Below are 57,671 nucleotides of genomic sequence, written 5' to 3' on the forward strand. Positions count from 1 at the left end.
CTTGAGGTTATATTTTAATTGTTTTATCGGGTGGCCGTTCGGTGGGGCTTTTCTCCGCGTTAGCGGCTTCGTCCAACCCTGCGCTCAACCGGAGCGCGGTTTATAGTACGATTTTATTTTTTAGTTTTCCATGCCGTGCCCGGTTAGCTCTACGTTAGTTTTCTTGGAGAAGTATGGACGAGTACGTGAAATCCGTAAAAGAAGGCTTGAAGGAGTCTGTCTCATTTTTTGGAAATAAGAATAAGCAAAACCGTGAAGTGTGGGTGCTAAAAGAATTTTTGAAATACCTGCCAGTAGACGTCCAGGGTACGGATGTTAAGGAATCTGATGCTGAGCCAAATGATGCTTTTTACAAAGACATTGGGTTCCAAATCAAGGAAATCCAAACAGAGGGAAGAAAAAGGGACAAAGAGTACAAGGATAAATTCAAGAGCATAAATGAGGAAACAAAGCCGAAAGAATTATTGGAGCATTACAGTCCAAGTCATATCCCACTCTCAGACGTGCTTCACAGGGTGCGGGATGAGCTAGAACGCCATCGTAATGAAAAGTATAAAAACAATACGCGCAATATTAATGCGCTGGTGTATTTAAATCTTGACGACACCACCTATACTAATACGCCAGTAGATACCTCATTAATTGGTAGCGAGTTAGGCAATTGGCAATCTGTCTCTTTGGTTACAAACAACTGTGCAGTTGTTCTATCCTACAATGATGACAGCAACAAGCTATTAAAGCCGTTAATAGGTAAACTTTATGTCAAAAACTAATAATCGCATGCACATGGGCAGCAAAAAGCGTCGCTCGTTCCTTGCTATGCTTTTTGCTGCCAATATGGAATTGAAATGAAGAAAGTAACGAAGCTTCGTTTGATTGGCGGGGCTATACTGATGTTTAATCTTTGGCTTACTGGGTACTACAACATTGAGGGTATTCCTCTGTTAGTATTCACATTTGGTTTCGCTGCATGGTACGAATCTCTAGTAGTGCGTTCAGCATCAACAACCACAGAAAAATCAGAGTAGACGTTATGAGTAAGTACATTAGTTATTTCGCGACAAGTCTTTTCTTGAGCCTTGTATGCACTCGTGCAATCGCGGAAGTAATCGATCCCGAAACATATATCATGAAAAATGGCTATCACTCTGTAATGACTGGCGATGATGGACAAACCCGTTCCTACGTCTTTACCGAGAAAGCAGCATCGGCGCGGATTGCTGCACTTGAATCGGAAATAACAAAGCTTCCCAAGCATGTTGAGGTGCAAAGGTTTTGTGATTTAATGCGAGGCGCGACAAAGGCAAAATTAATTAAACAGCGAGGTATTGCTATTGATGTTGCAGTAACTAATTACGGTTATAACGGGTCTACGGTGGTTTGCGTTCTCAAGTTTATGTACGAGAACAATATAGCCACTCAGCTCATATACAACAAGGAGGGTAATGGTGGTTTGTATAGAGTCATTGTCTCGGAATGAAAAATCTAACCCAACACTCAACCGGACGCTTCGCGCTGCTGCGCGCCGGTTAGTTTGGCGTTAAGCATACCAGGGGTGAGACCATGCCAGGGATACTCTTAAATAAGGCAACGTACTTCGTAGGCGACGAAATAGATATTCAGATTGATTTTAGTGACGCGCCTGGGTTATTGGAGAACGTATCAAATATCCAAATTGACATATTCAGGGTTGATATTGAAAGAAATAATTTCGTATTCGGTTTTGGTGCGACGGCGCCAACTGAAAATATTATCGCAATAATCTCGCAAAAACTTCCGGCAACTTTCCAAACAGGCTTGTACGTAGTGTCTGGGATAAGACTTATATATGGGGAAGATGGACAGGAAATCAGAAACATAAGAGTAGATGATCCAAGAAATCGCTTTTTTTGGCTTTCGGACGATGAAATTCTTGATGAGGCAGATCTGCACAAAAAGGTTTCTGAGTTGGAGAATGAAAGAAATAGGTACGTGAATGCCGAAATACGAACTAATGCTGCGACTGGGAGAGCGCACTGCGAGCAATTCAAAGTGGTTATATTTGGGGTTGGCTGTCTATTACACGCACCGCAGTTGATGGAAGGGTATGTCCTACACCCGCTTGGTCAGGGGTATAGCTATGATCACATGCTTGAGGCTGTAAATACGTTTATGCATGGAGCATATGGGATTGCGTTAGAGAAGGTTGATAGCATTGCATCCTCCTTCTCATCATCTACCCCGCTGTTTGCAGTTGAGTTTAATAATATTCAAGCAGTTGATCACCTCGATGCAGGGGCGCATTGCGCACACTTTGCGGAGAATATATTTACGATACTGGCATATGATCGTGGGCAGAGGCCGCGATCATTTGCGTCTGTTATGATTAACTTGCAATCAGAGAAAATATGGCAGGGATTTCATTTTCCAGGATATAAAGGGAACCTAGTTAGTGATTTTAATCCGGCCTCGACTGCTAATACATTGCAGAGGCTGTTGCCGAAGATAGAAAGCTCACCTTGGGTTGATTTAATATTAAGAATCTACGCCGACGCGAAGACTGAGAACAATCGTGATTATGCCTGTCTTAAATTCTGGCAAATTTTGGAGATGGTTGCCAAGAAACGCGTGCTCGATAATTCAATTGAGATAGCGAAACCTGATGGTGCGCCAATAATGGATGCGAATGGCAAGATTATAAGTACGAGATACGCTTTGGGAAAGGTTTACAAATATTTGTTTGACAGAGAAGGTGGTTCAACCGTTTTCCACATCGGCGAAAATGATAAAGTAATTTTCGAGGCATCTGAGGATGCACGAAATAATCCTAACTTCGATCAGAATACTAAGGTGGTATCTCTTTGGGAGACACTCAGTGCACTATACGAAATTCGGAACGCCACCGCTCATTCGGGAAAATTTGATATAGATAACACCAGTGGCGGTACCGAAAGGGAGAGGAAGGCTGCTGAATTGTTGGAACTCAGTCATGGCACCTTCATTCATCATGTTGAAAGCATTCTAATGATGACTGTGTCCTCGGAGGTCAATAATGCCTAATCGGGATAGGGAGCTACTCAAGTAGCCCCCTCCCACAGCACCGCACATACGGGTCCGTATACGGCGCCTAGCCAGTTATTAACTGAGATACTTCATCGGGCAAATCGATTCCATATCAAGTGTCTATCGGGCCGTAGCCGGATGGTGAATCTTGCACCATAGCGTGCGTATGGAAATGAGTCCAATTTGTTCAAAATGTGCGTTGCTTAACCCGCTTTTATAAGGCTTGTCTGCTGATTTAGCGTTCTTTATTGCGGAATCTGATAGTGGCATGGCGGTATATGCTCCAAGGTTTAACGACATACCGCCATTTGTGGCGGTATGTCAATGTATCTTATTGCATGTCGTTGGACAATAAAAAACCCGCTAAGCCAGATAACTTGCGGGTTTATGTACTTCGTTGTATCTCGCCGTACTCTTAAATGGCGGAGAGAGAGGGATTCGAACCCTCGATACGTTGCCGTATACACACTTTCCAGGCGTGCGCCTTCGGCCGCTCGGCCATCTCTCCTGTTTTTTGCTTCCCGTAGAACACGGGAAGCCGAGTAGAATAATCGATATTGCGTTTTGACGCAATGATCTTTATCCGCCGCTTGCTTCGGTTTGCGCTTCCAGTTCATCCCATCGCTGGTAAACTTGCTCCAGTTTGGCATCTATCTGTTTAAGTTCGTCCAGGGTCTTGGCCGTGACAGCCTGATCTTTTTTATAGAACTCAGGCGCACTGATTTGCCGGTTTAATTCCGCCTGCTTAGCTTCCAGTTCAGCAATCAGTTCAGGTAATTTAATCAGTTCCTGCTGCTCTTTAAAGCTGAGTTTTTTTTTCGTTACTGTAGATGCAGCGGGCTTTGCCGCCGGTTTTTCGGGTTTCCTTACCTTGGCAGATACGCTCTGCTTGGCTTGCTTAACATGGTTCATCCAATCAGTATAGCCGCCGACAAACTCATCGACTTCGCCTGTGCCGTCCAGTACAAAAACGCTGGTCACGACGTTGTCCAGAAAAGCCCGGTCATGGCTCACCAGCAACAAGGTGCCGTCAAAGTCGACTAGTTTTTCTTCCAACAACTCCAATGTTTCCAAATCCAGGTCATTGGTCGGCTCATCCATGATGATCAGATTGGAGGGCTTGGTAAATAACCGCGCCAGCAACAGGCGGTTTTTTTCGCCGCCCGACAAACTTTTTACCGGTGAACGCGCTCTGGCCGGGGCAAACAGAAAATCCCCCAGATACGACATCACATGCCGCTGGTTACCGGCGATTTCGACAAACTCATTACCATCGGCGACGGTTTCGGCAACGGTCATGTTCGGGTCGAGTTGGTCGCGCAACTGGTCGAAGTAGGCGATTTCCAACTTGGTGCCCTGTTCTACGGTACCGCTGTTGGGTTCCAGCTGCTTTAATAGCAATTTCAACAAGGTTGATTTGCCTGCGCCGTTAGGACCGATCAATCCGATTTTGTCGCCGCGTTGAATCAATGTGGAAAAATGCTTAACGATCTGTCTGTCCTCATAAGCAAAGCTGATGTCGTTGACTTCGACCACTTTTTTACCGGAGGCATCGCCTCTCTCCAGGGACATTTTGCTGGTGCCTTGCGTGTTGCGGCGTTGGCTGCGTTCGTCACGCAATTTTTCCAGGGCTCGGACTCGACCTTCATTACGGGTACGTCTGGCTTTTACACCCTGCCTGATCCAGACTTCTTCATCGGCGAGCTTTTTATCGAACTCGGCATTTTGGTTGGCTTCGTCTTCCAGGGCGGCGGCTTTTCTGGTCAAGTAATCGTCATAACTGCCCTGCCAGGACACTAAATTACCGCGATCAAGATCGACAATCCGGGTCGCCAGTTTTTGCAGAAATGAGCGGTCATGAGTCACGAATAACACTGCACCCTGAAAATTGAGCAGCTGGTCTTCGAGCCAGGTAATGCTTTCAAAGTCCAGATGGTTGGTCGGCTCATCCAGCAATAATACTTCCGGCTCTATCACCAAGGCTCTGGCCAGGGCTACGCGCCGTTTCCAGCCGCCGGATAAGCCGCTGATCTTTAATTCGCCGGGCAAATCCAGTTTGCTTAAGGTGGTTTCAACCCGTTGCTGAAAATGCCAGCCGTTATGGGTTTCGAGCTGGTGCTGCAGATCGCCCAACTCATTCAGGGCCTTGTCATCATCGTAGTCCATGGTTAACGACAGCGCGTGATAACGGGTAAGCCACTCGCCCAACTCGCCCAAACCACCGGCAACGGCATCGTAAATGGTCGCGTCCTCAGGCAAATCCGGGGTTTGTTCCAGCCAGGCCAGTTTTAATTCCGGTTGCCGCCAGATGTCGCCGTGATCGGCCTGGATATTGCCGGCTATGATCTTCATCAAGGTTGATTTGCCCTCGCCGTTGCGGCCTAACAAGCCTACCCGTTCTCCGGCATCCAGCTGGAAGTCGGCGTTTTTCAATATAGCGTGAATTCCAAAAGCGATGGAAACATTGGACAGTCGTAATAAGGGCATTTTAAAATTCTTTATGTTGTAAATAGCGTCGTAATAAATCCAGTGCAAGTAACGCCGCCTGATTTTGCTTGCGTTCGATAGGGCCTGCCACGGAATGAGTCGTTTGATGAGATCCATCTCCAGTCAGCAATACATTATATAGAATAATGGCCTGCTCTTTATCGTGAAATGTTTTATCGTCCCCGGAGTAAAGCTGAATCAGTACAAATTCAGCGCTGCCGGTCTGGTATATTTCGTTGGCAATGGCCTGGGCGCTCGACGGCAAATCATCGGCATTAAGCGTAATCGCCAGGCTTTGCCCCAGCTTTTCCAGGGATTGCTGATAGCGGCTTTCCAACAGCCATTGAGCGCCTAGGCACTTGGCCGCCAACAAGCCCTGACTGGCTGTTTCCACCACGGCTAGCGTGTGCTGTCCGGCAATCATCAGTTGATCGACGGTAAAAACCAGGTCGCCGCTTGCCTGGCCTAAGCCGCCAATGGCAAAAACATGATCGCCGAGCTCAGCTGCCATTTTATCAACCAATGTCGTCATCGCCGCTTCAGGATAATTTTGAGGGAACAGTAACTTGGTTTGCACATCGTCGGGACTGGCTCGAAAACCCAGTTGCACCTGCGCCGGGATTTCAATCGCGCCAATGCGCTGCTGTATGGCCGACTCGCCTATGCCTAAGGTTCTGATGGTGATTAATCGATCCGGCTGCAATAAAAACCGATTTGCCAGTGTGGGCTGGATTGATTCCAGAAATAAATGGCGCATTTCGTTAGGCACGCCGGGTACAAAAGCAAACCAGCAACGTCCGACTTGCAAGGAAAAACCCGGTGCCGTGCCCCAGGCGTTGTCAATGCGCACGGCACCCTTGGGAAGCATCGCCTGCTTGCGGTTGGAGTCGGGCATTTCGCGGTTTCTGAGCGTAAAGAATCGCTTAATCTGCTCAAAGGCAACGGCGTCGAATTCCAGCGGCAGGTCGAACGCTTTGGCGACCGCCTCCGCGGTCAAGTCATCGCTGGTAGGTCCCAATCCGCCAGTACAAATACAGCAATCGGCACGGATTGAAATTTCTCGTAGTAAGGCAATCAGGTCATCGAGTTTGTCGCCCACGGCGGTATGCCGGGTTACAGCCAATCCCATGTTGACGGCGCGTTCAGATAACCATGCCGAATTGGTATCGACGGTTTGCCCGGTAACGATTTCTTCGCCCTGGGAAAATATTTCTAACGTTGGGTTCATGTTCAAGGTTCAAGGCTAAATAAAGGTGCAAGTCCTGTAGGGTGCGCTGCATGCATCGCCCAAGATTAATCAACAAATCCTAGGCAACTGCTCCCCGCTCAATAAATCCAGTACCCGGCTGATGCCCATTGCGGTTTGCAGGGTAACCATGCCTCGGGGATGCGTCGTTTTAACGGTGCCGATTTGACAGGCCTGTTTGCCTAGCGGATGTTGATGCAACGCGCTCAAGGCTTGTGCTGTTTGCACCTCGGGCACAAATAGCGCAAAACAGCCCTCGTTGGCGATGTACAGCGGATCAAAGCCTAAAATTTCACAGGCGCTGCTGACATCCTGATGTATCGGCAATGCCGTTTCGTCGATTTCGATAGCATGATGCGAGGTGACGGCCAGTTCTATCAAGCCGCTGGCCAGGCCGCCGCGCGTTAAATCGCGCATGCAGTGAATGTCAATACCGGCTTGAATTAGATCCAGAACCAGGCCGGACAGGTCGGCGCAGTCGCTGGTTATGCTGCTGTCAAAATTCATGCCTTCGCGCTCCAGCATGATCGCGATGCCGTGCCGCGCTATGTCGCTGTTGATGATGATGCTGTCGCCAACTCGAATATCGGCAGGTGACACCTTGACGTTTTCGGCTATGAGGCCGATACCGGCGGTGTTGATATAAACGCCGTCGCCGCTGCCGTGCTCGACTACTTTGGTGTCGCCGGTCACGATCAATACTCCGGCCTGTTGAGCAGTTTGCTGCATCGACTCGACGATGCGTTGCAGGTCTTTGATCGCGAAACCTTCTTCAATAATCAACGCGCAGCTCAGGTATAACGGTAAGGCGCCGCTCATGGCCAAATCGTTCAACGTTCCGCATACCGCCATCTTGCCGATATCGCCGCCGGAAAAAAACAGCGGTTTGACCACATAGGAATCGGTGGTGAAGGCCAGTTTGGAGCCGTTGACGGTTAGCACAGCGCTGTCGTGTTTCTGGTTTAGCAGGGGATTGCTAAATACCGGTTGGATAATCCGGTCCAGCAATTGCTGCATCAGGCGGCCGCCGCCGCCATGAGCCATGACGATTTGCTCGTAGTGCAGGGGCAGGGGACAGTTCAGTTTTAACTCAGACATGTTGATGGCGACGGTAGCGGTAATAGGCGGCGCACGCGCCTTCGGAGGAAACCATGGTGGCGCCCAGCGGGTGTTCGGGGGTGCACGTCGTGCCGAATTCAGCGCATTGCGCGGGTTTGATCAGGCCTTGCAACACTTCTCCGCTACGGCAGGCGGCAGGTTCTTTGGTGTTAATCGCGGCGACCGCAAAACGCTGTTCGGCATTCCAGTCGGCGTAGTCGGCATTGAGCGCCAGACCGCTAGCGGCGATTTTACCCAGCCCGCGCCAGCTTTGATTGACGATATCAAATACTTGGCTTATCAGCTGTTGCGCGGGCTGATTGCCTTGTTCTTTGACCACGCGGCTGTATTCGTTTTCAACCTGATAACGCTTTTCTTCCAGTTGTTTGATGCATAAATACAGCCCGTGCAGAATATCGACCGGTTCAAAACCGGTGATGACGATAGGTATTTTATAGCGTGCGGACAGCGGCAAATATTCGTGATAACCCATAATCGAGCAGACATGGCCTGCGCCTAAAAAACCCTGTACCTGATTGTCGGGAGAATCAAGCAGCGCCTGCATCACCGGCGGTACGCAGACATGGCAAATCAACAGCGAAAAGTTGTCTAGCTGTTGCTGTTTGGCTTGGTAGGCGGTCAGGGCGGTGGTCGGGGCGGTGGTTTCAAAGCCCACGCCGAAAAAAACCACCTGTTTATCGGGATTGATCTTAGCGATATTCAACGCATCCAGCGGCGAATAGACGATACGAATATCGGCGCCCTGCGCTTTCAGGCTGAGTAAATCATGATGCGAACCGGGGACGCGCAGCATGTCGCCGAAAGAACAGAAAATGACCTCCGGTTGCGCGGCAATCGCCAGCGCCTTATCGATATAAGCCAGCGGCGTAACGCAAACCGGACAGCCGGGGCCGTGGATCAGGTTGATTTGATCAGGCAGCAGTTGATCGATGCCGTACTTAATGATGCTATGAGTTTGGCCTCCGCACACTTCCATGATATTCCACGGCTGCGTGGTGATGGCTTTTATCGCGGCGGTTATTTTTTTTGCGGTTGCCGGGTCGCGAAATTCGTCCAGGTAGTTCATAACGTATTCTCGAAATCCGCTAAATCCTGGAATGCCTGCAGGCTGGCCTGAGCTTCTGTTTCATCCAGAATGGACAGCGCAAAACCGGCATGAACGATCACATAATCGTTGATTTTGGCTTCGGGCACATAAGCCAGACTGATGTCCTTACTAATGCCGGAAAAGTTGATGCATCCGGTACGCGCTAAAGGATCGCTGTGATCAGACAGGCTGGTAATTTGTCCGGGTATCGCTAGGCACATAAGTTATCCTATATATTTTGCGGCAAGCAACTGGCCGAGAGCCAATCCGCCGTCGTTAGGGGGTATGTTTTCGTGGCAGTATACCGCAAAGCCGCCGGACTTTAATCGATGGACTGCTTTTGTTGTGAGGTCAGCATTTTGAAAACAGCCGCCGCTTAGGATAACGGTTTTTTGCCCGGCTCGCTGGGCTAGGGTCAATATGATTTCGGCCAAGGTGTTGTGGAACTTGGCGGCGATTAACTCAACCGGATTGAGCGGTATGTCGTCAACTAGCTGTTCCAGCGTGGTTTTCCAGTCGATAACGATGGGCGTTGTGCATAGGATCTGGAAATCATAACATTGGTCGGATGCGCTTGATGTAGCGCTCATTTCCAGCGCCATTGCCGCTTGGCCTTCATACTGATTGATTTGGCATAGCCCCAGCAAACTGGCGACTGCATCGAATAAGCGTCCGACGCTGCTGGTGCGCGGACAGTTGAGTTGGCGGCTTAAGGCAGGCCGCAATAATTTTAATTCTTGTGCGGAAAAAGGCAGGTCTTCGCGCTCAAAGACGCAGCTTCCAAAGGCTTCGTAGAGCAGTCCTAATGCGGCGCGTCTGGGTTCCTGCATGGCTTTATGTGCGCCGGGCAATGAAAACGGCGCAAAGTGGGCATAGCGCTCAAAGCCTTGGCTGTTAATCAGCAAAAATTCGCCGCCCCACAGGGTGTTGTCGGTACCCAGACCCGAACCGTCCCAGCAAATGCCCAGTGCGGGCGGTTCCAGGCCGTGTTCGGCCATGCAGGATAAGGCGTGGGCGTAATGGTGTTGCACTGGGTGGGTTTTCTGGCCTAAATTGGCGGCAAACAAGCTGCTGGCATAGCTGCTATGCAGATCGTGCATAATCCGGGTCGGGGCGATTTGATAAAATTCTTGCAAGTCGGTCAGCGTGGCGTGGAATTGTTGTTGGGTCGCTTCGACATCAAGATCGCCAAGATGCTGGCTTAAGATAATATGCTTGCCATGACTGATGGCGATGGTGTTTTTTAACTGGCCGCCCACGGCTAACGTGTCGGGCAGAGCGGTTTTTAAGGTGAGCGGCAGCGGGGTGTAGCCTCGACCTCTCCTTAATACGGTGATTTTGCCGTTAATTAACCGGACGACGGAATCATCGAGCGGACGCAGGATGGGGCGGTTATGGCTTAGGAAATAATCGGCAATACCGGAAAGTCTTGTTAATGCCTGGGATTTATCAATGCAAATGGGCTCATTTTGGCGGTTGCCGCTGGTGGCGACCAGTGCGTGCAGATCATTGTCTTTATTCAGCAACAGGTGGTGTAACGGCGAATAAGCCAGCATGATGCCGAACAGGTTGCTGTTGGGCGCTACTACAGATGTAAGGGCGAATTTATTCGCCCAAAGGCGACTGAAGTCGCCCCCACAAGTAGCCCCTGGCGATTTGGCCTTTAACAGCACAATAGGCGCGGCGGCAGAAGTCAGTGCTTGTTGTTCCAGTTCGTTGATCATGCAAAGCTGCTGCGCTGTTGCCAAATCGGCGACCATCAGCGCAAAAGGTTTTTGTGGGCGATGTTTGCGTTGTCTCAGGCGTTCGACGGCTTGCTGGTTGGTCGCATCGACCAGCAGTTGATAGCCGCCTATGCCTTTGATGGCGACGATTTTTCCGGCTTGTAATTGCAAGATGGCGGCGACTACAGCATCGTGCTTTTTGGCTAAAAGATTTCCGGATTCGTCGAGCAAACTTAGGCCTGGACCGCACGCCGGACAGGCAATGGTTTGGGCGTGGTAGCGTCGGTTGTCTATCGCTTGGTAGTCCTGGCCGCAGTCGCTACAGGGGGTGAATGCCGCCATGCCGGTATGGATGCGGTCATAAGGTTGCCGGGTCATGATGCTGTAGCGCGGCCCGCAATGGCAACAGCTGGTAAACGGGTAGTGATAGTAGCGGCTGGCTGGGTTGAAAATATCGCCGATGCAATCGGCGCAGGTCGCTATGTCCGGCAGCACAAAGAAGGAGTGCTCGCCGTCAGCCATGCTGGCTTTAATCTGAAAATGATCAAAGCCGACTAGAGGCTGCCGGGTTATGGTTAATGATTCGATTTTTGCAAAAGGCGGCAGTCGGTTGTTCAGATCGTCAATGAAGTCCTGTTGGTGTTCGGGCAGGCCTTCAATGTCGATGATTACGCCGCCAGTGGTGTTGGCAATCTCGCCTTTTTGTTGGTGTTGCCGGGCAAGACGAACCACAAACGGACGAAAGCCAAGTCCCTGAACGAAACCTTCGATATTGATTTTTAAATGATCTTTATTAATGCTAAAGCCTTTTGCCTGTGGGGTGAAGAGTGTTTTTAACTGTCACTAAAATAGTAGACGGTATATAATCTCATGGTTTTATTCAATCATTTACTAAATTCATACCGGAAAAAAACATGCTGGGTAAGTTGGTTAGATTTGTTATAGGGAGCCGTAATGACAGGCTGATAAAGAAGAAAAGGTCATTGGTCAAAAAGATCAATGCGTTGGCTTCTGAGTACGAAAAATTATCTGATGATGCCTTAAAAGCAAAAACTCAGGAGTTTCGTGATCGCTTGGCACAAGGTGAAAAGCTGGACAATCTGCTTCCAGAAGCTTTTGCGATAGTCAGGGAAGCGTCGACCAGAGTCTTCGGCATGCGCCATTTCGATGTGCAATTGATCGGCGGAATGATCCTTGATGACGGTAAAATTGCCGAAATGAAAACCGGCGAAGGCAAAACCCTGATGGCAACTTTGGCGGCCTATCTGAATGCCTTGCCAGGGCGCGGCGTACACGTTGTTACGGTTAATGACTATTTGGCCAAGCGCGATTCCGAATGGATGGGTAGGCTATACAGCTTTCTGGGCTTGACTACCGGTGTGATTATCAGTCAGATGGAAAGCGATGAGCGGCGTAAAGCTTATGCGTCAGACATTACTTACGGCACCAATAACGAATTTGGTTTTGATTATCTGCGCGACAATATGGCTTTTAGTCTGGAGCAGAAAGTCCAGCGGGATTTAAGCTTTGCTATTATTGATGAGGTGGATTCGATTCTGATCGATGAGGCGAGAACGCCGCTGATTATTTCCGGACCTACCGAAGAAAGTACCGAAATATATGTCAAAGTCAATAAGATCATCCCTTTCCTGACCAAACAGGAAAAAGAGAGCGAACCGGGCGATTATTCGGTCGATGAAAAAGTACGCCAGTTGTATCTGACCGAAGAAGGGCATGAGCGGGTTGAACGTTTAATGGTCGAACATGGTCTGATGGAGGAAGGCACCAGTTTGTATGACGCGACCAATATCCGCCTGATGCACTATCTGACGGCTTCATTGCGTGGTCATGTTTTATTCAAAAAAGACGTTGATTATATTGTCGCTAATAATGAAGTAATTATCGTCGATGAGTTTACCGGGCGCATCATGCCGGGACGGCGTTGGTCGGAAGGATTGCATCAGGCGATTGAAGCCAAAGAGCATGTCGCCATTCAAAATGAAAACCAGACGCTGGCCTCGATTACCTTCCAGAATTATTTCCGCCTGTACGAAAAACTGTCCGGTATGACCGGTACTGCGGATACCGAAGCGTTCGAACTGAACAAGATTTACGGCCTTGAAGTGGTCGTCATTCCTACGCATCGCAACATGATCCGTAAGGATTTGGGCGACGTAGTCTTTTTGACTACCGACGAGAAATATGTCGCCGTTGCCGATGATATTAAAGACTGCGTTAGCCGTGGACAACCGGTGTTGGTGGGAACCACGTCGATTGAAAACTCCGAGCGGCTATCTGGGTTATTACAAAAGCAGGGCATTAAACACGAAGTGCTTAATGCCAAGCAACATGAACGCGAAGCTCATATTATCGAACAGGCCGGTATGCAGGGAGCGGTGACTATCGCGACCAACATGGCCGGACGGGGTACCGATATTGTACTCGGCGGTAATCTGGAAGCGGAATTGGCGGCACTGGGCGAAGATGCCGGTGACGCCGATAAAGAGCGGGTGCGCGGCGCCTGGCTGGACAGACACGAGCAAGTTATCGCCGCCGGCGGATTGCATGTGATCGGTTCGGAGCGTCATGAATCGCGCCGTATAGATAATCAGTTAAGAGGCCGTTCGGGGCGTCAGGGTGATCCGGGTTCGACCCGCTTCTATCTGTCGCTGCAAGATGATTTGATGCGTATTTTTGCCTCGGATCGGGTGGCAGGGTTAATGCAGAAATTGGGCATGGGCGATGGTGAAGCCATTGAACATCCTTGGGTAACCCGTTCGATTGAAAGTGCTCAGCGTAAGGTTGAAGCTCGCAACTTCGATGTGCGTAAAGAGATTCTGGCCTATGACGATGTTGCCAATGATCAGCGCAAGGTGGTTTACGCGCAGCGTAATGAGCTGATGGCGGCGGAGGAAATCTCCGACATTATCACCGCGATACGTGAAGATGTGGTCAATAATGTGATTACCCAGTATATCCCGCCAAAAACCATGGTTGAGCAGTGGGATACCAAAGGTCTGGAAGAGCATTTGCGTCAGGAATTCAACGTTGAAATCCCCGTGCGTAAAATGCTGGCTGAAGATCACGCATTGCATGAAGATTCTTTGCGCAAGCATATTATTGATATTCTGGAGCAAAGCCATAAAGATAAAGAGCGGCAGATGTCTAAGGACGTGATGCAACACTTTGAGAAGTCAGTAATGCTGCAAGTGCTGGATAACAGCTGGAAAGAGCATCTGGCGGCGATGGATTATTTGCGTCAGGGCATACATTTTAGAGGCTATGCGCAAAAAGATCCCAAACAGGAATACAAGCGAGAAGCGTTTGAGATGTTTACCAGCCTGCTTGAGCATCTCAAGTATGAAGTGATAGGGATTTTGTTTAAAGTTCAGGTCAGACAGGAAGAAGACGTTCATGCTATTGATGAGCAAATGCAAGCGCCCAAAGAAATGCATTTTGAACATGCACCGGCACCTGCTTTGGATGCTTATGAGCAGTCGTTGCTTGCACCTGAACAGGAAGACGTTGCCACTACAGAGCAGCCGTTTATCAGGGATGGCAATAAAGTGGGCCGTAATGATCCTTGTCCTTGCGGATCAGGCAAGAAGTTTAAACAGTGTCACGGCAAGTTAACTTGATTTGACTTGGATGCGGAGTTAACGCGCATTGCGAATGCTTGTCGTTAAATTGTGGGGGCGACTTTAGTCGCCCAGTCGACCGCTTAGCGTTCACTCGGCGACTAAAGTCGCCGCCACATAAATAGTCGCTCAAAAGTCTTTTAACATTTTTATTCGCCACGGCCAAAGCTTCCGCTCCTCGGCAACTGCTCCTGCGACTACTGTTTCAAAACAGGTTTTCTATCGATCTTTCGTCAGCATGACTGTAGCCTATTGCCGAGTCGTTCGATCTGAAGCTGGTGGGTACATGATCTGCCTGAAAGAACTCCCATATCCCATCGCTATCATTGGATGCTGTTAACAGGCCGGTCTCAGGGTTTATAAAAGCCTTGACTATGCCCGTAGGCACTTCAAGAGGGGTTTCCGCTGTGTCTTTCAGTGCAGTCTTCATAAAATCAACCCACATCGGTAATGCAGTGACACCACCTGTTTCACGATTTCCCAGCGGTGAGAAATCATCAAATCCAACCCACGCAATGGCTACATTGGACTGCGTGTAGCCATTAAACCAAGCATCCCGCTGTTCATTTGTCGTGCCTGTTTTTCCTGCAATATCCTGTCTGCCCAGTACTTTAGCGCCTGTTGCCGTGCCGTGTTGAACGACATCTCTTAATAACGAATTCATCAGAAAACAAATTTGCGGGGTAATAATCCGGGGTGCGTAGCTGCGGTTTAATTCCTGCTTGCTATCACAGCTAGGGCAGGCAATTTTAGGCTTAGCCTGATAAATAATATCGCCCTCGTTGGATTCAATGCGCTCAATAAAATAGGGCTTGACCAGGAAGCCGCCGTTGGCAAAGGTGGCGTAAACCCTGGCCATTTGTAGAGGGGATGCGTAGCCGCTACCTAGTGCCAGGGACAAGGTTTTAGGTATTTGTTGTTCGGTAAAGCCAAAGCGCAATGCCGTTGCAACGGCTTTTTCAACGCCCAATTCTTTTAGTAAGCGAATGGAGATAATGTTTCTTGAGTGGGTTAAAGCTGACCTGATGCTGGTCGGGCCATAGAATCGTTTGCTGTAATTTTCGGGTCGCCACTCGTTCTCCTGGCCTGGATTGTTGATGACTATCGGCGCATCGTTAATAAGGCTGGCGGCGGTGTAGCCTTGTTCCAGCGCGGTGGTGTAAATGATCGGTTTAAAGCCTGATCCAGGCTGTCTTTTTGATTGGGTAACGCGATTGTATTTGTTGCGGAAAAAATCGAAACCGCCGGTTAACGCTAAAATGGCGCCGTTGGATGGATCTAATGAAACAAATGCGCCTTCTGTCTCGGGTATTTGCGTTAAAGCCCAGCTATTATTTTGAAGTTGACGAACACGGATAATATCGTTGATTTGTAGGGGCGACCGGTCGGTCGCCCCTACTGCCCATTTAAAGTTTTCCTGCGGTATTTCAATGAGGGTTTTGTCTTGAAGGTTGGCCGTTACGCGATTGTTTTTTACATGTAGAACGGTGGCGGGTAGGGTGTCGCCGATGTTAGTAGGGGCGACTTCAGTCGCCTTTTGACACACTGGGCGATTTAAGTCGCCCTTACAATGCCGGTATCCGTGGCGTTCGTCATAGGCGTGTAAGGTATTGGCAAGCGCCTGGTTTGCTGCTGTTTGCAGCGCGCTGTTTAGGGTTGTGTAGACTTTAAAACCAGAGGTGTAGGCTTGCTCGCCATAGAGCTCGAAAATCTTTTGTCGTACCATTTCGGCCAAATAAAGCGCTGAAATTTCAGGTGAGACAGATTGCAGTTTTGCGGTGGAGGGCTGCCGGGATGCGTCCTCATATTGCTGTTGAGTGATATGGTTCAGTTCAAGCATGCGGTGCAAGACATAATTGCGCCTTTCAATGGATCGTACTTCATTAGTGATGGGGTTATATATGGAGGGTGCTTTAGGCAGGCCGGCAATCATGGCGTGTTCGGCCAAGCTCAGCTCAGATAACGGTTTGCCGTAATAAGTTTGAGCGGCGGCGGCAATGCCATAGGCTCTGTGCCCCATGAACATTTGATTCAAATAGAGTTCCAGTATTTTTTCTTTCGGGTACTCCTGTTCTATTTTTAACGCCAGCATGATTTCCTTTAACTTCCGAGTGTAGGTTTTTTCATTGCTCAGCAGGAAGTTGCGGGTAACTTGCATGGTGATAGTGCTGCCGCCCTGTTTTTTCTTGCCGGTTAAGGCGAGTTGCAGACCGGCTCGAAGCAGGCCTTTAAAGTCGACGCCGGGATGTTCATAAAAACTGTCATCTTCTGCGGCAATGAAGGCATTAATCAGTTGCTGAGGGACGTCTTCTATATTAACCGGTGTACGTTTTTTCTCGCCGAATTGGGCAATCAGCAAATTATCTTTAGTGTAAATACTCAAAGGCGTCTGGTATTGAACATTATGCAGGGTCTTAACATCAGGTAGGTCGACTGAAAGCTCGTTGTATAAAAAATAGCCTGAAATGGCTGCGGATAGCGTGATGGTCATAAAAAAAATAACCAACCATTTTAGAGTTTTAGCCACAAATGATCCTGGGGAACGGTAACAGCAAAGATAAAAAAGTCGCCTCTACCGTGTTTTTGCCGGAGGTGAAAGCAACAGGTCGAACAAATAAATTAAACATTTTAAGCATCAAAATAAAAAAGGCTACTATACTTTCGCCAGTAAATAAGTTTGTAAGTGTTGATTATAGCCGACGACTGCCAGGGATGGCGGAAGTGTCGCAATCGGTAAGGAACCGATGCGACCGACTGCGGCAATACAGGAAGTAAGACCCCATGGATAGGGATAGAGTAACGCATGGAATGCAGTGTGCCATAGGTCTGTTTTGCAAATAGACCGATCACAACTGATTACATTAGATATCAAGTTTTTCAAGGGTTAGTTCATGAGTTGGTTTAGTCAAAAACAGAGTGCTGTTCTTGGTATTGATATCAGTACAGCGGCTATAAAGTTACTCGAATTGAGTAAGGTTGGTGCTCGTTATCGGGTTGAGAGTTATGCCGTGGCACCTCTGCCGCAAGACGCGGTTATTGATAAAAATATAGCAAGTATCGACGTGATAGCTGATGCGATAAAAATTGCGTTAAAGCAATCCGGGTCAAAGCTAAAGCAAGCGTCTGTTGCTGTTGCAGGATCATCAGTGATGACCAAAGTTATACCGATGTCTGCTTCATTGACCGATGACGAAATGGAAGAGCAAATTATGGTTGAGGCAGACCAGTATGTGCCCTATTCGCTTGATGAGGTTAATTTCGATTTTGAAGTGCTCGGCGAAAATGAAAGTAACCCTGAAATGGTTAATGTATTGCTCGCGGCATCGAGAAAAGAAATCATTGAAGATCGTGTTGAAGCGTTAGCAAAGGCGGGTTTAAAAGCCAAAATTGTCGATGTTGAAGCCTTTGCGATGGAAAATGCATTTGCCTTGTTGATTGATCAATTGCCGGATGTCGTAGAAAATCAAACGGTTGCCATCGTGGATATCGGGGCAACCATGACGGCTTTAAATGTTTTATATGATTGCCGCACCGTATACATGAGAGAGCAGAGCTTTGGCGGCAAGCAGTTGACTGAAGAGATACAGCGTCGCTACGGCTTGACTTATGAAGAGGCGGGCTTGGCAAAAAAGCTGGGCGGATTGCCGGACAATTATACTGTCGATGTACTTGATCCGTTTAAGCGAGCAATGGTTCAGCAAATTCAGCGGTCGATACAATTCTTTGTATCATCAAGCGCGAATAGACGTATCGATAATCTTATTCTGGCGGGTGGTTGTGCAACCATACCGGGCATCGACAAATTGGTTCAACAGGCTATAGGAGTGCCTACCGTCATCGCCAATCCTTTTATCAATATGGCCTTATCCAATAAGGTAAAACCCCAGTCATTGAGCAATGATGCTTCGGCAATGATGATTGCGTGCGGGCTAGCATTGAGGAGTTTTGACTAATGGCGAAAATCAATTTACTCCCCTGGCGTGAAGAGCTCCGGGCACAGAAAAAGCAGGATTTTATCAATGCTATGGGTGTGTCTGTTTTGCTTGCAGCGATTATATTTGCCGGGGTTCATATGTATATTGAGGGGCTAAAGGCCTACCAGGAACAAAGAAATAAAGTCATACAGGACGAAATAGCGTTATTAGATATAAAAATTGCTCAAATTAAAACGATTGAGGAACAGAAAACTAAGTTGCTGACCAAAATAGAACTGATTCAGAAGCTACAGGAAAGCCGTCCGGAGATTGTGCATTTGTTTGATGAGTTGCCCCGGGTTACACCTGATGGGGTTTTTCTGACGAAATTTACCCAGGTTGGTGCAGAGCTGACTTTTGAGGGCAAGTCGCAATCGAATGCACGCGTTTCTGCCTTTATGAGCGCCATTGAATCGTCAGCCTGGTTGAAAATCCCGACGCTTGATGTGATTAAGTCGGTGAGCAAAGTTACTCCTGAACAGTTAAGTGATTTCACTCTGCATGCGAAGCAGGGTAATCAAAATGATCGCCAGGAGGGAGCAAATGAATCTGTCAGAAATTAATTGGGATCCTAATGCCGCCGGTACTTGGCCGTTACCCATTAAGGCGGCAACGATTGCTGTAATATGTGCTCTGGTTTTCGGTGCAGGTGTTTACTATGACACGATTGATCAGTTGACGGCGCTTGATATTGCTGAGAAAAAAGAGCTGGATTTAAAGCAGTCATTTGAGGTGAAACAAAAAAAATCAATCAACCTGCAAGATTATCAGGATCAATTGGCGCAAATTGAAATAGAGCTGGAAAATATGATTCGGCAAATGCCGACCAAAGAAGAAGTTGCAAGCCTGCTGACCGATATTTCTCAGACAGGATTGGCTAACGGTCTTGAATTCAGATTATTCAAGCCTGGTACTCCGGTTCGTAAAGACTTCTACTCAGAATTACCTATTAATATTGAGGTTATTGGCAAATATCAGGAGCTGGGTTTGTTTGTGAGTGGTTTGGCCTCGTTGCCTCGAATTGTTACCGTACATGATGTAAACATTGTTCCCGAAGGTAAGGAAGGGGAAATGAGGATGGCTGCAACGGTAAAGACCTATAACGAAGGTGATGTCGAAACTGTAGCGACAGTGGCCAAAAAGAAAAGGGGGAAAAAATAATGATAATACAGATCAGCTGTGTGTTTGTTATGGCCTTGCTGGCAGGTTGCGGCAATGATGATTTTTCGGATTTAACTCGGTATGTTTCAGAAGTTAAGGCTAGGCCTAAAGAACCTATTAAGCCCTTACCTGAAATCAAGGTGATTGAACCTTTTATGTTTAAATCGGAAGGTCTGCGTGATCCATTTAGGCCGTTGGAGCAGCCTGAACAGACTGAGGGCGTGGATGTGTCAACGGGTAGCAGTATAAGGCCGGATACCGCCCGGCATAAAGAAGAATTGGAATCATTTCCTCTGGATGGCTTAAAAATGGTGGGTACCGTAGATATGAAGTCGGCTTTGTGGGGGTTGGTAAAAGCGAGTGACGGCACAATTTATCGCGTCAAGGCCGGGAATTATGTGGGTAAAAATTATGGAAAAATTATACGGATAGTCAGCGATAAAATTGAATTGATGGAAATAGTCCCTGATAAACCGGGAACATGGCGTGAACAACCCGCTTCAATAGCGTTGACAGAGTGATGAAAAAGGATAAAAAGATGAATAATGAACAAGGCGCTGTTGTGTCCACTATCCACAGAGCGCGAATAAATTCTCGCCCACAGTCATTATCTGCTTATATTGGCTTAGGGCTGTTCTTATTTGTATTCCAAAGCGTCTCTGCCAGAGCTGGGGATCTAGCGCTATCAGGTATAGACTTTGCGGCACAGTCAGGCGATACGTTGCAGATTGAAATGGAAATGACCGGCGCCGCTATGACGCCCAAAATATTTAAGACCGACAATCCCGCACGTATTGCACTGGACTTTCCCGGTGTAAGAAGTGCGCTGCCTAAAAAAATGTACCCAATAAATCAAGGCGCAGCGAGCAGTATTTATGTGGTAGAAGCGGCTGGCAGGCTGCGCGTTATTGTTAACCTGATTGAGACAACACCGTTTGAAACAAAGGTGGTTGGCAATAAAGTGCTGTTGACGTTAACGCGGACAAAGACTGCAATGCCTACGCTGCTAAAACCTGCTGCCGTGCCGACAGCGCCGATTGCATCACCCGTTGCAGCAAAGACAACCAATGCGGTGGTAACCGCATTAATACCTGCACAAGACATTAGCGGCTTTGATTTTAAGCGTGGCGATAAAGGTGAAGGACGTATACTGGTTACTCTGGCTAATGCCAATACCATCGTTAACTCCAAAAAAGTAGACGGAAAGGTTGTCATCAGTTTTCTTAATACCAGATTGTCTGCGAGCCTAGCTAAACGGCTGGATGTATCCGAGTTTGCAACGCCGGTTAAGTTTATCGATACCGTCTCATCCGAGCAGCAAACTACGATTACTGTGGCGACTCAAAATGAGCTTTACGATTATTCCGTGTTTCAAGCAGACGGGTTATTGACGGTTGAATTTCGTCCTTTAAGCCATGAAGAGAAAGATGCGCTGGATAGATCGCGAACCAAATACTCTGGCGACCGCTTGTCGTTAAATTTTCAGGAAATTGAAATACGTAGCGTGATTGCGATTCTGGCCGAGTTTACCGGACAGAATGTGGTCGCCGGTGAAGATGTAACCGGCACGATTACCTTGAAGCTGGACGATGTACCCTGGGATGAGGCCTTGGATTTTATCATGATGACCAAGGAGTTGGGCAAATACGAGTCCGGCAACGTCACGCTGATTTCAACGCTGGATAAAATTAAGGATTACAAGCGGAAGCAGCAGGAAACAGAAAAAGTCGTGGCGCAATTAGACCCGATGGTGACTGAGTACATTAAAATCGATTACGCGAAGGCTGCCAGCTTTAGGGCGCTGTTGAATGGCGCTGATGCCGGTGCTTTTGGTGCTTGCGGGGTGACCGGCACCGCCGAAGTAGCTGCATCTGTCGGTTCGATTGAGGAAAAACCTTCCATTGCCGGATCTTTGGGAGCAGCTGTGCAAAGTTCACAGGGGGCAGTTCACTCAGAAGGAAGTAGTGACGACTTACGCATGCTGTCGCCTCGCGGGTCGGTTGTTGTCGATGCCCGAACCAATACTTTGATTGTTCGCGATACCACAAAACGACTGGAAGAGATAAGAAAGCTGATACGTAAGCTTGACGTGCCTGTGCGTCAGGTGATGATTGAGGCTCGGGTTGTTATTGCAGAAGATAATTTCATTGAAAATTTAGGCGTCAAGTTTGGTGTAGCAAAACAAAATGCGGATATTGGCGGCGGGAAATCATTTGCCATAGGTGGTGCCGGAACGCGGGGGCGCAGCGCCGTAGGTGGTGGGGCCGGGGATGCCAGTAGCCTGCTGGTTGATTTGGGCGCGGCAGCAATATCAGGTACACCGCCGGGCGCGTTGGGCATGACACTCGCCAGAGGTGCCGATTATGTGTTGAATCTGGAACTTCAGGCCTTACAATTTGAGGGCAAAGCTGAAATCGTATCCAACCCTAGGGTAATGACCATGGATCGCTGTACGGCGGTTATGACCCAGGGCGTTCAAATTCCAGTGACAACGCCCGGGTCGGCCAATTCACCACCAACAGTGAAGTATATTGATGCGGTTCTTGAATTGAACGCGACGCCGCAGATTACGCCTAATGGCTCGGTTGTCATGAATTTGCTGGTCAAGAAGGACAATCAGAACACAACAATTGTCTCGGGTAATCCCGGTATTGATAAACGGGAGATTAAAACCTCGGTGCTTGTTGAGGATGGCGAGACCGTGGTTTTAGGTGGGGTTTACGAGGGCGAAGAAAGAAATAACAAAAATAAAATCCCGTTTTTCGCCGATTTACCGGGTATTGGGTTTTTATTTACCAATTCGACAGCCAATAAAACCAAGAAGGAATTATTGATTTTTGTCACGCCAAAAATTATCAAAGATAATCTGGCCAGCGATTGATTGCTTTATCGGGCGCGGATTGGGGAGAGGATGCATACCCGTTCCCAATCTTTGGCTTCATCCCAAAGGGATGTTTCCTTATTGTTCGCTTCAAAAAATCAATGGCTTCTGATCGAATAATGCAGGCTTCGTTTGACATAAGATTTTTGGCGCTGTTTGGCCGCCGCAGGGTTTTCAACTGCGAGCTTATGGGGATGTACGGTATAATTAGCTCAAATTCCACTATTCAACATCCATCTAATGGCTCAATTTTTTGAAATTCACTCCGAGAGTCCGCAACTGCGCTTGATACATCGTGCTGTGGAAATACTCCGTAAGGGCGGCATTATCGTTTACCCGACCGATTCATCTTATGCGATTGCCTGTTTGATTGGCGATAAGCAGGCGATGGATAAAATTCGTCGTATCAGGCAGTTGGACGATAAACACAATTTTACGCTGGTGTGCAAAGATCTGGCTCAAGTATCCATGTTTACCAAAATCAGTAATGATGCTTATCGACTGATTAAAGCATTAACGCCGGGAGCTTTTACCTTTATTTTAGAAGCTACGCGTGAAGTGCCTCGTCGGATGCAACACCCCAAGAAAAAAACCATAGGTATTCGAATTCCCGATCACCCTATTACCCAGTTGCTGGTTCAGGAGTTGGGTGAGCCCTTGTTTAGTTCTACGTTGATATTGCCGGGAGAGGATGAGGCCTTAACCGATCCTTATGAGATCAGGGACAGACTCGAACACGAACTGGATTTGGTGATTGACGGCGGTATTATCGAGTTTGAACAAACGACTATTATCGAGTTTTCCGATAATGGCACTGAGATCATCAGGCAGGGCAAGGGTCTGGCGCCGATGTTGGGTAGATGAGGAGGCAACTATGATGGATGAATTGACGCTACTGCAACGCATAGTGGTCTGGATATTGCCGGTGATTTTTGCGATTACCGTGCATGAAGTAGCACACGGCTGGGTGGCCAAAAAATACGGCGATAACACCGCCTCGCTATTGGGCAGGTTAACCTTAAATCCGGTCAAGCATATCGATTTATTCGGAACTATTCTTATCCCCGGCTTGTTATTAATCTCGGGTACTGGTTTTATTTTCGGCTGGGCAAAACCGGTGCCGGTCGACGCGCGGAATTTTAAAAATCCACTGCGCGATATGGCGATAGTTGCTTTGGCCGGTCCTGTTGCTAATTTGTTGATGGCTGTCGGTTGGGCGTTAATAGCCCGGTTAGGCGTGTCGATACATTCTCAATCAGAAGCTATTTCCTTGCCGCTGATTTATACCGGGATTGCCGGGATTTCTATTAATCTGGTGTTGGCATTGCTTAATTTATTACCTATTCCGCCGTTGGACGGCAGCCGGATTTTGACGGGTATTTTGCCGAGTTATTGGGCGTGGCAATATAATCGCCTGGAGCGCTTCGGCTTTATTATTTTATTGGTACTGTTATACACACGTGTTTTAAATTTGATTTTGGAATATCCTTTGTATTTTGCACAGCAAGTGTTTTTTTCAATTGCCGGTTTATAGCTTGTTTTTTACCCTGGTTTTGGCTGCCGACTTAAGACGGTACCGTGTTAATAGGCTGCGACAGGCGGAGTGCAAGCTTCGCTTGCAAACAGGCGAAGCTTGTACTCCGGATTTGCCCCGGCTTAAATTTTGTAGCCCTGATGAATCAAAATACGGCTGAAATTTTACAACCATCGCCAGTCCTGGCGATGGTTAACGGCGCACCGTTTAACAAACTGCCGGACGATCTTTATATTCCTCCCGATGCGTTGGAGGTGCTGCTGGACACCTTTGAAGGACCGCTGGATTTATTGCTGTATTTGATACGCAGGCAGAATCTGGCTGTGGTTAACATACCGATAGCCAAGATTACTCATCAATATATAGCCTATATCCAGATAATGGGGGTATTGAATCTGGAGTTGGCCGCAGAATATCTGGTCATGGCTGCACTGCTGGCGGAAATCAAGTCAAGGATGCTGTTGCCCAGGCAGCCTGATGCTGAAGATGACGAGGAAGATCCGCGGGCAACATTGATTCGCCGGTTGCAGGAATATGAGCTGATTAAAAATGCGGCTGAAGAAATTGATCAGTTGCCTAGAATCGAACGTGATATATTTGAAATCAGCGTCGATGTTTCGGCGCTAAAAAATGCCGAACAAGATTTACCGGATATCCAGTTAAAAGAAATGCTGCTGGCGTTTCAGGATGTACTTAAAAGAGTTGAGCAACTCAGTCACCATCAAATTATCAAGGAGCCCTTATCTGTCCGTGAACGCATGTCAGCCATTTTGGAAAACCTTAAAGGAGCGGATAGTCTCCTTTTCTCGCAACTATTTAGCCGAAAAGAAAGTCGGCACGGAGTCGTTGTCTCGTTTTTGGCCATCCTCGAGCTCAGCAAAGAACGACTCATCGATATTATCCAGTCAGAACCCTTTGCCGAAATACGTGTCAGAACCGCCGAAGCTTTTATCGAAACCTTCGCCGACGAAACCCAAGCCAAAGCCAATAGTTGAGCCTGCGACACTCCCTTCCGTCACTGAACAACCTGAAATTAATGTGGAAATTAAACGTGTAGTTGAAGCCATTTTATTTGCTGCAAATCGTCCTATGACTTGTAAGCAGGTGCAACAGGTTTTTCCTGAAATTGAGCAGCCGGAAATACAGGAAATACAGGCAGCAATTGATGCGGTCAAAGAGGATTATCGATTCAGGCCGGTTGAATTAAAGCAGGTAGCCAGCGGTTATCGGTTTCAAGTTAGAAAGGAGCTGTCGCGCTGGGTATCACGGTTGTTTGAAGAAAAGCCGCCAAAATATTCCCGAGCATTATTGGAAACGCTGGCCATTATTGCCTATCGTCAACCGGCAACACGCGGAGATATTGAGGATATTCGCGGGGTTGGCGTCAGTTCAAGCATCATTCATACACTACTTGAACGTGAATGGATTCGAGTGGTGGCGCACAAAGAGGTGCCGGGCAGACCGGCTTTATACGGTACGACCAAACAATTTTTGGATTATTTTAATATTACATCATTAAGTGAGCTGCCGACATTGCAAGAGATCCAGGAGCTTGGCATGTCATTAGATGATCCTTTGTTAAATAATACGCAACAACCCATGCAGGTAAAGAGTGAACAACAAGAAACAACCGAACAGGTCACCGAAATCATCGAGTAGTTCAGCGAAACAGCCGAGCAGGTCACCGAAACTATCGGGCAGGCCACTAAAGCCATCGCAAGGATCAGCACAACAACCGAATAATCTTCCGAAGCAATCCCTTCCTTCGCAAAAGGGCTTTGCCGGGAGTCAATCAGCCGATGGCGAGCGCATTCAGAAAGTGCTGGCGCGCGGCGGTGTCGGTTCAAGGCGCGAAATTGAGCGTTGGATAGACGAGGGGCGCTTGAAGATTAACGGTAAGCCTATTGGCTTGGGTGATCGTCTGAAAGACGGGGATCACCTGCTGATCAATGATCGAGTGGTGCATTGGGAAAAGTTTGTCGAACAGCCTACCCGAGTGCTGCTTTATCATAAACCTGTCGGCGAAGTGGTTACTCGTCGCGATCCACAAGGCCGGCCGACGGTGTTTACCCAATTACCGAAATTGGCTATCAGTCGCTGGATAGCGGTTGGTCGTCTGGACATCAATACTTCTGGGTTGTTGTTGGTCACCAATAACGGTGAGCTGGCTAATCGATTAATGCATCCGTCTACGCAAGTCGAGCGTGAGTATGCGGTACGTATTTTGGGTGAAGTTTCCGATGCTACCCTGGCAAGACTCAAGCAGGGTGTGGAGCTTGAAGACGGTAAAGCCAAGTTTGACGAGATTAAATTTTTCGGCGGTGAAGGTGCCAATAAGTGGTACAACGTTATCGTTGCCGAAGGTCGCAACCGATTGGTAAGACGTTTGTGGGAATCGCAGGAAGTGACTGTCAGTCGCTTAATGCGGGTGCGCTATGGGCCTGTGGTATTGCCGGAGCGTTTGAAAGCCGGTTCATTTTATGAGTTGACCGATAAAGAACTGGAGTTGCTGTTTGAATTTGCGGGAATGGCTAGTGAAAAGCCGGCATATATCAACAAGCCCGAATTTAAAGCCTATAAATCTGGAAAACGTTAGCCGGGGGCAAAGCTTATGCATATTTCGCAAACAGTAGGTGCTTTACGACTGCATGGACAGATATTTGCTCCTGCAATATCTGCATTCACCACATCCATGTGGATCATGCAAGAGGTAGAGCAATGCAGGAGCAATTGCCGAGGCGACCCGACATTGCCGTTGATTTAGTTAGCCGAGACGACTTGGTTTCTGCCGTTGTGTTTGGCGGTGTACATGGCTTCATCTGCACGCTTGATGAAAGATTCGCGAGTATCGTTATCACCTAAGGTGCTAACGCCAAGGCTTGCGGTGATCTTGATGGTGTCCATGCCGTAGGCTATGGTGTGCTGCTCAATTGAGGCGCGAATCCGTTCTGCCAGCAATTTTGCGCCGTTGGTGTCTGTGTCGCTTAATAAAATGACGAATTCTTCGCCGCCATAACGGAAAATAATATCACTGTCTCTTAGGCTTTCTTTAATCCATTTTGCACTAGAAGCCAAGGTGATGTCGCCGCAATCGTGACCGTAGGTATCATTGATGGCTTTAAAATGATCGATGTCAAAGAAAATGAGTGATAATTTTTTGGCATTGCGCGTAGCCAGACTTATTTCCCTATTTATGCAATCATTAAATGACGATCTGTTGTTGGCTTGGGTGAGTGGATCGGTATAAGCCATTTTTAAAGCTTGGTGAAATAAGGTTGCATTTTTCAAGGGATAAATCAAGCAGCAAAGCATCGCTTCCAGTAACTGGAGGTCGGCATCGCTGAATCTATGGTTGCTCATCAGTTTTAATTCGCCCAGTTGTTGCTGCTCAACTTTAAGTGCGTAATTACAGGAATGCCGGGTAAACACCCCGCTTTTTACTTCCAGATCGAATTCTTTATTGATATAAACATAAGCGCTATGAGGAATCTTATTGGCGATTTTGCTACAGAAAATTGCGATCAGCTCAGTAAATTTCAATGTTGTTTGTAAAGCGCTGCTGATGTCATAATTATGAAGGTTAACGGCTTTTGTTGCTTCAAAAGTGTGATTGTTGATAACCGCTAAGTTTGCTGATTTGCCGGTCATGATCGCTTCCTCGTGGATTGAGATTGTGGCTTTGCAATAACTACAGCGAGGAATGTGCCAATTTATAAAAATAGCTGATAATCAATATGTTGGCAAGAATGTTTTATTTTTGGCTCATTACGGTCATAAGATTGACATGACAAGGTGGCAAGAGATTGCCGGTGGGGCGACTTTCGTTGCCGTTAATTGCCGAAAAGATAGGCAATGGCGTTTTCGGATTTATCCGCTAGAAATTAGAGGTAAAATGGTGCTTTTTAACGGTTTTGTAAGCGCGACTGGCTTGATTGGCAGTCATAATAATGGTATCGAAAAAGCGCTTTTCATGTAAACTGCAGGCAGTTTTTTGAAATTTTCCCGATGAATCAAAGGTGTGGAATTATGTCTAGCAAGAGCTGCTATATTTTTGTGATCACTGATGGTGCCGAGGAGAGGACTTGAACCTCCACGGGGTTGCCCCCACCAGCACCTGAAGCTGGCGTGTCTACCAATTTCACCACCTCGGCAGAGGCTAGCTGTAAAAGCTAAAGTGAGCGCGCACTATACCCATCCATTTTGATTTTGTCAATTAAGCGTGACGTTTTACCTAAAGCGAGTCAGACATGATGACGTTACTTTAAGCCAATGGAGAAAAAAGATTTTTTGCATAAACGCCAAAAACTTTTCTCTTTCAATTCTAATCGATATACTAAACCTATATACTTAAGATATGTTTATCGTATCCATCCTTTTTATTTTATTATCTAAATGACATTGAAGTCTAAAAAAGACGTTGATTTTAATTCAACAAAAGATCCATATGCTCAGCGTGAAGCTGAGAAATATGAGAATCCCATTCCCAGCCGCGAATTAATTCTTCAATTCATCGAGCATGCTGGAAAACCCTTGCGTCGTGAAGAACTCGCTGAAGCGTTTACCCTTGAAACCGAAGACCAGCTCGAGGCTTTGCGCCGCCGTTTACGGGCAATGGAAAGGGACGGGCAATTATTATTTAATCGGGGCAAGAAATATTGCCTGGTTAATAATGAGGATTTAATTGCCGGGCGCATTATCGGTCATGCGGACGGATTTGGCTTTATTAAGCCGGATGATGGCTCGGATGACCTGTTCTTATCGCCACGGGAAATGAATCCTTTGCTGCACAATGATCGGGCGCTGGTACGTATTGCCGGGGTCGATAAAAAAGGCCGCAGGGAAGGGGCTGTTGTTGAAATTCTTCAGAGAAATACGCATCATGTTGTCGGGCGTCTCTATAAGGAAGACGGTTTTACCTATGTGGTGCCGGACAATAAAAATATAGCGCAAACCATTCTGGTTCAAAAAGGCGGCACCGGCAAGGCAAAACAAGGACAGATTGTTGTTGCCGAAATCGTTGAGCAACCGACTAAACTTCGGCAGCCTATTGGACGCATTGTTGAGGTCATGGGCGAACACATGGCGCCGGGAATGGAAATCGAAATGGCGATTCGTTCCCATGAGCTGCCTAATCAATGGCCTGATGAATTGCTGGAAGCAATTAAACCGCTTAGTAAGGATGTGCCGGAGTCGGCAAAAGAAGGCCGGGTTGATTTAAGGGCAACTCCCTTGGTCACCATTGATGGTGAAGATGCCCGTGATTTTGACGATGCTGTTTATTGCCAGAAAACCCCTAAGGGCTGGAAGTTATTGGTTGCGATCGCCGATGTCTCGCATTATGTGCAGATTAATTCGGAATTAGATAAGGAAGCTCAAAAACGCAGCACGTCGGTCTATTTTCCTGAACAGGTCATACCGATGTTGCCGGAGATTTTGTCCAATGGCCTGTGTTCGCTTAATCCCCATGTGGATCGGCTATGTATGGTGTGCGAGCTATACATAGATGAACAGGGCCAGGTTGTTCGGTCACGTTTTTTTGACGCGGTGATGAGTTCTCATGCCCGATTGACCTACAACGAAGTCGCAGCAATGCTGGTCGATGGCGATATCGCCAGGGATGGTGTGTATGCCGAAAGCCAGCCGGGAGCTGGCTCGGCGCAGACATTGGCCGAAAAATATAAAGCCGTGCTGCCGCATTTACAGGAGCTATACGCGCTGTACAAGGTGATGCGGGTGAGCCGCGAACAACGCGGCGCAATGGATTTTGATACGCAGGAAACCCGGATTGTTTTCGGTGCAGAGCGTAAAATTGAAAAGATAGTGCCGGTGGTGCGTAACGATGCGCACAAATTGATCGAAGAGTTTATGATCACCGCGAACATGGCGGCAGCGCGGTTTTTAAATAGTAAAAAAATACCCAAGCTGTTGCGGATACACGAAGGTCCGAGTGCCGATAAGTTGCTTAATCTGAAAACCTTTATTGGCGAACTGGGCTTGAGCTTAGGCGGCGGGGATAAGCCAACGCCGTTGGATTATATGCATCTGATGGAGTCAATCAAAGATAGGCCTGATGCGCATTTGATTCAGACCGTATTGTTGCGTTCGATGTCTCAGGCCGTCTATAGTCCCGAGTTAAAAGGCCATTTCGGTCTGGCGCTGGAGGCTTACGCGCATTTTACCTCGCCTATTCGCCGTTATCCCGATTTGTTGGTGCATCGTGCAATCAGGCATTGCTTGCAGGGCAAGTCGGTGGAAAGCTTTTTCTATGGCGTTCCCGATATGGTTGTGTTGGGCGAACAATGCTCAGCCCATGAGCGCCGCGCCGATGATGCCACGCGGGATGTGGTCAGTTGGCTCAAATGCGAATATATGCTGGATAAGGTTGGCGAGGAATTCCCCGGCATTATTTCAGCGGTCACCTCGTTTGGCTTTTTTGTCGAGCTCGCCGAAATTTATGTTGAAGGCTTGGTTCATATCAGCAATCTGGCTCAGGATTATTTTCATTTCGATGCGACCAGTCACCAGTTAAGAGGTGAGCATACCGGCATTAATTACCGGCTGGGGGATAGCGTCAATGTCAAGGTCGTCCGTGTTGATCTGGACGAAAAGAAGATGGATTTTGAACTGGCGGAAAAACAAGTCGCGATGGATACCAAACCTAAAAAAAGACGTCGTAAGAAATGAAGTTAAGCAAAATATACGGCATACATTCGGTACAGTCGGCTTTAGATTATTCCCCTAAAAAAATCGGTAAAGCCTGGGTTGACAGCCAACGGCAAGACAAGCGTTTGACGCAGTTGATTGATGATTTATTGGATTTGGGCATAGAGCCGGAAAAAGTCGACCGGAAAAAACTGGATAAACTGGCCGATAGCAATAATCATCAAAGCATTGTTATCGAAGTTGAAATGCCCGGCGAGTTATCGGAAACTGACCTAAAAGACGCAGTGTTAACGCTGTCAGGGACGCCTTTATTCCTGGTACTGGATAACGTGCAGGATCCGCATAATTTCGGCGCGTGCCTTAGAACTGCAGACGCAACCGGTGTGCATGGCGTCATTATTACCAAAGATAACGCTACCGGGATTACTCCGACGGTCTGTAAAGTGGCTAGCGGGGCTGCTGAAACGGTGCCGGTTTATCAGGTGACCAATTTGGCCAGAACCTTGCGCTGGCTTAAAGATCAGGGGATATGGGTCATGGGCGCGGCAGGCGAAGCAACTCAGACTGCCTATCAAACCGATTTCACCGTGCCGCTGGCTGTGGTCGTGGGTGCCGAGGGTAAAGGCTTAAGACGCCTGACCAAAGAGCAATGCGATGTACTGGTCAAATTGCCGATGCTGGGGCAGGTAGACAGTCTTAATTTGTCGGTAGCGACCGGTGTGCTGCTTTATGAAACCGTACGGCAGCGGTTAGTTGCTGTTTGATCAATGCGAACAAAATCAACATACTCTCTCGAAGGCACGGGTTTAAGCTGCATTCGCGATGACCGGGTGTTATTCGAAGAACTGGCTTTTGAGCTGGTTTCAGGACAGATTCTATTGCTGGAAGGCAAAAACGGCAGCGGTAAGACTTCGTTATTGCGTATTTTATGCGGATTCCGGGAACCCGATTCCGGCCAAATTAACTGGTGCGGCGACCACGTAAAAGACAGTCAGTTTCATGCGCAGATGGCTTATGTCGGCCACTTGGACGGCATTAAAAAAGAACTGACCGTATTGGAAAACTTAAGGATGTCGGTAGCCTTAAGCAATTCCGGCCGGTATTCCATTCATGAGGCTTTAAGCAAAGTTCATCTGCAAGGTTATGACGACATCCTAGTGCAGGCTTTATCGGCGGGCCAGAAAAGACGGCTGTCGTTAGCCAGATTGCTGATTACCGAAAATGTGTTGTGGATTCTGGACGAGCCTTTCACCTCATTAGACAAGCAGGGCATTGCCCTGATCGAAGCCTTAATGACCGAACATTGCGCTAACGGCGGCATGATTGTCCTCACTTCACATCATGACATAGACTTGCCCGATGTCGATGTCCAGCGTATTCATTTATCCTGATGTCTTTATCCCGTGCATTCTTTGCCGTTATTCGGCGCGATCTGGTTTTGGCTTTGCGGCGTCGTTCCGAAATAGCCAATCCGCTGCTGTTTTTCATTCTGGTGATAACTCTGTTCCCTTTAGGCATCGGTGCTCAGCCGCATTTATTGCAAGCCATAGCACCGGGTATTATCTGGGTTTCCGCATTGCTGGCGGCCATGCTGTCCCTGGACAGTCTGTTTCGTTCGGATTTTGATGACGGTTCGCTGGAGCAGATGCTATTAAGCCCCCACCCGACCACAGTGTTAGTCCTGGCTAAAATTATCGCCCACTGGTTGGTGACCGGCTTGCCGCTGTTGATTGTGGCACCGCTGCTGGCGGTTTTTTTAGGCATGCCCAATCATTCTCTGGGAACCTTGTTGCTGACCTTATTGCTGGGAACGCCGGTGTTAAGTCTGATTGGAGCTGTTGGTGTGGCACTGACCGTGGGACTGCGTCGGGGCGGCATGATTTTGTCGCTGCTGGTTTTACCCTTGTATGTTCCGGTGTTGATTTTTGCCGGTAACGCGGTGCAGATGGCAGGCAGCGGCTTGCCCGTTGACGCGCAAATTAATATATTGATTGCCATTTTATTGATGGCTTTGGTCTTGGCGCCTTTACCGGTATCGGCAGCATTAAAAATGAGTATTCATTGATAATATCTCGTAGAATAATCAATCATATTGACGATCAGGAATAAATGATTATGGTATCAACTAAATATTTGTCTGTTTTTTCACCGGCTACCGAGCAACAACGAAAAGAAAATTTTGATAGTTACTGGGAGTTTACCCAGCAGCATGGCGGGGAGTTGTTGGAACAGGACAAGGATTTAGCTAAAAAACGTGATCGACTGAAGCATTTTCAGGATAACCCGGTTAAATTACGGAAGCCACTGGCTGATCCTGAAGCTTTTTATCGTAATTATGTCGACATGCAAGATGACCCTAAATCGCTGGATCGCATGACCTTGATGCTGACAGGCATATACAAGTTTGCCCGACATGAATGGGTAGGTATTAAAGGTGCATGGGATGTGGTGCCCGATATGGCCAACTCACATGCCCTGGAAGATAAAATCAGTCGCGTGCATTTGGCTGAAGAATTTTGCCATGTGCGCCTGTTTGATGAAATGCTGAAAACTTGCGGTTTGGACAAAGTGGAGTGGGTGCCTTTAGGTCCGGTTAAAGAAAAAATCTACGAGCAGTTTCCCAAATTACCCGGTTTTTTAATGGACACGCCGGCTTTTGTAACAGAGCTTATGGGGGTGACTTTTTATTGTCATTTATATCCTCTGTTTGATGAAGTCCTGGCAGATGAACCGGAAGTACGCGCCCGTTTAAAAGAATTGCTGGATGAGATTACCATCGATGAAGTGGCGCATGTCGGGCAGCGAAGGAATTTTATCGGTCCGATAGGCGTGAAAGTTTCAAAAGCGCTGGTTAAGCCTTTTTATACATTGTTTTTTAAGGATATTCCTGAAGTCGGGCAATTGTTTAATGTTGAGCAGATGATTAAAGACGGCATCGCTTTTGATTTTAATGACTTGCCTGAGTATATGCTTGAACGCAGTTGGATTCCTTCATACTGCAAAGCTTAAAAACAGATCGTTCCTGCATGTTAGTTTTAAACCATTTTTCTGATTGTCTATGTTTTTAATTCCAGATCCCGTAGTTCGCTTCTTCCACCGCATGGCCTCCCCGCCGCATTTTTACGCTTTTACCGGGCGCTTGATGCCGTGGCTGGTGGTTATTTTTCTACTGGTAACCGCAGTCGGACTATACGGCGGCCTGTATCTGGCGCCAGCCGATTATCAGCAGGGCGACAGCTATCGCATTATCTATATCCATGTGCCCAGCGCCTGGATGTCGTTATTCATTTATGTGGTCATGGCGGTTGCCGGCGCCATAGGCTTGATTTGGCGGATCAAACTGGCGGAGATAGTGGCGATCAGCAGTGCGCCGATCGGTGCCAGCTTTACCTTTATCGCACTGGTGACCGGTTCATTATGGGGCAAGCCGATGTGGGGGACTTGGTGGGTCTGGGATGCGCGCTTAACATCCGAATTGATATTGCTGTTTTTGTATCTTGGCGTTATCGGACTTTACGGCGCGATAGACGATAAGCGTACCGCGTCAAGAGCCGTGGCTATTTTGGCTCTGGTCGGCGTGGTCAATATCCCGATCATTCATTACTCCGTCGAGTGGTGGAATACGCTGCATCAAGGGCCGACCGTCACCAAAATGGATAAACCGTCCATTCATGTCAGCATGTTGATACCGCTGTTGCTGATGGCGGTATCGTTTAAATTTTATTATCTGATTGCAATGTTGCAGCGGGCGCGTACCGAATTGTTGTTGCGTGAACGCAATGCGCAGTGGGTTAAAAACATGATCTCGGAGTCGAAGTAATGACGATGCAGGAATTTTTTGCCATGGGCGGCTATGCTTTTTATGTCTGGACTTCTTATGGTCTGACCTTAATCGTGCTGCTTGCCAATATTATTATTCCAGTGGTGCAGCGCCGACAGTTTATACGTGCACTGGCGCTCAAACAAAAACGGCAGTAAATCATGAAACCAGCCAGAAAACAGCGATTAATGCTTATCGGCCTGATGGTCATCGGAGCAGGGCTTGCCACGGGGTTCGCGCTTAAGTCCTTTAATGAAAATTTGATGTACTTTTTTTCGACCACCGACGTTATCGAAGGCAAGGCGCCCAAAGACACTTTATTTCGCCTGGGCGGCATGGTGATTAAAGGCTCCGTAGAAAGACCGAATGACGGCTTGATGGTGCGTTTTAAACTGACCGATTACAGCAAGGATGTGACCGTGGAATATACTGGCATCCTGCCGGATTTGTTCAGGGAAGGGCAGGGCATCGTTGCGCACGGTAAGTTAAACGCACAGGGCGTATTTATCGCCGAAGAAGTGTTAGCCAAACATGATGAAAACTACATGCCGCCGGAAGTGAAAGATAGTTTGAAAAATCAGCCGGCACCACTCGTTACAGGTCAAAAATAATGATTGCAGAACTGGGGCATTTTTCGCTGATACTGGCCTTGTGCATGGCTGTTGTTTTAGGAATGCTGCCGATTATCGGCGCCTCCCGATCCATATCCGGCTGGACTAGCGTCGCAAAACCCGCCGCGTATGGCCAACTGTTATTCATGGTCTTGTCTTACGCTTGCCTGACCTATGGCTTTTTGACCCATGATTTTTCGGTTAAATACATTGCCACTAACTCCAATACCGCATTGCCGACTTTGTATTTGGTTTCCGGTGTCTGGGGTGCGCATGAAGGTTCCTTATTATTATGGGGCTTGGTGTTGTCGGTGTGGACGGCTTTAGTGGCACAGTTTAGCAAAACTATTCCTGAGGCTACCGTCGCTCGCGTTTTAGGGGTGATGGGGCTGGTCTCTATCGGTTTTATCCTGTTTTTATTGCTGACGTCCAATCCGTTTGAACGCCTGTTTCCCGCACCTCTGGAAGGGCGAGACTTAAACCCGTTGTTGCAGGATCCTGGTTTGGCAATACATCCGCCGATGTTGTATATGGGCTATGTCGGCTTTTCTGTCGCCTTTGCTTTTGCGATTGCCGCGTTGCTCGAAGGTAGGGTGGATGCTGCCTGGGCGCGATGGTCAAGACCTTGGACCAATATCGCCTGGATGTTTTTAACTATCGGCATTGCCTTGGGCAGTTGGTGGGCTTATTACGAACTGGGCTGGGGCGGCTGGTGGTTCTGGGACCCTGTCGAAAACGCTTCCTTCATGCCCTGGCTGGTTGGTACGGCGCTGATTCATTCGTTAGCAGCCACCGAAAAACGCGGCGTATTTAAAACCTGGACGGTATTGCTGGCGATTTTTGCATTTTCCTTGAGCTTGCTCGGCACATTTCTGGTGCGTTCCGGGGTATTAACCTCGGTACATGCGTTTGCCAGCGATCCGGCAAGAGGTCTGTTCATCCTGATTTTTTTAGCCGTCGTGGTAGGCGGGTCATTATTGCTGTATGCGATAAGAGCGCCTTACGTCAAAAGCAGCGCGACCTTTGAACTGGTGTCCAAAGAGTCGGCGATATTGCTGAACAATGTGCTGTTAGTGGTGACCGCTTCCAGTATCTTGTTGGGCACCTTGTATCCTTTGGTGATTGACGCGTTGGGTTTAGGCAAGATTTCAGTCGGCCCTCCGTATTTTAACGCGGTGTTCATTCCGCTGATGGCGCCGCTGGCGATTGCGGTGGGCTTGGGCATGTTATTGCGCTGGAAAAGAGATAATATCAACGTGATTGCCCTGCGGGTGCGCTGGATTGTTTTGGCTTGCGTCGCGATCAGTTTGCTGATTCCGTTGGCGATGCCGTTTTATTCCTGGGGTGCAGTATTGGGCTTAACGCTAGCATTGTGGACGGTTGCCATTACTGCGCTGTCTTTTATTGATCGGATGGGGCCGCAGGGCTTTTCATGGCAACGACTGCACACCGTACCGGCCGGTTTTTACGGCATGACCGTGGCTCATCTGGGCATTGCCGTATTCGTGGTCGGCATTACCTTGACCTCGGTTTACAGCGTCGAAAAAGATGTCCGTATGGCGCCCGGTGATGCCCTGGATATGTCCGGCTATATTTTTGAATTTCACGGCGTCAAACAAACCCAAGGGCCTAACTATATTGCAGAGCAGGCTTTTGTCACCGTCAGTTACGAAGGCAAGCAGGTCGCCAAACTGGAGCCGCAAAAACGGGTTTATCAGGTGCAAAAAATGCCGATGACCGAAGCGGCTATCGATGCCGGTTTGTTCCGGGATTTGTTTGTGGCGATAGGCGAACCGCTGGGCGATCAAGGTGCGTGGAGCATGAGGGTTTATTACAAGTCGTTCATTCGCTGGATTTGGCTGGGCGCTTTGTTCATGGCGGCAGGCGGCTTAATCGCGGCTTGTGATAGACGCTATAAAATAACACCGGTGAAGGCAGCTGCCGATGCTTAAATACATTCTCCCCTTAGTATTATTTAGCGTTCTCGCGGTGTTTCTGGCGCTGGGTTTAAACCTTCATCCCAGCGAGATTCCGTCGCCGTTGATTAATAAACCGGCTCCGGCATTTTCTGCGTCCAAGCTGCAAGCACCCGAAGAAAAATTATCCCCGGCCGATTTAAAAGGCAAAGTCTGGCTGTTTAATGTGTGGGCATCGTGGTGTGCCTCGTGCCGCTCCGAGCATCCGATACTGAACCAATTGGCCCGACAAAAAGCCGCCATTATCGTCGGCTTGAATTACAAGGACGAACCGATTGCTGCAAAAGGCTGGCTGGCGCAATTGGGTAACCCTTACGATGTCAGCATCCTGGATCAGGACGGCCGCATCGGCATCGACTGGGGCGTTTACGGAGTGCCGGAAACTTTCGTCATCGACAAACAGGGCGTTGTCCGCTACAAACATACCGGCCCCGTTACCCCTGACGATGTGCAGCAAGTATTCCTGCCTTTAATCGCCAAGTTACAAGCTGAAAATTAATGAAGTATTTATCGATTATCGGCAACCGCTCCCTGCGTTGCTCTCGGCAACCGCTCCCTGCGTTGCTCTACCTCCCCCATCCTTGGGGTCGTACCTCCTGCATCCTTGCAGTCGTCTTCCTACTGGTGCTGTCCGGCATCGCTTATGCAGCTGGCGTATCTCCGCAGTTTGCCAACCCTGAGCAACAAGAAGCTTACGAAACCCTGACTTCGGAATTGCGCTGTCTGGTTTGTCAAAACCAGACCATCGCCGATTCCAATGCAGAACTGGCCGCAGATTTGCGCCGGCAAGTATACGAAATGCTGCAACAGGGAAAATCAAAGCAGGACATAGCCCAGTTTATGACCGATCGATACGGCGACTTTGTTTTATACAATCCGCCGTTTAAGCTTAAAACCGGCGTGTTGTGGCTAGGGCCGGTAGCGTTCTTATTGATCGGTTTGGTCGTAGTTTTTTTGTTTGTGCGGCGTAAAAAGGCTGAATCAACTATGCATGCTCACGCAGAGCATGGGAACGAAAATGCTGAAAAATTGGCAAAAATCCGCAGCTTGTTAGAAAAAGGTGACCCCTCTTGAATATGCTATTTTTGCTGATCGTCAGCGTAATGACCTTAGCTACTTTTCTGATTGTGTTGCCGCCGTTGTGGCGAAAACAGCCCGTCGCAGCCGCAGATATGGATCAGCGCAACATCGCTATTGCCCGGCAGCGATTGGCTGAGCTTAAAGAGCAACTGCAAGCAGGCGCATTAAGCCAGGCGCTTTATGAGGAGCAGCTTGCCGAGCTTGAACAGGCTTTAAGCGATGATCTCGATATAGGTCGCGTCAGTTCCGTACCGATTTCGATACTTCCATCATCCATGGCCGTCGAGAGTCAGGTGCCAGCATTACGGGGACAAGGCCGATGGATGGCGTGGGTGCTGGTTCTGGCCATTCCTTTCGTGGCGGGATCGCTTTACTGGGCATTAGGCAACTATCAGTCTTTAACCCGGGTTCCACAAACAGCCGCAGCAAATCAGGCAACGCCTGAACGGGAAAAAATGATCAGCATGGTTGCGGGGCTCGCGGAGCGCCTGGAAAAGCAACCGGATGATGCGCAGGGCTGGCTGATGTTAGGCCGATCCTATAAGTATTTGGAGGAATCCCCTAAAGCCGTTGCAGCATTCGAACACGCCTATAAATTAATGGGCGATCAGCCGGAAATCATGCTGCTTTACGCCGATGCGCTGGCCTATGTCAACAATGAGGAACTGGCCGGAAAGCCTGCGGAACTGGTCTTTAAAGCCTTGGCGATAGAGCCTGATAACGTGACCGGCTTGTGGCTGGGCGGTATGGCCAAAGCGCAAACAGGTGAGTTTGTTGCAGCAATGGCCTTATGGAAAAAACTTGAAACCTTGTTGCCGCCGGGTTCAGATGCCCAACATGAAATACAAGGCTTGATGGCTAAGCTCGCAACCCAGATACCGGAAGGCACGGCTCAAGCGGAGTCAAAAGCTGCGCAACCGGCTGCGATACCTACGCCATCCCCGGCAGCCGCGAGCATAGCTGTTCAGGTGAGTTTAGCGCCTGAATTGCAAAAATCGGCGAGCCCAACTGACACCGTATTTATTTATGCTCAGGCCTTATCCGGCCCCCAGATGCCGCTGGCTATCGTCCGCAAACAGGTTTCCGAGTTGCCGTTAACCGTCAACTTAACGGATGCCATGGCGATGATACCAACGACCGCTAGGGATGGTGGAAGTGCCGCAATTGGTAGGGAACCGATGCGGCCCATGAAGTTATCGAATTTCGAACAGGTTAGACTGCTGGCGCGCATTTCCAAATCCGGCAACGCGATGAAGCAGCCCGGCGACTTGATCGGCGTTATCGAACAGGTGGCCCTGACCAATAAAAGTTCGGACAAAAGCCTCCATAAAATAGTCATTAACAGCCAGGTTAAATGATGGATCAATCCATTAAATTCGATGTAGACCTGATCAACCGTTACGATAAGGCCGGTCCGCGTTATACCTCTTACCCTACCGCCCTGGAGTTGCACGAAGGTTTCGGCGACAAGGAATATCGTGCGCATATCGCCAAATCGAATGCCGCAGGCGGGCCGCTGTCGCTGTATTTTCATATCCCGTTTTGCGATACCGTGTGTTTTTATTGCGCCTGCAATAAGATCGTCACCAAAAACCGCAAACATGCAGAGCCGTATTTGGCGAATCTGTGCAAAGAAATTGCGCTGCAGGGCGCTTTGTTCGACTCCAGCCGGGTCGTCAATCAATTGCACTGGGGCGGGGGCACGCCGACTTTTTTAAGTTACGAGCAAATGAAAACCTTGATGGACGTGACCCGCGAGCATTTTCACTTGCGGGATGACGACCAGGGCGAATATTCGATAGAAGTCGATCCTCGGGAAACCAACGGCCAGACCATGAAACAACTGCGCGAACTGGGTTTTAACCGGGTCAGTTTAGGCTTGCAGGATTTTGATCCGGCGGTACAAAAAGCCGTCAATCGCCTGCAAAGCGAAGAGCAGACTTTCAGCGTTTTAGCCTCTGCCCGTGCCGAGGGTTTTCGCTCGACCAATATCGATTTGATTTACGGCTTGCCGCTGCAAACGGTAGAGTCTTTTGCTCTTACCTTGGATAAAATCCTGGCAGTAGCGCCGGATCGGTTCTCGATTTTTAATTACGCGCACATGCCGGCCCGCTTTAAAACCCAGCGCCAGATTAACGATGCCGAACTACCGACGCCCGAGGTGAAGCTGGCTATTTTGCAAATGGTCGGTCAACGGCTGACCGAAGCCGGTTATGTCTACATCGGTATGGATCATTTCGCCAAACCCGATGACGAGCTTGCCGTCGCGCAGCGCGAGGGGCATTTGTATCGCAATTTTCAAGGCTACTCTACGCATTCGGATTGCGACCTGGTGGGCTTGGGTATTACTTCCATCGGTAGGGTAGGCGATGCCTATATCCAGAATGTCAAAGAGCTGGACGAGTACGACCGGCTGATCAATCAGGGAAAATTGCCGGTATTTAAAGGTGTAGAACTGGATGATGACGACAAACTGCGCCGTGCGGTGATTACTCAACTGATTTGTCATTTTGATTTGAGCTTTGCCGTCATTGAAAAGCAATTTTCGATTAACTTTGCCGATTATTTTGCGCGGGAACTCCAAGCCTTGGCGTCGATGCAAGCCGATGGTTTGCTGGTTTTATCTGTTGAAGGCATCAGGGTATTACCCGCTGGCCGTTTATTGATCCGCAATATCTGCATGGTCTTCGACAAGTATCTGGCGCAAAAACAACAGCAGTTTTCAAAAGTAATTTAGAATACCTTATGAATGATGATCGAATAATCGAATTGGAAATAAAAACGGCTTATCAGGAAGATTTGCTGCAAGCGTTGAACCAGATAGTCGGTCAGCAACAGCAGCAGATAGACCGCCTGGAAGCGACTTGCGGAATGCTGAATGAGCGCATTAAAAGCCTGTCTTCCGAAAGTGGCGGCGGCGAAAGCGTTGAGGAAGTGCCGCCGCATTATTAGCCGTTGCGTGCCCGGCTAAATATTTCCGGATTGCTATGACAGAAGCCCCGCCTGTGTAAGTCCTTATACATTATATTTTTCAGACAATTGCAACAATACAAAAACCGCTCCGGTCCCGCCGTCTTTAGGCGGCGTAGAACAAAAGGCCTGAACGTCCTGGTGTTGTCTCAGCCATAAGTTGAGGTTGTTTTTGAGTACGGGATGGTTGTCGGCCGAACGATAGCCTTTGCCATGGACGATGTGTACGCAGCGGCAGCCTTGTTCTACACTGCCGTGCAGGAAATGTAGCAACTGTTGCTTTGCATCGTTGCTATTCAGTCCGTGCAGGTCAATTTCCGCATCCAGCCCAAAATGTCCTTTGCGCAGTTTTTTTAGCACATTATGCTGCAGCCCAGGTGCCGTAAAGCTTAGCGAGTCTTCAATGCCTACTTTTTCAATATCAAAATCAATTTTGGCGCTTAAATGCTCATCCACGTTAACGATCTGAGTTTTTGGATAGGGTTTGGGTTTGTTACCCTCCGTTAGTAGCACTTTATCGCTTTTTACGGCGTGTACTTTACCGATAGATTGACGAAACAAATTACTGTCTTCGGAAGTGAGGTTTTTTTTTGCCACGAAAGCTGATTTTGTTGTGTATTGTTGCTAATATGATTGATTTTATAGCTTAATCGGCTTCAGGGCGATTGTTAATGCATATTTTGTTGAGTAATGATGATGGCTACTTGGCTGAAGGGCTGATTGCATTGGCCAATGCATTGAGTTCGCATGCCGAAATATCGGTGGTAGCTCCAGATAGAAACCGCAGTGCGGCGAGTAATTCTTTAACGCTGGAAATGCCGTTACGTGCTTATGCTATGGACAACGGCTTTATTAAAGTTGATGGCACCCCCACCGATTGCGTGCATTTGGCCATAACCGGTTTGCTGCTACAAGAGCCGGATATGGTTTTTGCCGGCATTAATCATGGCTCCAATTTAGGTGATGATGTGCTTTATTCCGGTACGGTCGCAGCGGCAACCGAAGGGCGTTTTTTAGGTTTGCCCGCCGTCGCCATTTCGTTGGTGGGCAGTAACCCCAGTCATTTTGACACTGCTGCGCATGTCGCAGTGACGTTGTTGCAGCAATTGATTAACAAGCCGTTGCCGCAAGATACCATTCTGAATGTCAATGTGCCGGATGTCGCTATTAAGGATTTGAAAGGCTATCGGGCAACCCGATTGGGACAGAGGCATAAATCCGAGCCGGTCATCAAGAGTAAAGACCCTCGCGGACGCATTATCTACTGGGTCGGGCCGCCGGGAGCGGAACAGGATGCAGGCCCCGGCACTGATTTCTATGCCATTAATACCGGGTTCGTGTCGGTGACTCCGTTACAAGTCGATTTGACCCGGTATGAACGGATCAATGATTTAAAGGGCTGGCTGCCCAGGGAGTACGATTTATGATTCAAAGCCTGCAAGGAATAGGTATGACCTCGGCGCGCACCCGTGAGCGGATGATCAACCGGTTAATACAGCAGGGTATTTGCAGTCATAAAATTCTGGATGTGATGCGCAATACGCCTCGGCATATTTTTATGGATGAGGCCTTGGCCCATCGGGCTTATGAAGATACCGCCCTGCCGATTGGTTACAACCAGACCATTTCCCAGCCTTATATTGTCGCAAAAATGACCGAATTGCTGTTGGCGGCATCGGCTCGATTAACATGCGTGTTGGAGATAGGTACAGGTTGCGGTTATCAGACGGCAATTTTGGCGCAGCTGGCCGATCATGTCTATTCTGTTGAAAGAATCGCGCCGTTGCAGAAAAAAGCCAAAGATCGTCTATGGGATTTAAAGCTTAAGAATGTCAGTTATTTGCACAGTGATGGCGGCTGGGGTTGGCCGGATCATGCGCCGTATGATGGTATTTTAGTGGCGGCCGCGCCGCCTGAAATACCGGAAATGTTGTTGCAACAAATGGCAGTCGGCGGCGTGATGCTGATCCCGATCGGCAAGGACGACAAACAACAATTACAGAGAGTAACACGTACAGAAAGCGGCTATGACGTTGAAAAGCTTGAGCCGGTTGTTTTTGTGCCTTTTTTATCAGGAAGGAAATAAACATGTTTCAAAAGTTGTATGACAAAGCCTTGCAGTGGTCTAAACACCGGCATGCGGCTAAATATTTGTGTGCGCTAAGTTTTGCCGAATCCTCATTTTTTCCGATACCGCCGGATGTGATGCTGGCACCGATGGCCTTGTCCCAGCCCGATAAAGCCATGCGCTTTGCGCTATTGACCACCGTGGCCTCAGTCTTGGGCGGGATGCTGGGTTATTTGATCGGTTTTTTTATGTTTGACAGCATTTCGCCGTGGCTACAGACCACCCATTATTGGGAGAGTTACTTAATAGCAAAAAGCTGGTTTGAACAATGGGGCTTTTTGGCGGTGTTTGTGGCCGGTTTTTCGCCGATTCCTTATAAGGTTTTTACCATTGCCGCAGGTACGCTGAGTATGGCGTTTTTGCCTTTTGTGTTAGCCTCAATCATTGGTCGGGGTGGGCGGTTTTTTCTGGTGGCCATGTTACTCGCTGCCGGCGGGGAAAAGCTCGAAGCGAAATTGCGTGAATATATGGATAGACTGGGCTGGGCAACCGTAGCGTTAGTGGTTATTGGCGCCGGTATTTATAAGTTCTTGCACCAAGGCTGAGTTGACAAGGTTAGGCTGTATTTAACATTGGGGATGATCCATCGATCGATCCTTGTTGTGCAAATCAGATGATGGGCTAGGCGTGGCGACAGACTACTAGGGATGGAGGAATCCAATGGGTTGGGTTGCGAAAAGACGCAACCCAACCTACCGGATTTATAGCTTATTTCTTTTTGTTGCGTTCGTTTACTTCTTTGATAACTTCATCCGCCACGTTTTTCGGGCACGGTAAATAGTGCGAAAATTCCATGGAGAACTGACCGCGACCGGAGGTCATGGTGCGCAAGTCACCGATGTAACCGAACATTTCGCTCAACGGTACATCTGATTTGATACGAACACCGGTTATGCCCGCATCCTGGGATTTGATCATGCCGCGACGACGATTAAGGTCGCCGATAACATCACCGACATGATCGGATGGCGTAAAGGTATCAACTTTCATGATCGGTTCGATCAGTTGCGGCCCTGCTTTGGGGATTGATTGACGGAACGCCGCTTTCGCAGCAATTTCGAATGCAATCGCAGAGGAGTCAACCGCGTGGAAACCACCGTCAGTCAGAATAACTTTAAAGTCCAAGCAAGGGAAGCCGGCCAGTACGCCTTTATCCAGCATGCTTTTAAAGCCTTTTTCAACCGCCGGCCAGTATTCGCGGGGAACGTTACCGCCGGTAACCGCTGATTGAAAGACAAAGCCGCTGCCGGGTTCGCCTGGCTCGATGATGTAGTTGATCTTGCCGTATTGGCCTGAACCACCTGATTGCTTCTTGTGGGTATATTCGTCTTCAACCGCTTTTGTGATAGTTTCGCGGTAGGCCACTTGGGGTTTACCAACGCTAACGTCAACGCCGTGGGTACGTCTCAAGATGTCGACTTTAATATCAAGATGCAACTCGCCCATGCCTTTAAGAATGGTTTCGCCGCTGTCTTCATCGGTCTCAACGTGGAAAGAGGGATCTTCCTGGATCATTTTACCCAGCGCGATACCCATTTTTTCGGAAGCGGCTTTGTCTTTCGGTGAAATCGCGAGTGAGATAACGGGATCAGGGAAAACCATCGGCTCCAAGGTGGCAGGGAATTTCGGGTCACACAGGGTATGGCCGGTTTGCACGTTCTTCATGCCCAGAACCGCAACAATATCACCCGCTTGAGCGGAATCAAGCTCTGCACGCATGTCGGCATGCATTTCGACGATACGGCCGATACGCTCGGTTTTGCCGGTGAAGGTATTCAGTACCGACGTGCCTTTTTCCAGCTTGCCTGAGTAAATGCGCAGGAAGGTCAACGCGCCAAAACGGTCATCCATGATTTTGAATGCCAGTGCGCGTAGCGGCTTGTTCTCATCAACGATGGCAAAGGTACCGGTCGGGTTGCCTTCCAGATCGACTTCCGGTTGCGGTTTAACTTCTGTCGGGCAAGGCAGGTAATCGACAACGCCGTCCAGTACCAACTGCACGCCTTTGTTTTTGAAAGACGAGCCGCAGAAAGTCGGGAAGAAATCCAGGTTGATCGTACCTTTGCGGATACAGCGTTTGATGGTGTCGATATCGGGCTCTTCGCCTTCAAGATATTTTTCCATCACGTCGTCAAACTGATCGGCAACTTCGTCGATCAATTTTTCGCGCCATTTTTCGGTATCAGCCACCATGTCGGCAGGAATGTCCTGGATGGTGTAGTTTAATGGGTCGCCGGAATCATCCCATATCCACGCCTTGCGCGTTAAGATGTCTACTACGCCGGAGAACTGGTCTTCGGTACCGATAGGCAAGGTCATGACCAGCGGGTGAGCGCCCAGTACTTCTTCAACCTGCTTAACTACGCGGTAGAAGTCTGCGCCGATGCGATCCAGTTTGTTGATGTAGATAACCCGGGCAACTTCAGAGTCATTCGCATAACGCCAGTTGGTTTCTGATTGGGGTTCTACACCACCTGAGCCGCAGAAAACACCGATACCGCCATCAAGAACTTTCAGTGAACGATAAACTTCGATAGTAAAGTCAACGTGTCCCGGGGTGTCGATAATATTAAAACGATAGTCTTTCCAGAAACAGGTAGTCGCAGCAGACTGAATGGTGATACCGCGCTCCTGCTCCTGTTCCATGAAATCTGTGGTTGCCGCGCCATCGTGAACTTCACCGATTTTGTGGATTTTACCGGTAAGCTTCAAAATCCGCTCGGTAGTCGTTGTTTTACCGGCATCGACGTGAGCGAAGATGCCGATGTTTCTGTAATGCGCTAAATCTGTCATGTGTTTACTCTAAAGTTGGGCATAAAAAACTTTTTTGGTGACTTCACTCAATAAGCATTCAATATGTTGAGTGCTTATTGAGTGCTCGTACCGGGGCGGTGGGCTACATACCATAACCGCAGTCACTCAGCCTAAGACTGCGGTGGCGGTAGCCATCGGAGTGGATGAAATGCGTCGGATACAGGCAGGTAGCTCAAAGCCGAGTGGGGTGCGTTTATTTGGGTCACCATCGCTACTCACTCGTCCCGCTTCGAAAGTCGGCTATTTTAACCTAAAAACTTTGTAAAAACATAGAAAACCCATGTGTTATATTGTAGTGACACTAAAATGGTTTAATCTGTTGAGTCATTTGGTGTCGATATATTGAATAAGGCCGAGCCTTGAGCCTTGAAAATGCCGTCACGAACGCTTTTAGATAGGTAAAGACGGGCTACCCAATATTCTCGTGTTTTGCAGTGTTTCCGTCTACGTACGGCAAGTGCGGTTTCTGAAGTGATCGCATGGCACTGCTTATGAGATGCACACAAAGATGAGTATCCCGGCAAGAAGACCTAAGGTATTACCGGTAAAAATTAAATGACATCAAAAAACGATCCTCTAGGTCTCAATATAATAGAAATGGAGATGGACGTTCTCTCTCCTAAAATCGTAGCGGAACCGGAACCGCTTACTCTTAAGGGATGGACGCATGTGCTATGCAATGAGGAAATGCCGATATTTTCCAATACGGCGTTAAGGATCCATGATATTTTGAGCGATGACAGAAAAGGCGCGATGGAATTGGCATCTGTTATTTTGCAGGATCCCAATCTGACGGTTAAATTATTAAAAATCAGCAACACCCCCCATTACAATCCCTCTCGTCAGAAAATGGTTACTGTGTCGCGGGCCATTATTATAATTGGTTCCGAGGTTATTCGTGAATTAACGCTGGTTTGCTCTTTTTTGGAAGGTATTTTATCCGCGACCAACAAACAACAGGCCAATGAAGAAATAGCTCAAGCCATTCATGCTGCAGTACACGCAAAAGCCCTAGCGATTGCGACGGATGACTCATCACCGGAAGAAGTATTTATTGCCACGTTGCTTAACCATATTGGCAGCATTTCTTTTTGGTGTTTTTGCGGTGAACAGGGAGAGCGCATTCAAGCACTGATAAAAGATGAAAATTACAGTCGCGAAGAAGCCGAGAAAAAAGTGTTGGGTTTTAAGTTAGCCGACTTGGGCGCTTCTTTAAGTAAAGCTTGGAAATTAGGCAGTTTGGTTGAAGAATCGATCAAGCCAAAGGCATTGAACAAAAATCCTCGGGTCGGCTTGGTTCAATTAGGTTATGAAATTACCGAGGCTTTAAAAGAGGGTACCGATTCAAAGGAATATGAGGATTGTGTCAGGAAAATTGAAGTCCTCACCAATCAATCCCAAAAAGTTATCACTGAAAATCTTCGAGATAATACCAGTGCTGCGTCCGATATCGCCCGCCAATTTGGAGCCACTGACGCGGCTATGCTTATTCAAAGCCGCTTCAATCAAGCTGTTGATTTGGAAGAATCATCGCCGGTTATTGATAAAAAACAACTGCAATTTCAGATTTCACAGGATATAACGTCAATAATAAGCGATCAATTTGACATTAACTTGTTACTGGAAACGGTACTTGAGGGGATTCATCGGGGTGTCGGTATGGATCGAACCATTTTTTCCCTGTTAGTTGCCGATAAGCAGACCCTTAAAGAAAGGTTGTCGTTGGGCTGGCGCAAAGAAAGCTATGAGCACAAGGTTATTTTTAATGTCACGGAAATACCGGCAAATCTTTTTTTTCATACCTTGTCCGGCACTCAAGCTTTTTGGGCTAAGCCTTCGGTTAATGCCAGGATGTATACATTACGGGATATTAATGCGGTTGGGAAAAACGAATGCTTTATGATGCCTGTTTTTTTCAATAAAATGCCGATTGGTTTGATTTATGCGGATCGCGGATTGAGTGGCGATCCGTTAAACGAAGACGATTTCAATACCTTTAAGTATTTTGCTCAACAGGCAAACATAGGTCTGACACTTTATCGTTTACAGCGCGGGTAATGGTGGGTCGGGATGACAGTTATTGAGTTTTCCAGGCCGATGACAGGGCAGGGGTGTCACAATATTGATCGAGTAATGCGGTAAAGTAATCCCGACTAATCTCCTCGGCACCCAAACTTTCCAAATGATTTGTGTGCACTTGACAGTCGATCAGCTGGTAGCCCCAGGCGTTAAGCTGTTTAACCAGGCTAGCGAAAGCCACTTTGGAGGCATCGGTTCTGGTGTGAAACATCGACTCGCCGAAAAAAACCTGCCCGATAGCGACGCCGTATAATCCTCCAACCAGTTCATCGTCTAGCCAGGCTTCAACCGAATGGGCAAATCCGGCTTGGTGCAGTTGATTATAAGCTGCATTAATTTCCTCCGTTATCCAGGTGCCGGCAGCGTCTTTACGGGGATCTGCACAGGCCGCAATAACTTCATTAAAAACCCGGTCAAAGGTGACTGAAAAGATATTTTTACGCAGGGTTTTGTGCAAACTGCGGGAAATGACCAGTTTATCGGGAAATAAAATCAAGCGGGGGTCAGGCGACCACCACAGGATAGGTTCGCCGGGGTTATACCAGGGGAATATGCCATGCCGGTAGGCATTTAACAGTCGATGTTGAGACAGACAGCCACCGACTGCGAGTAAGCCATCCGGTTCACGGAGGGCTTTGCTTACCAATGGAAAATCCTGGTCTGGGTTATTGGAGTCGAGAACAGTTAGTCGCATTTAGGAACGGGAATATATTAAGGCTAAAGGCCGCTTGGTTTTGGGGTAGGTTTTTTCGCCTTGCGTCTTTTGATCTTTAGCCTGATCTTTAAACCAATTCATCGAGGAATTTTTCTGCATCCAGCGCTGCCATACAGCCTGTGCCTGCTGAAGTAACGGCTTGTTTATAAACGGAGTCCATCACATCACCCGCAGCAAATACGCCTTCAACACTGGTTGCGGTGGCGTTTCCGTGAATGCCGCTTTTGACTTTAATGTAGCCGTGATCCATATCCAGTTGGCCCTCAAAAATACCGGTGTTGGGGGTGTGACCGATAGCTATGAATACGCCATGTACATCCAGTTCTTTGGTCGAGCCGTCCAGCGTATTTTTAATTCTAAGACCGGTAACGCCCATGTCGTCGCCCAGCACTTCATCCAGCTGATAATTCCATTCGATGATGACATTGCCGTTTTTCGATTTTTCAATCAGCTTGTCAGAGAGAATTTTTTCGGAACGGAATTTGTCGCGGCGGTGTACCACCATGACCTTGGATGCAATATTGGCTAAATAAAGCGCCTCTTCAACTGCCGTATTGCCGCCGCCAATGACCGCAACGGGTTTGTTTTTGTAGAAAAAGCCGTCGCAAGTAGCGCAAGATGAAACGCCTTTGCCTTTGAAGGCTTCCTCGGATTCCATGCCCAAATAACGCGCTGAAGCACCGGTTGCAATAATCAGTGCATCACAGGTGTAAGTGCCGGAATCGCCGGTTAAGGTAAAAGGCCTGGAGGATAAATCAGCCGTGTGTATGTGATCGAAAATGATCTCGGTAGCGAAGCGTTCGGCGTGTTTAAGCATTCTTTCCATCAGTTTCGGTCCTTGCAAGCCTTCAACGTCGCCCGGCCAGTTATCAACTTCGGTCGTCGTCGTTAGCTGACCGCCTTGTTGCATGCCCGTAATGATAACCGGGTTCATGTTGGCGCGTGCGGCATAGATTGCGGCCGTATAACCGGCGGGACCGGAGCCGAGAATCAAAAGGCGGCAATGTTTGGAATCACTCATTAAAAATCCTGTGTAGAGGCAAGGCGGGAAAAAAATTAATTATGAAGACGAAAGCGTGTTTCGTAAACTGTTTTATCGGCATGGCCGATGAATGATTGTAGAAGTGTGCGCCGGAGTTTATCTGGGGCATTATTAATGTGAAGCATCTCATTATTGATCTATAATTATGTTTTGTTAGTAATTTATGTAACGAGTTGTTGAATATGGCTGCAGTAATGGAAGAGAAAACTTTTCGTGGTTTGCGTGAAATCGCTTTATTAGGCTTCATCGCAGTCGCATTATTTTTTTTAATTTCGTTGATCACCTTTAGTAACGAGGATGCGGGTTGGACGCATAGCGGGTCAGTGCAAACAGTCTCTAACGCTTGCGGTATTTTTGGTGCGTGGCTTTCTGATGTCATGCTCAGCTGTTTTGGTTTGGTTGCTTATCTGTTTCCGGTCATTATCTTCTGGCAAGGTTATTTGATCTACACTCGCGGCAGACAAGGCCGCGAAAAAATAATTATCGCGTTGCAATGGATAGGGTCAATAGCGACTATTATTTCAGGTGCAGCGTTATTGAATTTGTATTTGCTAAGAATAGCCATTGAACTGCCCAGCAACACCGGAGGTATTTTAGGTCAGGAAACCGGCAATGCATTGTTGGTGACGCTAGGCAATTCGGGAGCGACATTGCTGTTGTTAGTGGTTTTATTGGCTGGGGTTACTTTGGTTACCGGATTGTCATGGGTAGCGTTGCTGGATTTTATCGGCAAATATACCGTGTCTATCTGTCGAGTTCTTAGGAGTAGCATTCTGACTTTGTTGCAGGGACATCCGGTTAAACGCACCGAAACGCGGGTCAATAATCCCGAAAACTCGGTGTTTAAAAGAAAAGTCAGCGCTAAAGTCATAGCCAATATCGAAAAGCGGGTAGAAAATCCGGCAAAAAACAGTCGTCCACTCAAAAAACAGCCGACTATTAAATATGATTCCAGCAAAGGTGTTTTACCTTCTCTGGATTTGCTCGATCTTCGTGATACCCGCGTTATCGGTTATTCGCAAACCGACTTGGAAGAAATGTCGCGCTTGGTAGAAGATATTCTGGCCGATTTTAACGTTGCCGTTACCGTGGTCGGCTTTCACCCAGGCCCGGTTATTACTCGTTTTGAGTTACAACCTGCAGCAGGCGTTAAGGTCAGTCGTATCAGCACTCTGTCCAAGGATTTGGCCAGAGCGTTGTCGGTTACCAGCGTTCGTATCGTGGAAATTATCCCCGGAAAATCGGTAGTCGGCCTTGAAATTCCCAATCGGGAGCGGGAAATGGTGACCTTGCGCGAGTTATTGGTGTCGGCACCTTTCGAGAAATCCAAATCCATGTTGACCCTGGCGATGGGTAAGGATATTTCCGGCACACCGATGGTTGCAGATCTGGGTAAAATGCCCCATGCACTGGTTGCCGGCACCACCGGCTCCGGTAAGTCGGTTGCCATCAATACCATGATTCTCAGCCTGCTTTATAAGGCCACGCCGGAACAGGTGCGCTTGATCATGATCGATCCGAAGATGCTGGAATTATCGGTTTATGAAGGCATTCCGCATTTATTGACTCCGGTAGTCACCGATATGAAAGAAGCCAGCAACGCGCTACGCTGGGCGGTTGCTGAAATGGAAAGGCGCTATAAGTTAATGTCCAAAATGGGCGTCAGAAACCTTGCCGGATTTAATCAGCTGATAGAAGACGCGACGGCAAGAGGCGAGAGCGTCAGGGATCCGATGTTTCAAATGATCAATCCGCTGGAAGAAGGCGAAGACTATCCCACCTTAAACACTCTACCCAGCATTGTCATTGTTATCGACGAATTAGCCGACATGATGATGATCGTCGGTAAAAAAGTCGAAGAACTGATTGCCCGTCTGGCGCAAAAAGCGCGAGCGGCCGGTATCCATTTAGTCCTGGCCACGCAACGCCCATCGGTAGACGTATTGACCGGTCTGATCAAGGCCAACGTACCGACCCGGATTTCATTCCAGGTGTCATCACGCATCGATTCGCGCACCATACTCGATCAAGGTGGTGCGGAAACCCTGCTAGGCAACGGCGATATGCTGTTTTTACCCTCAGGCACCAGTATTCCGATACGTGCTCACGGTGCATTTGTCGATGACCATGAAGTGCATCGCGTGGTTGAATTTTTAAAACAAACCGCGCCGCCGAATTATCTGGAAGACATCACCCGGGAATCGTCTGATTCCAATGATGGCTATAGCATGAGTGGTGGCAATGGCGGCGATTCCGAAAGCGATGCCTTGTATGATGACGCTGTGCAATTTGTCACGGAAACCCGAAAAGCCTCAATATCCAGCGTGCAAAGACGCTTTAAAGTCGGCTACAACCGCGCCGCAACCATGATTGAAGATATGGAAGCGGCCGGCGTTGTCAGTCCTCCAGAAAGCAATGGCTCAAGAGTCGTTCTGGCGCCTGCACCGGTAAGAGATTAATAACGAATATTGCGTTAACCGGAGTTGCTATTGTGTTGATTGGGACTCTGGGCGCTAGTGTTATCGTCAAATGCAAGTCTTCTTTGCAACCGATACAAGTTAAAGCGGTGCTTTTCGGGCATTGATTACTGGCTGCGTCACCGTTCTTATCAGAACCAACCCAATTAATGAAGGTTGTCGATCAGATTAGTCGAGGTTTTTCTAAGGTTATTTCAGTGGCTTTAGCCGAAAGCAGGCCGGGTTTTGCAACGCTATACGACGGATTGGCGAAAGTTCGGTTTGCGTCAAATGAAAGAAGCCAGACCAATCGGCTCTTTTAGAGCAGTTTCCAGAGCATGGTGCTAAATTATTAATCTTTTACACGATTAATATGAATAGCTTATGAATCCAGCGTATCAAATTGGGAAACAATCTATATGTTCCCAGGGTTATTGTCAACAATAGGCGTCTTCCGTATAGTTGAGACATCATTTAAAAAACCTTTCAACTTTATACGAGGACTTACTCATGAACGACTTTTCCAAAGACATTTTAACCGGAGCAGTATTTATAACCGGTCTACTGGGCTTTATTTCGGGCGAATTCATCATTTCATCGACGCTGTTCGCATCAGCGGCCATTGCCAGCAATGTTAACATGAACCGTAAACGCGTTAAATCAGGTCAATTATCATGCGAATGACCTCCTTAGCTGAGTTGTTTAACCAAACGACTTGAAAACTTCCAAGGCTTAACGGCCTTGGAAGTTTTTTGTTTTCAAGCTATCCACCGTTTTACCCCTCGCACTGTTTGCCCATTCTCACTAGTCCCCCAAAAAGAACCATTCCTTGGTATTTTGCACACCCATTGCTTTATTCAAAATAAACACTCACCGCACAAAGTATATCGTTTAGGTCATCCGGTTAAACAACTGGACTTTGTCGGGCGATAATCAGAATCGGTTTGAGGTTTTGCATTTTCTTTTTGGTGGAACCAGTTGATAATAGCCGTATTGTTAATTTAACCAGGAATGAGAAAAAATGAGCAACGTCTTTAGTTTTACCGGGACTGTGGGTCGCGATGCGGAAGTCCGATATTTACCGTCAGGTCAAGCAGTATTGAATGTGACCGTAGCCAACAATATCGGCTTTGGCGAAAAGCAACAAACGTTATGGATCCGATGTGCGGTGTGGGGTAAGCGCGCCGAGGGACAGTTGCAGAATTATCTGAAAAAAGGCCAGCAGGTGTTCGTTTCGGGTGAACTGAGTCAAAGCGAATATCGGGCGCAAGATGGTTCGACTAAAACCAGTCTGGAGCTTAACGCCAATATTATCGATTTGGTCGGCAAAAGAAACGAGTCTAACCAGCCATCGCAACAAAACTATCAATCGCAAGGTGCGCAGCAAGGCCAGTCATCTGCCCAACAAGCCCCGAGCCATGATAATTTCGATGCGCCGTATGATGACGACATCCCATTCTAAATTTGTGGGGAAAATAGCGGATAACCCAGGAGCCGACCGGCAAAAGGTGAGTGTTACTGAGCGCAGCTTGCTGGTGGCTCATGGGCAAAGTAAAAAACTGGCGGACATCCGCAAAAGGCAGCAACCGGAGTTGCCGGTTGCTGCCGCGCTATCCCCTGAAAAACAGCTGTTAACCGGCTTGAATCCGGAAGTTGCGACAGAGCTGAACAAGGCAAGGGCGCTTATTGACGACAGCATCAAGCAAATAATACGCAGTTTTCCTGAGGGCAAGAGAAACCGGCTGTTTGGTTTTAGATTCGGTTCTGTTGACGCAGTAAAAGGCATGGGTATAAAGGCCGCTTTTAAGACCTTGGGCATTGATGACAATTTGGTGAAAATGAAGCTGATTGCCGGAATGGACTGTTACGGAAATGATCTTAAAGGCAGCTGACTTCTCCGGTGTTTAAATCTGCAAGACAGGAGGGGATGTGTACACACTACAAGCGTTACTAGCTTCTATTGCCGACCAGTCTTTTCAGAATATACAAAAGCTGCGTGGCTCTTATCACTTCCCCCGATTTGAGCTCAGCTTCATCAAAATGCAGGGCAGTGCCGGCGCTAACCCTGCTTCCATTGCAGCGGTAAAAATACCGTTACAAGATAGTAAAATCCCCGAGAATTTTTTGCATACAGCCGAGCGTAAACTGGCGGTAGCCGATTTTTTGATTCGGCGTTTTCGTGACGGCATAGCCCGGTTTGCGCAGCAAAATCGCGGCAAAGACGGCAGCGGCTCCTTTAACACTATTGCCCTGAGTCAAACGATGCTGACCAGGGATAGCGTTTTGTTCGATGACGATGCGGTTTATTTGCGCTTTATGATCAGCCTGCCGGCAAAAGGGCAGGGCGGCGGCATTTTTGATGCAGAACAGGCGTGGATTATGCTGAGCCAGGAACTGGTTGCCATTGTTGACGCCTGCTTTTTTTACCAACATTACGACGAGCAAACCCGCGCGCTGTTTCAGCAGTTTGTCGATGTGCAAAAAAACCGCGCCGAGATTATCCGGTTTATGCAACGGCATGATCTGATCGCCTTTATCGCCAATGATGCCAAGTTGCCACGGCAAAGCGGCGTCGATGACCGGCCTGCTATGGACGAGTCTGTTAAAGCCTTTCAATCTCCTTCGTCGTTGCAAATAACTATTCCGTTGCCGGATGGGTGCAGCATAACCGGTATGGGCATTAGGCAGGGCATCACCTGCATTACCGGCGGCGGCTATCATGGCAAATCGACCTTGATGCAGGCGATTTTATCCGGGGTTTATGCGCATATTCCGGGAGACGGGCGGGAATATGTAGTGACTCGGGAGGATGCTTTTTTTATCAGGGCTGAAGAAGGTCGCAGCATCCGTCATGTCGACATCAGCCCTTTTATCGGCGATTTGCCGAACGGCCTTAAAACCGATTGTTTTTCATCCGATAACGCCAGCGGCAGCACCTCGCAAGCGGCCAATATTGTCGAGGCCATCGAGAGCGGCAGCCGATTGCTGCTGTTTGATGAAGATACCTGCGCAACCAATTTTCTGGTGCGCGACGAGCTGATCAAAAAAATTGTGGATGCGGCGCAAGAGCCGATCAAGCCGCTGTATTCAACGGTGCGCTCGCTGTGGAAAAAACAGCAGATCTCGATGATTTTCGTGGTCGGCGGCTTGGGTTATTTTTTGCAAAAAGCCGATACCTGTTTGCTGATGGATAATTACCGTTGCGATGATATTACCGCTAAAGTACGCGACAGGCTGGGGGGAATAGCCGAGGAGGATGCGCTGATTGCCGATTTCGCCGTATCGCGCCGTTTGGCCGCCGATAATTTCGATCCCGCCTATACCAATCAGCGTCTGAACAAGACCTTGCCAAAACGCATAAAAGATTTACGCAACGCACCGAGACAACTGGAATACGGCATGGATCTGATCAATCTGGACGCGGTGGTGCAAATCGCAGAAGCGCCGCAGATGTTAACCATAGGTTATTGCCTATTGGCGTTGCGGACTAAATTAAAGCAGTCGGGTAAACCTGAGACTATTCGTTTCTGGATAGATTGGTTGGAGAGCGAAATTAGCAAACACGGGTTGGCCGTTTTGAAACCTGATTATCCGGGAACCCTTTCGATGCCGCGCAAATATGAACTGGCTGCCGCTATTAACAGAATCAGGTCGTTAAGGATTTTTCAGCAATGATGAACATCGAGATCAAAAAAAAGACCACCCCAGAGAGAGAAAGAAGCGCAAGCCTCAGGTGGCCTTTGTAAAAGAGATAATGCGACAAAATATAGCATCCTGCCTTACCTGTCGCTTATAGACTAACAAAATATGCCAATGGGATTTATCCGTACGAACACTTATATCAACACTATTTTTGTCTGGCGGCAGTCGTTTATTCATCTGCAGTTATCGGCTGACATCGAAATGAGTTTAGGCGATAACAAAGTCAGGGTATTGCCGTTGTAGTCCAGTCTCATGCGTGGTGTACAATAGGATTTTTTTTAAATTAGGATAGACAATGGAAGCTTACCCCGAGAAAACCTGTTCGATAGACCGACTGGTCACTCATGCGAAATTGGTAGAAGCGACAAAAGCCGGAATGAAAACACAGCAGCGTCGTGATGGTATCTATGGCTTGCCCGGTGAAACCTTCGATTTGGACGGGATGACTTTTGTCGTTACCGATTTAAAACGTCAGCGCTTAGGCGATATGACCGATGCCGATGCCCGGGCGGAAGGCTATCCGAGTCTTGAACTATACCGCGATATAATTTTAAAAATGCATGCCGGAATGACCTGGGAAGCCGACAGTCTGGTATGGGTGCATAGTTTTGCAGCTAAGACCGATTAGTTAACCATCGGACAATGTCCACTCGTTGGATTGCGGCGCAAGGGTCTGGCTATGCTGCCGTAATTCAACCTGCACGTTAAACCAGCATCAGCTGCTGCAATACTTTGATCTCATCCCGGATCTTCGCCGCCTGCTCGAATTCAAGATTTTTCGCATGTTGGTACATCGCGTCTTCCAGTTGTTTCAGTTTCTTGCCCGCCTGCTTGGGCGTCATGGAGGCCTTGTAATCGGCCGGAAACTCTGCCACTTTGCTCAGCAGCTTATTGGCGCTGGTCAGCCCGGAACCGGGTATCGATACCTGCAGAATATCGGTGACCGATTTAAAAATGGTCGTCGGTTCTATGTGATGCTCGATATTGAATTGGTGCTGTTTTTCGCGGCGACGGTCGGTTTCGTCTATCGCCTGCTGCATCGATTTGGTGATTTTATCGCCGTACAAAATCGCCTTGCCGTTGACGTTTCTCGCCGCCCGGCCGATGGTTTGCACCAGCGACACGACCGAACGCAAAAAACCTTCCTTGTCGGCATCCAGTATCGCAACCAATGACACTTCCGGTATATCAAGGCCTTCGCGCAACAGATTGATGCCCACCAGCACATCAAACTGGCCCAGCCGCAAATCGCGGATGATTTCGACCCGTTCCACGGTATCGATGTCGGAATGCAGATAACGCACCCGCACGCCATGTTCGGCCAGATATTCGGTTAAATCTTCGGACATCCGTTTGGTCAACGTGGTCACCAGCACCCGTTCTTTTACGATAACGCGCTTGTTGATTTCCGACAGCAAATCATCGACCTGCGTGGTTGCCGGGCGCACTTCCACGACCGGATCAAGCAAGCCGGTCGGCCTGACCACCTGCTCGGCAAACACGCCGGAATGCTCCCGTTCGTAGGGTCCCGGCGTTGCCGACACATAAATCCGCTGCGGCGCTTTCAACTCGAATTCATCGAACATCAGCGGACGGTTATCCAGCGCGGAAGGCAGCCTGAAGCCGTATTCAACCAGCGTTTCCTTGCGCGAGCGGTCGCCCTTGTACATCGCGCCGATCTGGGGCACGGCGACGTGGCTTTCGTCGATAATCACCAGCGCA

At 48.2% G+C, this 57,671-nt stretch carries 53 protein-coding genes and 2 tRNA genes (1 of these 55 cut by a window edge); 40 read left to right on the forward strand and 15 right to left on the reverse strand.

Annotated elements, in window-relative coordinates:
* Positions 1-173 precede the first annotated feature (173 nt).
* The 3 genes from RW114_RS04070 to RW114_RS04080 all read left to right on the forward strand — a co-directional run bounded on the left by RW114_RS04070 (position 174) and on the right by RW114_RS04080 (position 3,039).
* Positions 174-773, forward strand: coding sequence for a DUF1780 domain-containing protein (locus tag RW114_RS04070; RefSeq protein WP_340121437.1), 600 nt, complete (start codon positions 174-176; stop codon positions 771-773).
* 260 nt (positions 774-1,033) lie between these two features.
* Positions 1,034-1,480 carry a hypothetical protein gene (locus tag RW114_RS04075; RefSeq protein WP_340121438.1) on the forward strand — a complete coding sequence of 149 codons (447 nt, stop codon included), beginning with the start codon at positions 1,034-1,036 and terminating at the stop codon, positions 1,478-1,480.
* 83 nt (positions 1,481-1,563) lie between these two features.
* On the forward strand, positions 1,564-3,039 hold the full coding sequence (locus tag RW114_RS04080) for a hypothetical protein (RefSeq protein ID WP_340121439.1): 1,476 nt from the start codon (positions 1,564-1,566) through the stop codon (positions 3,037-3,039).
* Positions 3,040-3,462: 423 nt separating this feature from the next.
* On the opposite strand, the gene RW114_RS04085 is transcribed toward RW114_RS04080, so the two are convergent.
* The 7 genes from RW114_RS04085 to hypF form a co-directional block, all read right to left on the reverse strand.
* Positions 3,463-3,550: transfer RNA gene (locus RW114_RS04085), tRNA-Ser, on the reverse strand.
* A 71-nt stretch (positions 3,551-3,621) separates the two neighbouring features.
* Positions 3,622-5,529 carry an ATP-binding cassette domain-containing protein gene (locus tag RW114_RS04090; RefSeq protein ID WP_340121440.1) on the reverse strand — a complete coding sequence of 636 codons (1,908 nt, stop codon included), beginning with the start codon at positions 5,527-5,529 and terminating at the stop codon, positions 3,622-3,624.
* A 1-nt stretch (position 5,530) separates the two neighbouring features.
* The gene (locus tag RW114_RS04095) at positions 5,531-6,757 is read right to left on the reverse strand and encodes a competence/damage-inducible protein A (protein ID WP_340121441.1); all 1,227 of its coding nucleotides are present in this window, start codon (positions 6,755-6,757) and stop codon (positions 5,531-5,533) included.
* A gap of 69 nt (positions 6,758-6,826) precedes the next feature.
* Complete coding sequence (hypE, locus tag RW114_RS04100; protein ID WP_340121442.1) at positions 6,827-7,873, reverse strand: hydrogenase expression/formation protein HypE; 1,047 nt, start codon at positions 7,871-7,873, stop codon at positions 6,827-6,829.
* Positions 7,866-8,960, reverse strand: a complete 1,095-nt coding sequence (hypD, locus tag RW114_RS04105) for a hydrogenase formation protein HypD (RefSeq protein WP_340121443.1) — start codon at positions 8,958-8,960, stop codon at positions 7,866-7,868. The genes hypE and hypD overlap by 8 nt, the downstream gene beginning before the upstream one ends.
* A complete protein-coding gene (locus RW114_RS04110; RefSeq protein ID WP_340121444.1) occupies positions 8,957-9,202 on the reverse strand; it encodes a HypC/HybG/HupF family hydrogenase formation chaperone in 246 nt (81 codons plus the stop codon). The genes hypD and RW114_RS04110 overlap by 4 nt, the downstream gene beginning before the upstream one ends.
* A 3-nt stretch (positions 9,203-9,205) precedes the next feature.
* Positions 9,206-11,503: a carbamoyltransferase HypF gene (gene hypF, locus RW114_RS04115; protein ID WP_340121490.1), complete on the reverse strand. Its 2,298-nt coding sequence runs from the start codon at positions 11,501-11,503 to the stop codon at positions 9,206-9,208.
* A gap of 116 nt (positions 11,504-11,619) precedes the next feature.
* On the opposite strand from hypF, the gene secA reads away from it, so the two are divergent.
* Entirely contained in the window at positions 11,620-14,343 is a 2,724-nt protein-coding gene (gene secA / locus RW114_RS04120; RefSeq protein WP_340121445.1) for a preprotein translocase subunit SecA, read from the forward strand.
* 205 nt (positions 14,344-14,548) lie between these two features.
* Here secA and RW114_RS04125 read toward each other — a convergent pair whose 3' ends face one another.
* Positions 14,549-16,834 carry a penicillin-binding protein 1A gene (locus RW114_RS04125; protein WP_422614786.1) on the reverse strand — a complete coding sequence of 762 codons (2,286 nt, stop codon included), beginning with the start codon at positions 16,832-16,834 and terminating at the stop codon, positions 14,549-14,551.
* A 400-nt stretch (positions 16,835-17,234) separates the two neighbouring features.
* On the opposite strand from RW114_RS04125, the gene RW114_RS04130 reads away from it, so the two are divergent.
* The 10 genes from RW114_RS04130 to rluB all read left to right on the forward strand — a co-directional run bounded on the left by RW114_RS04130 (position 17,235) and on the right by rluB (position 26,489).
* On the forward strand, positions 17,235-18,296 hold the full coding sequence (locus tag RW114_RS04130) for a pilus assembly protein PilM (RefSeq protein WP_340121447.1): 1,062 nt from the start codon (positions 17,235-17,237) through the stop codon (positions 18,294-18,296).
* Positions 18,296-18,880: a PilN domain-containing protein gene (locus RW114_RS04135; protein ID WP_340121448.1), complete on the forward strand. Its 585-nt coding sequence runs from the start codon at positions 18,296-18,298 to the stop codon at positions 18,878-18,880. The genes RW114_RS04130 and RW114_RS04135 overlap by 1 nt, the downstream gene beginning before the upstream one ends.
* Positions 18,861-19,478: a type IV pilus inner membrane component PilO gene (locus tag RW114_RS04140; protein WP_340121449.1), complete on the forward strand. Its 618-nt coding sequence runs from the start codon at positions 18,861-18,863 to the stop codon at positions 19,476-19,478. Before RW114_RS04135 ends, RW114_RS04140 begins: the two co-directional genes overlap by 20 nt.
* The gene (locus RW114_RS04145) at positions 19,478-19,999 is read left to right on the forward strand and encodes a pilus assembly protein PilP (RefSeq protein WP_340121450.1); all 522 of its coding nucleotides are present in this window, start codon (positions 19,478-19,480) and stop codon (positions 19,997-19,999) included. Before RW114_RS04140 ends, RW114_RS04145 begins: the two co-directional genes overlap by 1 nt.
* 17 nt (positions 20,000-20,016) lie before the next feature.
* Positions 20,017-22,359 (forward strand): type IV pilus secretin PilQ, encoded by a 2,343-nt coding sequence (locus RW114_RS04150; protein ID WP_340121451.1) that lies wholly within the window; start codon positions 20,017-20,019, stop codon positions 22,357-22,359.
* 240 nt (positions 22,360-22,599) lie between these two features.
* Positions 22,600-23,223: an L-threonylcarbamoyladenylate synthase gene (locus RW114_RS04155; protein ID WP_340121452.1), complete on the forward strand. Its 624-nt coding sequence runs from the start codon at positions 22,600-22,602 to the stop codon at positions 23,221-23,223.
* Between the two features lie 10 nt (positions 23,224-23,233).
* Entirely contained in the window at positions 23,234-23,893 is a 660-nt protein-coding gene (locus tag RW114_RS04160) for a site-2 protease family protein (protein WP_340121454.1), read from the forward strand.
* Positions 23,894-24,033: 140 nt separating this feature from the next.
* Complete coding sequence (locus RW114_RS04165; protein ID WP_340121456.1) at positions 24,034-24,888, forward strand: segregation and condensation protein A; 855 nt, start codon at positions 24,034-24,036, stop codon at positions 24,886-24,888.
* A gap of 43 nt (positions 24,889-24,931) precedes the next feature.
* Complete coding sequence (scpB, locus tag RW114_RS04170) at positions 24,932-25,552, forward strand: SMC-Scp complex subunit ScpB (protein ID WP_340121457.1); 621 nt, start codon at positions 24,932-24,934, stop codon at positions 25,550-25,552.
* 151 nt (positions 25,553-25,703) lie between these two features.
* Positions 25,704-26,489, forward strand: coding sequence for a 23S rRNA pseudouridine(2605) synthase RluB (rluB, locus tag RW114_RS04175; protein WP_340121491.1), 786 nt, complete (start codon positions 25,704-25,706; stop codon positions 26,487-26,489).
* 164 nt (positions 26,490-26,653) lie between these two features.
* On the opposite strand, the gene RW114_RS04180 is transcribed toward rluB, so the two are convergent.
* Positions 26,654-27,541: a GGDEF domain-containing protein gene (locus tag RW114_RS04180; RefSeq protein ID WP_340121458.1), complete on the reverse strand. Its 888-nt coding sequence runs from the start codon at positions 27,539-27,541 to the stop codon at positions 26,654-26,656.
* 52 nt (positions 27,542-27,593) lie between these two features.
* Here RW114_RS04180 and RW114_RS04185 point away from each other — a divergent pair, with 52 nt between their 5' ends.
* A complete protein-coding gene (locus RW114_RS04185; protein WP_340121459.1) occupies positions 27,594-27,869 on the forward strand; it encodes a hypothetical protein in 276 nt (91 codons plus the stop codon).
* Between the two features lie 88 nt (positions 27,870-27,957).
* Here RW114_RS04185 and RW114_RS04190 read toward each other — a convergent pair.
* Positions 27,958-28,044 (reverse strand) — tRNA-Leu (locus RW114_RS04190).
* Between the two features lie 241 nt (positions 28,045-28,285).
* On the opposite strand from RW114_RS04190, the gene rnr reads away from it, so the two are divergent.
* The 14 genes from rnr to RW114_RS04260 are packed head-to-tail and all read left to right on the forward strand — an operon-like array spanning position 28,286 to position 40,995.
* Complete coding sequence (gene rnr / locus RW114_RS04195) at positions 28,286-30,577, forward strand: ribonuclease R (RefSeq protein ID WP_340121460.1); 2,292 nt, start codon at positions 28,286-28,288, stop codon at positions 30,575-30,577.
* Positions 30,574-31,320 carry a 23S rRNA (guanosine(2251)-2'-O)-methyltransferase RlmB gene (gene rlmB / locus RW114_RS04200; RefSeq protein WP_340121461.1) on the forward strand — a complete coding sequence of 249 codons (747 nt, stop codon included), beginning with the start codon at positions 30,574-30,576 and terminating at the stop codon, positions 31,318-31,320. Before rnr ends, rlmB begins: the two co-directional genes overlap by 4 nt.
* 3 nt (positions 31,321-31,323) lie before the next feature.
* Positions 31,324-31,947: a cytochrome c biogenesis heme-transporting ATPase CcmA gene (gene ccmA / locus RW114_RS04205; protein ID WP_340121462.1), complete on the forward strand. Its 624-nt coding sequence runs from the start codon at positions 31,324-31,326 to the stop codon at positions 31,945-31,947.
* Positions 31,947-32,621, forward strand: coding sequence for a heme exporter protein CcmB (gene ccmB, locus RW114_RS04210; RefSeq protein WP_340121463.1), 675 nt, complete (start codon positions 31,947-31,949; stop codon positions 32,619-32,621). Before ccmA ends, ccmB begins: the two co-directional genes overlap by 1 nt.
* Positions 32,622-32,671: 50 nt before the next feature.
* Complete coding sequence (locus RW114_RS04215; protein WP_340121464.1) at positions 32,672-33,565, forward strand: hypothetical protein; 894 nt, start codon at positions 32,672-32,674, stop codon at positions 33,563-33,565.
* Positions 33,566-33,614: 49 nt separating this feature from the next.
* On the forward strand, positions 33,615-34,376 hold the full coding sequence (locus RW114_RS04220; protein WP_340121465.1) for a heme ABC transporter permease: 762 nt from the start codon (positions 33,615-33,617) through the stop codon (positions 34,374-34,376).
* Entirely contained in the window at positions 34,376-34,534 is a 159-nt protein-coding gene (gene ccmD / locus RW114_RS04225) for a heme exporter protein CcmD (RefSeq protein ID WP_340121466.1), read from the forward strand. Before RW114_RS04220 ends, ccmD begins: the two co-directional genes overlap by 1 nt.
* A gap of 3 nt (positions 34,535-34,537) precedes the next feature.
* Complete coding sequence (ccmE, locus tag RW114_RS04230) at positions 34,538-34,987, forward strand: cytochrome c maturation protein CcmE (protein ID WP_340121467.1); 450 nt, start codon at positions 34,538-34,540, stop codon at positions 34,985-34,987.
* Positions 34,987-36,939: a heme lyase CcmF/NrfE family subunit gene (locus RW114_RS04235; protein WP_340121468.1), complete on the forward strand. Its 1,953-nt coding sequence runs from the start codon at positions 34,987-34,989 to the stop codon at positions 36,937-36,939. Before ccmE ends, RW114_RS04235 begins: the two co-directional genes overlap by 1 nt.
* Positions 36,932-37,462, forward strand: a complete 531-nt coding sequence (locus RW114_RS04240; RefSeq protein ID WP_340121469.1) for a DsbE family thiol:disulfide interchange protein — start codon at positions 36,932-36,934, stop codon at positions 37,460-37,462. The genes RW114_RS04235 and RW114_RS04240 overlap by 8 nt, the downstream gene beginning before the upstream one ends.
* Positions 37,462-38,037, forward strand: a complete 576-nt coding sequence (locus tag RW114_RS04245; RefSeq protein WP_340121470.1) for a cytochrome c-type biogenesis protein — start codon at positions 37,462-37,464, stop codon at positions 38,035-38,037. The genes RW114_RS04240 and RW114_RS04245 overlap by 1 nt, the downstream gene beginning before the upstream one ends.
* Positions 38,034-39,401 carry a c-type cytochrome biogenesis protein CcmI gene (gene ccmI, locus RW114_RS04250; RefSeq protein ID WP_422614783.1) on the forward strand — a complete coding sequence of 456 codons (1,368 nt, stop codon included), beginning with the start codon at positions 38,034-38,036 and terminating at the stop codon, positions 39,399-39,401. Before RW114_RS04245 ends, ccmI begins: the two co-directional genes overlap by 4 nt.
* On the forward strand, positions 39,401-40,780 hold the full coding sequence (gene hemN, locus RW114_RS04255) for an oxygen-independent coproporphyrinogen III oxidase (protein ID WP_340121471.1): 1,380 nt from the start codon (positions 39,401-39,403) through the stop codon (positions 40,778-40,780). The genes ccmI and hemN overlap by 1 nt, the downstream gene beginning before the upstream one ends.
* A gap of 8 nt (positions 40,781-40,788) precedes the next feature.
* Entirely contained in the window at positions 40,789-40,995 is a 207-nt protein-coding gene (locus RW114_RS04260) for a SlyX family protein (RefSeq protein WP_340121472.1), read from the forward strand.
* Positions 40,996-41,058: 63 nt separating this feature from the next.
* Here RW114_RS04260 and RW114_RS04265 read toward each other — a convergent pair whose 3' ends face one another.
* The gene (locus tag RW114_RS04265; protein WP_340121473.1) at positions 41,059-41,610 is read right to left on the reverse strand and encodes a Smr/MutS family protein; all 552 of its coding nucleotides are present in this window, start codon (positions 41,608-41,610) and stop codon (positions 41,059-41,061) included.
* Between the two features lie 74 nt (positions 41,611-41,684).
* Between RW114_RS04265 and surE the strand changes: the two genes are divergently transcribed.
* Genes surE through RW114_RS04280 form a run of 3 tightly spaced genes read left to right on the forward strand, consistent with a single transcriptional unit; the run spans position 41,685 to position 43,686 of the window.
* Positions 41,685-42,440, forward strand: a complete 756-nt coding sequence (surE, locus tag RW114_RS04270) for a 5'/3'-nucleotidase SurE (RefSeq protein WP_340121474.1) — start codon at positions 41,685-41,687, stop codon at positions 42,438-42,440.
* Positions 42,437-43,099 carry a protein-L-isoaspartate(D-aspartate) O-methyltransferase gene (locus RW114_RS04275; protein WP_340121475.1) on the forward strand — a complete coding sequence of 221 codons (663 nt, stop codon included), beginning with the start codon at positions 42,437-42,439 and terminating at the stop codon, positions 43,097-43,099. Before surE ends, RW114_RS04275 begins: the two co-directional genes overlap by 4 nt.
* Positions 43,100-43,101: 2 nt before the next feature.
* Positions 43,102-43,686 (forward strand): YqaA family protein, encoded by a 585-nt coding sequence (locus RW114_RS04280; RefSeq protein ID WP_340121476.1) that lies wholly within the window; start codon positions 43,102-43,104, stop codon positions 43,684-43,686.
* Positions 43,687-43,849: 163 nt separating this feature from the next.
* Here the strand turns inward: RW114_RS04280 and fusA are convergent, their stop codons facing one another.
* Complete coding sequence (gene fusA, locus RW114_RS04285; protein ID WP_340121477.1) at positions 43,850-45,934, reverse strand: elongation factor G; 2,085 nt, start codon at positions 45,932-45,934, stop codon at positions 43,850-43,852.
* 576 nt (positions 45,935-46,510) lie between these two features.
* Between fusA and RW114_RS04290 the strand changes: the two genes are divergently transcribed.
* Entirely contained in the window at positions 46,511-48,013 is a 1,503-nt protein-coding gene (locus tag RW114_RS04290; protein ID WP_340121478.1) for an HDOD domain-containing protein, read from the forward strand.
* A 19-nt stretch (positions 48,014-48,032) separates the two neighbouring features.
* On the opposite strand, the gene aat is transcribed toward RW114_RS04290, so the two are convergent.
* Together aat and trxB are read right to left on the reverse strand one after the other, a co-directional pair.
* Positions 48,033-48,728: a leucyl/phenylalanyl-tRNA--protein transferase gene (aat, locus tag RW114_RS04295; protein WP_340121479.1), complete on the reverse strand. Its 696-nt coding sequence runs from the start codon at positions 48,726-48,728 to the stop codon at positions 48,033-48,035.
* An 88-nt stretch (positions 48,729-48,816) separates the two neighbouring features.
* Positions 48,817-49,770, reverse strand: coding sequence for a thioredoxin-disulfide reductase (gene trxB, locus RW114_RS04300; RefSeq protein WP_340121480.1), 954 nt, complete (start codon positions 49,768-49,770; stop codon positions 48,817-48,819).
* A gap of 203 nt (positions 49,771-49,973) precedes the next feature.
* Here trxB and RW114_RS04305 point away from each other — a divergent pair, with 203 nt between their 5' ends.
* The 7 genes from RW114_RS04305 (at position 49,974) to RW114_RS04335 (ending at position 56,577) form a co-directional block, all read left to right on the forward strand.
* Entirely contained in the window at positions 49,974-52,250 is a 2,277-nt protein-coding gene (locus RW114_RS04305; RefSeq protein ID WP_340121481.1) for a DNA translocase FtsK, read from the forward strand.
* Positions 52,251-52,757: 507 nt separating this feature from the next.
* Positions 52,758-52,931: a hypothetical protein gene (locus tag RW114_RS04310; protein ID WP_340121482.1), complete on the forward strand. Its 174-nt coding sequence runs from the start codon at positions 52,758-52,760 to the stop codon at positions 52,929-52,931.
* Between the two features lie 337 nt (positions 52,932-53,268).
* Complete coding sequence (locus RW114_RS04315) at positions 53,269-53,709, forward strand: single-stranded DNA-binding protein (RefSeq protein WP_340121483.1); 441 nt, start codon at positions 53,269-53,271, stop codon at positions 53,707-53,709.
* On the forward strand, positions 53,687-54,139 hold the full coding sequence (locus tag RW114_RS04320) for a hypothetical protein (protein ID WP_340121484.1): 453 nt from the start codon (positions 53,687-53,689) through the stop codon (positions 54,137-54,139). The genes RW114_RS04315 and RW114_RS04320 overlap by 23 nt, the downstream gene beginning before the upstream one ends.
* Positions 54,140-54,176: 37 nt before the next feature.
* Positions 54,177-55,922 (forward strand): P-loop domain-containing protein, encoded by a 1,746-nt coding sequence (locus tag RW114_RS04325; RefSeq protein ID WP_340121485.1) that lies wholly within the window; start codon positions 54,177-54,179, stop codon positions 55,920-55,922.
* A 138-nt stretch (positions 55,923-56,060) separates the two neighbouring features.
* Positions 56,061-56,192, forward strand: coding sequence for a hypothetical protein (locus RW114_RS04330; RefSeq protein WP_340121486.1), 132 nt, complete (start codon positions 56,061-56,063; stop codon positions 56,190-56,192).
* A 52-nt stretch (positions 56,193-56,244) separates the two neighbouring features.
* Positions 56,245-56,577, forward strand: coding sequence for an ASCH domain-containing protein (locus RW114_RS04335; RefSeq protein WP_340121487.1), 333 nt, complete (start codon positions 56,245-56,247; stop codon positions 56,575-56,577).
* 76 nt (positions 56,578-56,653) lie between these two features.
* On the opposite strand, the gene uvrB is transcribed toward RW114_RS04335, so the two are convergent.
* Positions 56,654-57,671: the 3' portion of an excinuclease ABC subunit UvrB gene (gene uvrB / locus RW114_RS04340; RefSeq protein ID WP_340121488.1), read on the reverse strand. 995 nt of this gene lie beyond the right edge of the window; only the last 1,018 of its 2,013 coding nucleotides appear in the window; its start codon lies beyond the right edge, outside the window; the stop codon is at positions 56,654-56,656.

It is taken from the genome of Methylobacter svalbardensis (genome assembly GCF_037671525.1).
GTDB classification, from domain to species: Bacteria; Pseudomonadota; Gammaproteobacteria; order Methylococcales; family Methylomonadaceae; genus Methylobacter_A; species Methylobacter_A svalbardensis.

What these genes read in the sequence shown, in the direction of transcription:
- RW114_RS04070 (WP_340121437.1), top strand. Translation starts at nt 174, where the DNA reads ATGGACGAGTACGTGAAATCCGTAAAAGAAGGCTTGAAGGAGTCTGTC.
- RW114_RS04075 (WP_340121438.1), top strand. Translation starts at nt 1,034, where the DNA reads ATGAGTAAGTACATTAGTTATTTCGCGACAAGTCTTTTCTTGAGCCTT.
- RW114_RS04080 (WP_340121439.1), top strand. Translation starts at nt 1,564, where the DNA reads ATGCCAGGGATACTCTTAAATAAGGCAACGTACTTCGTAGGCGACGAA.
- RW114_RS04090 (WP_340121440.1), bottom strand. Translation starts at nt 5,529, where the DNA reads ATGCCCTTATTACGACTGTCCAATGTTTCCATCGCTTTTGGAATTCAC.
- RW114_RS04095 (WP_340121441.1), bottom strand. Translation starts at nt 6,757, where the DNA reads ATGAACCCAACGTTAGAAATATTTTCCCAGGGCGAAGAAATCGTTACC.
- hypE (WP_340121442.1), bottom strand. Translation starts at nt 7,873, where the DNA reads ATGTCTGAGTTAAAACTGAACTGTCCCCTGCCCCTGCACTACGAGCAA.
- hypD (WP_340121443.1), bottom strand. Translation starts at nt 8,960, where the DNA reads ATGAACTACCTGGACGAATTTCGCGACCCGGCAACCGCAAAAAAAATA.
- RW114_RS04110 (WP_340121444.1), bottom strand. Translation starts at nt 9,202, where the DNA reads ATGTGCCTAGCGATACCCGGACAAATTACCAGCCTGTCTGATCACAGC.
- secA (WP_340121445.1), top strand. Translation starts at nt 11,620, where the DNA reads ATGCTGGGTAAGTTGGTTAGATTTGTTATAGGGAGCCGTAATGACAGG.
- RW114_RS04125 (WP_422614786.1), bottom strand. Translation starts at nt 16,834, where the DNA reads ATGACCATCACGCTATCCGCAGCCATTTCAGGCTATTTTTTATACAAC.
- RW114_RS04130 (WP_340121447.1), top strand. Translation starts at nt 17,235, where the DNA reads ATGAGTTGGTTTAGTCAAAAACAGAGTGCTGTTCTTGGTATTGATATC.
- RW114_RS04135 (WP_340121448.1), top strand. Translation starts at nt 18,296, where the DNA reads ATGGCGAAAATCAATTTACTCCCCTGGCGTGAAGAGCTCCGGGCACAG.
- RW114_RS04140 (WP_340121449.1), top strand. Translation starts at nt 18,861, where the DNA reads ATGAATCTGTCAGAAATTAATTGGGATCCTAATGCCGCCGGTACTTGG.
- RW114_RS04145 (WP_340121450.1), top strand. Translation starts at nt 19,478, where the DNA reads ATGATAATACAGATCAGCTGTGTGTTTGTTATGGCCTTGCTGGCAGGT.
- RW114_RS04150 (WP_340121451.1), top strand. Translation starts at nt 20,017, where the DNA reads ATGAATAATGAACAAGGCGCTGTTGTGTCCACTATCCACAGAGCGCGA.
- RW114_RS04155 (WP_340121452.1), top strand. Translation starts at nt 22,600, where the DNA reads ATGGCTCAATTTTTTGAAATTCACTCCGAGAGTCCGCAACTGCGCTTG.
- RW114_RS04160 (WP_340121454.1), top strand. Translation starts at nt 23,234, where the DNA reads ATGATGGATGAATTGACGCTACTGCAACGCATAGTGGTCTGGATATTG.
- RW114_RS04165 (WP_340121456.1), top strand. Translation starts at nt 24,034, where the DNA reads ATGAATCAAAATACGGCTGAAATTTTACAACCATCGCCAGTCCTGGCG.
- RW114_RS04180 (WP_340121458.1), bottom strand. Translation starts at nt 27,541, where the DNA reads ATGACCGGCAAATCAGCAAACTTAGCGGTTATCAACAATCACACTTTT.
- RW114_RS04185 (WP_340121459.1), top strand. Translation starts at nt 27,594, where the DNA reads ATGTGCCAATTTATAAAAATAGCTGATAATCAATATGTTGGCAAGAAT.
- rnr (WP_340121460.1), top strand. Translation starts at nt 28,286, where the DNA reads ATGACATTGAAGTCTAAAAAAGACGTTGATTTTAATTCAACAAAAGAT.
- rlmB (WP_340121461.1), top strand. Translation starts at nt 30,574, where the DNA reads ATGAAGTTAAGCAAAATATACGGCATACATTCGGTACAGTCGGCTTTA.
- ccmA (WP_340121462.1), top strand. Translation starts at nt 31,324, where the DNA reads ATGCGAACAAAATCAACATACTCTCTCGAAGGCACGGGTTTAAGCTGC.
- ccmB (WP_340121463.1), top strand. Translation starts at nt 31,947, where the DNA reads ATGTCTTTATCCCGTGCATTCTTTGCCGTTATTCGGCGCGATCTGGTT.
- RW114_RS04215 (WP_340121464.1), top strand. Translation starts at nt 32,672, where the DNA reads ATGGTATCAACTAAATATTTGTCTGTTTTTTCACCGGCTACCGAGCAA.
- RW114_RS04220 (WP_340121465.1), top strand. Translation starts at nt 33,615, where the DNA reads ATGTTTTTAATTCCAGATCCCGTAGTTCGCTTCTTCCACCGCATGGCC.
- ccmD (WP_340121466.1), top strand. Translation starts at nt 34,376, where the DNA reads ATGACGATGCAGGAATTTTTTGCCATGGGCGGCTATGCTTTTTATGTC.
- ccmE (WP_340121467.1), top strand. Translation starts at nt 34,538, where the DNA reads ATGAAACCAGCCAGAAAACAGCGATTAATGCTTATCGGCCTGATGGTC.
- RW114_RS04235 (WP_340121468.1), top strand. Translation starts at nt 34,987, where the DNA reads ATGATTGCAGAACTGGGGCATTTTTCGCTGATACTGGCCTTGTGCATG.
- RW114_RS04240 (WP_340121469.1), top strand. Translation starts at nt 36,932, where the DNA reads ATGCTTAAATACATTCTCCCCTTAGTATTATTTAGCGTTCTCGCGGTG.
- RW114_RS04245 (WP_340121470.1), top strand. Translation starts at nt 37,462, where the DNA reads ATGAAGTATTTATCGATTATCGGCAACCGCTCCCTGCGTTGCTCTCGG.
- hemN (WP_340121471.1), top strand. Translation starts at nt 39,401, where the DNA reads ATGGATCAATCCATTAAATTCGATGTAGACCTGATCAACCGTTACGAT.
- RW114_RS04260 (WP_340121472.1), top strand. Translation starts at nt 40,789, where the DNA reads ATGAATGATGATCGAATAATCGAATTGGAAATAAAAACGGCTTATCAG.
- surE (WP_340121474.1), top strand. Translation starts at nt 41,685, where the DNA reads ATGCATATTTTGTTGAGTAATGATGATGGCTACTTGGCTGAAGGGCTG.
- RW114_RS04275 (WP_340121475.1), top strand. Translation starts at nt 42,437, where the DNA reads ATGATTCAAAGCCTGCAAGGAATAGGTATGACCTCGGCGCGCACCCGT.
- RW114_RS04280 (WP_340121476.1), top strand. Translation starts at nt 43,102, where the DNA reads ATGTTTCAAAAGTTGTATGACAAAGCCTTGCAGTGGTCTAAACACCGG.
- fusA (WP_340121477.1), bottom strand. Translation starts at nt 45,934, where the DNA reads ATGACAGATTTAGCGCATTACAGAAACATCGGCATCTTCGCTCACGTC.
- RW114_RS04290 (WP_340121478.1), top strand. Translation starts at nt 46,511, where the DNA reads ATGACATCAAAAAACGATCCTCTAGGTCTCAATATAATAGAAATGGAG.
- aat (WP_340121479.1), bottom strand. Translation starts at nt 48,728, where the DNA reads ATGCGACTAACTGTTCTCGACTCCAATAACCCAGACCAGGATTTTCCA.
- trxB (WP_340121480.1), bottom strand. Translation starts at nt 49,770, where the DNA reads ATGAGTGATTCCAAACATTGCCGCCTTTTGATTCTCGGCTCCGGTCCC.
- RW114_RS04305 (WP_340121481.1), top strand. Translation starts at nt 49,974, where the DNA reads ATGGCTGCAGTAATGGAAGAGAAAACTTTTCGTGGTTTGCGTGAAATC.
- RW114_RS04310 (WP_340121482.1), top strand. Translation starts at nt 52,758, where the DNA reads ATGAACGACTTTTCCAAAGACATTTTAACCGGAGCAGTATTTATAACC.
- RW114_RS04315 (WP_340121483.1), top strand. Translation starts at nt 53,269, where the DNA reads ATGAGCAACGTCTTTAGTTTTACCGGGACTGTGGGTCGCGATGCGGAA.
- RW114_RS04320 (WP_340121484.1), top strand. Translation starts at nt 53,687, where the DNA reads ATGATGACGACATCCCATTCTAAATTTGTGGGGAAAATAGCGGATAAC.
- RW114_RS04330 (WP_340121486.1), top strand. Translation starts at nt 56,061, where the DNA reads ATGGGATTTATCCGTACGAACACTTATATCAACACTATTTTTGTCTGG.
- RW114_RS04335 (WP_340121487.1), top strand. Translation starts at nt 56,245, where the DNA reads ATGGAAGCTTACCCCGAGAAAACCTGTTCGATAGACCGACTGGTCACT.